This is a genomic window from Stenotrophomonas sp. TWI700, assembly GCF_039673645.1.
Lineage (GTDB): Bacteria > Pseudomonadota > Gammaproteobacteria > Xanthomonadales > Xanthomonadaceae > Stenotrophomonas > Stenotrophomonas maltophilia_AA.
In genome coordinates, this window is the sequence record NZ_JBDJMB010000021.1 from 1 (window position 1) to 57,671 (window position 57,671).

49 protein-coding genes and 2 tRNA genes are annotated in these 57,671 nt (G+C 67.3%); 20 read left to right on the forward strand and 31 right to left on the reverse strand.

From position 1 onward, the window contains the following. Window positions 1-83 precede the first annotated feature (83 nt). From pgaD to ABE473_RS14215, 10 genes are all read right to left on the reverse strand, one after another. Window positions 84-569 carry a poly-beta-1,6-N-acetyl-D-glucosamine biosynthesis protein PgaD gene (gene pgaD / locus ABE473_RS14170; protein ID WP_346489921.1) on the reverse strand — a complete coding sequence of 162 codons (486 nt, stop codon included), beginning with the start codon at window positions 567-569 and terminating at the stop codon, window positions 84-86. Further along, window positions 566-1,813, reverse strand: coding sequence for a poly-beta-1,6-N-acetyl-D-glucosamine synthase (gene pgaC / locus ABE473_RS14175; RefSeq protein ID WP_346489922.1), 1,248 nt, complete (start codon window positions 1,811-1,813; stop codon window positions 566-568). The genes pgaD and pgaC overlap by 4 nt, the downstream gene beginning before the upstream one ends. A 7-nt stretch (window positions 1,814-1,820) precedes the next feature. After that, window positions 1,821-3,716 carry a poly-beta-1,6-N-acetyl-D-glucosamine N-deacetylase PgaB gene (pgaB, locus tag ABE473_RS14180; protein WP_346489923.1) on the reverse strand — a complete coding sequence of 632 codons (1,896 nt, stop codon included), beginning with the start codon at window positions 3,714-3,716 and terminating at the stop codon, window positions 1,821-1,823. Between the two features lie 10 nt (window positions 3,717-3,726). After that, entirely contained in the window at window positions 3,727-5,763 is a 2,037-nt protein-coding gene (gene pgaA, locus ABE473_RS14185; protein ID WP_346489924.1) for a poly-beta-1,6 N-acetyl-D-glucosamine export porin PgaA, read from the reverse strand. Between the two features lie 345 nt (window positions 5,764-6,108). After that, complete coding sequence (locus tag ABE473_RS14190; RefSeq protein WP_121041142.1) at window positions 6,109-7,320, reverse strand: MFS transporter; 1,212 nt, start codon at window positions 7,318-7,320, stop codon at window positions 6,109-6,111. A 287-nt stretch (window positions 7,321-7,607) separates the two neighbouring features. After that, a tRNA-Pro gene (locus tag ABE473_RS14195) sits at window positions 7,608-7,684 on the reverse strand. A 139-nt stretch (window positions 7,685-7,823) separates the two neighbouring features. Further along, window positions 7,824-7,900, reverse strand: a tRNA-Pro gene (locus ABE473_RS14200). A gap of 48 nt (window positions 7,901-7,948) precedes the next feature. Beyond that, window positions 7,949-8,062, reverse strand: coding sequence for a cytochrome bd-I oxidase subunit CydX (cydX, locus tag ABE473_RS14205; protein WP_019182852.1), 114 nt, complete (start codon window positions 8,060-8,062; stop codon window positions 7,949-7,951). Window positions 8,063-8,092: 30 nt separating this feature from the next. After that, window positions 8,093-9,247, reverse strand: coding sequence for a cytochrome d ubiquinol oxidase subunit II (gene cydB / locus ABE473_RS14210; RefSeq protein WP_346489925.1), 1,155 nt, complete (start codon window positions 9,245-9,247; stop codon window positions 8,093-8,095). Window positions 9,248-9,262: 15 nt separating this feature from the next. Then, a complete protein-coding gene (locus ABE473_RS14215; RefSeq protein ID WP_176989428.1) occupies window positions 9,263-10,852 on the reverse strand; it encodes a cytochrome ubiquinol oxidase subunit I in 1,590 nt (529 codons plus the stop codon). Window positions 10,853-11,079: 227 nt separating this feature from the next. Here ABE473_RS14215 and cydD point away from each other — a divergent pair, with 227 nt between their 5' ends. The 3 genes from cydD to ABE473_RS14230 all read left to right on the forward strand — a co-directional run bounded on the left by cydD (window position 11,080) and on the right by ABE473_RS14230 (window position 15,905). Then, complete coding sequence (cydD, locus tag ABE473_RS14220; RefSeq protein WP_346489926.1) at window positions 11,080-12,810, forward strand: thiol reductant ABC exporter subunit CydD; 1,731 nt, start codon at window positions 11,080-11,082, stop codon at window positions 12,808-12,810. Next, window positions 12,807-14,477 carry a thiol reductant ABC exporter subunit CydC gene (gene cydC, locus ABE473_RS14225; protein WP_346489927.1) on the forward strand — a complete coding sequence of 557 codons (1,671 nt, stop codon included), beginning with the start codon at window positions 12,807-12,809 and terminating at the stop codon, window positions 14,475-14,477. The genes cydD and cydC overlap by 4 nt, the downstream gene beginning before the upstream one ends. A gap of 93 nt (window positions 14,478-14,570) precedes the next feature. Continuing rightward, window positions 14,571-15,905, forward strand: a complete 1,335-nt coding sequence (locus ABE473_RS14230; protein WP_346489928.1) for a S41 family peptidase — start codon at window positions 14,571-14,573, stop codon at window positions 15,903-15,905. Between the two features lie 32 nt (window positions 15,906-15,937). On the opposite strand, the gene ABE473_RS14235 is transcribed toward ABE473_RS14230, so the two are convergent. The 11 genes from ABE473_RS14235 to ccmA form a co-directional block, all read right to left on the reverse strand. After that, window positions 15,938-16,222, reverse strand: coding sequence for a DUF1294 domain-containing protein (locus ABE473_RS14235; RefSeq protein ID WP_346489956.1), 285 nt, complete (start codon window positions 16,220-16,222; stop codon window positions 15,938-15,940). A gap of 50 nt (window positions 16,223-16,272) precedes the next feature. Further along, complete coding sequence (locus tag ABE473_RS14240; protein ID WP_346489929.1) at window positions 16,273-17,385, reverse strand: homoserine O-acetyltransferase; 1,113 nt, start codon at window positions 17,383-17,385, stop codon at window positions 16,273-16,275. Window positions 17,386-17,457: 72 nt separating this feature from the next. Next, window positions 17,458-18,474 (reverse strand): tetratricopeptide repeat protein, encoded by a 1,017-nt coding sequence (locus tag ABE473_RS14245; protein WP_346489957.1) that lies wholly within the window; start codon window positions 18,472-18,474, stop codon window positions 17,458-17,460. Next, window positions 18,468-18,914, reverse strand: coding sequence for a cytochrome c-type biogenesis protein (locus ABE473_RS14250; RefSeq protein ID WP_346489958.1), 447 nt, complete (start codon window positions 18,912-18,914; stop codon window positions 18,468-18,470). Before ABE473_RS14250 ends, ABE473_RS14245 begins: the two co-directional genes overlap by 7 nt. Before the next feature lie 4 nt (window positions 18,915-18,918). Continuing rightward, a complete protein-coding gene (locus tag ABE473_RS14255) occupies window positions 18,919-19,530 on the reverse strand; it encodes a DsbE family thiol:disulfide interchange protein (RefSeq protein WP_346489930.1) in 612 nt (203 codons plus the stop codon). Window positions 19,531-19,539: 9 nt separating this feature from the next. After that, entirely contained in the window at window positions 19,540-21,453 is a 1,914-nt protein-coding gene (locus tag ABE473_RS14260; protein WP_346489931.1) for a heme lyase CcmF/NrfE family subunit, read from the reverse strand. Next, on the reverse strand, window positions 21,454-21,915 hold the full coding sequence (ccmE, locus tag ABE473_RS14265) for a cytochrome c maturation protein CcmE (RefSeq protein ID WP_346489932.1): 462 nt from the start codon (window positions 21,913-21,915) through the stop codon (window positions 21,454-21,456). Further along, complete coding sequence (gene ccmD / locus ABE473_RS14270) at window positions 21,912-22,097, reverse strand: heme exporter protein CcmD (RefSeq protein ID WP_346489933.1); 186 nt, start codon at window positions 22,095-22,097, stop codon at window positions 21,912-21,914. The genes ccmE and ccmD overlap by 4 nt, the downstream gene beginning before the upstream one ends. Then, window positions 22,094-22,858, reverse strand: a complete 765-nt coding sequence (gene ccmC / locus ABE473_RS14275; protein ID WP_346489934.1) for a heme ABC transporter permease CcmC — start codon at window positions 22,856-22,858, stop codon at window positions 22,094-22,096. Before ccmC ends, ccmD begins: the two co-directional genes overlap by 4 nt. A 123-nt stretch (window positions 22,859-22,981) precedes the next feature. After that, entirely contained in the window at window positions 22,982-23,677 is a 696-nt protein-coding gene (gene ccmB, locus ABE473_RS14280; protein WP_176989437.1) for a heme exporter protein CcmB, read from the reverse strand. Further along, the gene (gene ccmA, locus ABE473_RS14285) at window positions 23,674-24,303 is read right to left on the reverse strand and encodes a heme ABC exporter ATP-binding protein CcmA (RefSeq protein ID WP_346478190.1); all 630 of its coding nucleotides are present in this window, start codon (window positions 24,301-24,303) and stop codon (window positions 23,674-23,676) included. Before ccmA ends, ccmB begins: the two co-directional genes overlap by 4 nt. Window positions 24,304-24,442: 139 nt before the next feature. On the opposite strand from ccmA, the gene ABE473_RS14290 reads away from it, so the two are divergent. The 3 genes from ABE473_RS14290 (at window position 24,443) to ABE473_RS14300 (ending at window position 27,079) form a co-directional block, all read left to right on the forward strand. Next, window positions 24,443-25,591 carry a pyridoxal phosphate-dependent aminotransferase gene (locus ABE473_RS14290; RefSeq protein WP_346489935.1) on the forward strand — a complete coding sequence of 383 codons (1,149 nt, stop codon included), beginning with the start codon at window positions 24,443-24,445 and terminating at the stop codon, window positions 25,589-25,591. A 17-nt stretch (window positions 25,592-25,608) separates the two neighbouring features. Further along, window positions 25,609-26,415, forward strand: a complete 807-nt coding sequence (locus ABE473_RS14295; RefSeq protein WP_346489959.1) for an amidohydrolase — start codon at window positions 25,609-25,611, stop codon at window positions 26,413-26,415. 229 nt (window positions 26,416-26,644) lie between these two features. Continuing rightward, the gene (locus tag ABE473_RS14300; protein WP_346478192.1) at window positions 26,645-27,079 is read left to right on the forward strand and encodes a hypothetical protein; all 435 of its coding nucleotides are present in this window, start codon (window positions 26,645-26,647) and stop codon (window positions 27,077-27,079) included. Window positions 27,080-27,274: 195 nt separating this feature from the next. Here the strand turns inward: ABE473_RS14300 and ABE473_RS14305 are convergent, their stop codons facing one another. From ABE473_RS14305 to ABE473_RS14315, 3 genes are read right to left on the reverse strand one after another with little or no spacing between them, the layout of a single operon-like run. Continuing rightward, window positions 27,275-29,107 (reverse strand): pseudouridine synthase, encoded by a 1,833-nt coding sequence (locus ABE473_RS14305; protein WP_346489936.1) that lies wholly within the window; start codon window positions 29,105-29,107, stop codon window positions 27,275-27,277. Beyond that, window positions 29,100-30,137, reverse strand: coding sequence for an SMC-Scp complex subunit ScpB (gene scpB / locus ABE473_RS14310; RefSeq protein WP_346489937.1), 1,038 nt, complete (start codon window positions 30,135-30,137; stop codon window positions 29,100-29,102). The genes ABE473_RS14305 and scpB overlap by 8 nt, the downstream gene beginning before the upstream one ends. 15 nt (window positions 30,138-30,152) lie before the next feature. Next, on the reverse strand, window positions 30,153-31,184 hold the full coding sequence (locus tag ABE473_RS14315) for a ScpA family protein (protein WP_176989443.1): 1,032 nt from the start codon (window positions 31,182-31,184) through the stop codon (window positions 30,153-30,155). A gap of 220 nt (window positions 31,185-31,404) precedes the next feature. Between ABE473_RS14315 and ABE473_RS14320 the strand changes: the two genes are divergently transcribed. From ABE473_RS14320 to ABE473_RS14365, 10 genes are all read left to right on the forward strand, one after another. Further along, window positions 31,405-31,704, forward strand: coding sequence for a YciI family protein (locus ABE473_RS14320; RefSeq protein ID WP_088434706.1), 300 nt, complete (start codon window positions 31,405-31,407; stop codon window positions 31,702-31,704). Then, the gene (locus ABE473_RS14325) at window positions 31,701-31,970 is read left to right on the forward strand and encodes a BolA family protein (RefSeq protein WP_346489938.1); all 270 of its coding nucleotides are present in this window, start codon (window positions 31,701-31,703) and stop codon (window positions 31,968-31,970) included. The genes ABE473_RS14320 and ABE473_RS14325 overlap by 4 nt, the downstream gene beginning before the upstream one ends. A 148-nt stretch (window positions 31,971-32,118) precedes the next feature. Next, entirely contained in the window at window positions 32,119-33,156 is a 1,038-nt protein-coding gene (locus tag ABE473_RS14330; RefSeq protein ID WP_346489939.1) for a LacI family DNA-binding transcriptional regulator, read from the forward strand. A 92-nt stretch (window positions 33,157-33,248) separates the two neighbouring features. Then, window positions 33,249-36,308: a TonB-dependent receptor gene (locus ABE473_RS14335; RefSeq protein WP_346489940.1), complete on the forward strand. Its 3,060-nt coding sequence runs from the start codon at window positions 33,249-33,251 to the stop codon at window positions 36,306-36,308. 226 nt (window positions 36,309-36,534) lie between these two features. Continuing rightward, window positions 36,535-38,148, forward strand: a complete 1,614-nt coding sequence (locus ABE473_RS14340) for a glucoamylase family protein (RefSeq protein WP_346489941.1) — start codon at window positions 36,535-36,537, stop codon at window positions 38,146-38,148. Window positions 38,149-38,181: 33 nt separating this feature from the next. Beyond that, window positions 38,182-39,498 (forward strand): sugar ABC transporter substrate-binding protein, encoded by a 1,317-nt coding sequence (locus ABE473_RS14345; RefSeq protein WP_346489942.1) that lies wholly within the window; start codon window positions 38,182-38,184, stop codon window positions 39,496-39,498. After that, window positions 39,495-40,376 (forward strand): sugar ABC transporter permease, encoded by an 882-nt coding sequence (locus ABE473_RS14350; protein WP_123730758.1) that lies wholly within the window; start codon window positions 39,495-39,497, stop codon window positions 40,374-40,376. The genes ABE473_RS14345 and ABE473_RS14350 overlap by 4 nt, the downstream gene beginning before the upstream one ends. Continuing rightward, complete coding sequence (locus ABE473_RS14355) at window positions 40,373-41,209, forward strand: carbohydrate ABC transporter permease (RefSeq protein ID WP_176989448.1); 837 nt, start codon at window positions 40,373-40,375, stop codon at window positions 41,207-41,209. Before ABE473_RS14350 ends, ABE473_RS14355 begins: the two co-directional genes overlap by 4 nt. After that, the gene (locus ABE473_RS14360; protein ID WP_346489943.1) at window positions 41,206-44,388 is read left to right on the forward strand and encodes a discoidin domain-containing protein; all 3,183 of its coding nucleotides are present in this window, start codon (window positions 41,206-41,208) and stop codon (window positions 44,386-44,388) included. Before ABE473_RS14355 ends, ABE473_RS14360 begins: the two co-directional genes overlap by 4 nt. An 8-nt stretch (window positions 44,389-44,396) precedes the next feature. Beyond that, entirely contained in the window at window positions 44,397-45,266 is an 870-nt protein-coding gene (locus ABE473_RS14365; protein ID WP_346489960.1) for an endonuclease/exonuclease/phosphatase family protein, read from the forward strand. A gap of 276 nt (window positions 45,267-45,542) precedes the next feature. Here the strand turns inward: ABE473_RS14365 and ABE473_RS14370 are convergent, their stop codons facing one another. Beyond that, entirely contained in the window at window positions 45,543-49,055 is a 3,513-nt protein-coding gene (locus ABE473_RS14370) for an Rne/Rng family ribonuclease (protein ID WP_346489944.1), read from the reverse strand. 442 nt (window positions 49,056-49,497) lie between these two features. Between ABE473_RS14370 and ABE473_RS14375 the strand changes: the two genes are divergently transcribed. Next, window positions 49,498-50,436, forward strand: a complete 939-nt coding sequence (locus ABE473_RS14375; RefSeq protein ID WP_019182886.1) for an RluA family pseudouridine synthase — start codon at window positions 49,498-49,500, stop codon at window positions 50,434-50,436. 177 nt (window positions 50,437-50,613) lie between these two features. Here ABE473_RS14375 and zupT read toward each other — a convergent pair whose 3' ends face one another. The 3 genes from zupT to ABE473_RS14390 form a co-directional block, all read right to left on the reverse strand. Further along, the gene (gene zupT, locus ABE473_RS14380; protein ID WP_176989452.1) at window positions 50,614-51,423 is read right to left on the reverse strand and encodes a zinc transporter ZupT; all 810 of its coding nucleotides are present in this window, start codon (window positions 51,421-51,423) and stop codon (window positions 50,614-50,616) included. Between the two features lie 107 nt (window positions 51,424-51,530). Then, window positions 51,531-51,950 (reverse strand): energy transducer TonB, encoded by a 420-nt coding sequence (locus ABE473_RS14385; RefSeq protein ID WP_346489945.1) that lies wholly within the window; start codon window positions 51,948-51,950, stop codon window positions 51,531-51,533. Between the two features lie 4 nt (window positions 51,951-51,954). Continuing rightward, the gene (locus tag ABE473_RS14390; RefSeq protein ID WP_176989454.1) at window positions 51,955-52,296 is read right to left on the reverse strand and encodes a 4a-hydroxytetrahydrobiopterin dehydratase; all 342 of its coding nucleotides are present in this window, start codon (window positions 52,294-52,296) and stop codon (window positions 51,955-51,957) included. 90 nt (window positions 52,297-52,386) lie between these two features. Between ABE473_RS14390 and ABE473_RS14395 the strand changes: the two genes are divergently transcribed. Both ABE473_RS14395 and ABE473_RS14400 read left to right on the forward strand, forming a co-directional pair. Beyond that, window positions 52,387-52,986: an NfuA family Fe-S biogenesis protein gene (locus ABE473_RS14395; protein ID WP_176989455.1), complete on the forward strand. Its 600-nt coding sequence runs from the start codon at window positions 52,387-52,389 to the stop codon at window positions 52,984-52,986. A 9-nt stretch (window positions 52,987-52,995) separates the two neighbouring features. Further along, a complete protein-coding gene (locus tag ABE473_RS14400) occupies window positions 52,996-54,747 on the forward strand; it encodes a hypothetical protein (RefSeq protein ID WP_346489946.1) in 1,752 nt (583 codons plus the stop codon). Between the two features lie 108 nt (window positions 54,748-54,855). On the opposite strand, the gene ABE473_RS14405 is transcribed toward ABE473_RS14400, so the two are convergent. Together ABE473_RS14405 and ABE473_RS14410 are read right to left on the reverse strand one after the other, a co-directional pair. Beyond that, window positions 54,856-55,302 (reverse strand): barstar family protein, encoded by a 447-nt coding sequence (locus ABE473_RS14405; RefSeq protein ID WP_346489947.1) that lies wholly within the window; start codon window positions 55,300-55,302, stop codon window positions 54,856-54,858. After that, window positions 55,299-55,787: a ribonuclease domain-containing protein gene (locus ABE473_RS14410; protein ID WP_346489948.1), complete on the reverse strand. Its 489-nt coding sequence runs from the start codon at window positions 55,785-55,787 to the stop codon at window positions 55,299-55,301. The genes ABE473_RS14405 and ABE473_RS14410 overlap by 4 nt, the downstream gene beginning before the upstream one ends. Before the next feature lie 266 nt (window positions 55,788-56,053). On the opposite strand from ABE473_RS14410, the gene ABE473_RS14415 reads away from it, so the two are divergent. Next, the gene (locus ABE473_RS14415; RefSeq protein ID WP_346489949.1) at window positions 56,054-56,665 is read left to right on the forward strand and encodes a superoxide dismutase; all 612 of its coding nucleotides are present in this window, start codon (window positions 56,054-56,056) and stop codon (window positions 56,663-56,665) included. A 72-nt stretch (window positions 56,666-56,737) separates the two neighbouring features. Here ABE473_RS14415 and ABE473_RS14420 read toward each other — a convergent pair whose 3' ends face one another. Beyond that, a complete protein-coding gene (locus ABE473_RS14420; protein WP_346489950.1) occupies window positions 56,738-57,526 on the reverse strand; it encodes an endonuclease/exonuclease/phosphatase family protein in 789 nt (262 codons plus the stop codon). Window positions 57,527-57,671: the final 145 nt, after the last annotated feature.

A 57,671-nucleotide genomic window follows, 5' to 3' on the forward strand; every position in this document is an offset into this window, starting at 1 on the left:
GCGCGGCCCCCCCCCCTCCCCCCCCGCCCCGCCGGGCCCCCCCCCCCCCGCCCGCCACTACCGGTTTGTCGGCACCCGCGCGATTACCCGTACGCGCCTGTCAATGCCTGCGCGGTGACCCGTACCGGCCGCGCATGCTCATCCATGTGCAGCGTCACCGACTTACCTTCGGCCAGCGACGCGGCCAGGGCCACGCTCGCGCCGAGGTCGTGCGCGATCTCGGCGCGGGTCACGTCGTCATGCGGCAGTCGACGTTCCTTGCCCGTGAACCGCATGCGGTTGTACTCGGCCCACGCGATCAGCAGCGCCGCGCAGCAGAGCAGCATGACCGGCAGCGCAATCACCACGAACGGGTCGATCGTCTGCTTCTGTTCGTACAGCTGCGTCCAGGCCATCTGCCCGCCCAGCAGCCAGGAAACCAACGTGACCAGCGGTGCCCACAGGTAGAAGTAGAACGCCCAGAAGGCGATGGTGACAAAGCCCCAGGCGGTGCGCTGAAAGCGCGGCTGCTGGCGCGGTTTCTGGATCAGCCGCGAGTCGAAGCGGCGGGTGGATTTGACGGTGTTCATCGGATACCCCGGTCAGGACTGACCCAGACCGCGCGCTTGCCACGACGTTTGAAGATCGTCTTGGGGAACGCCACCAGGGTCGTGAACAGACTGATGAGCCAGTACGCCATCGGGTACCAGATCACCCAGAAGTAATTACGTCCTATATGCGTTTCGTAACGGCGGTCGATGATCAGGCTGCTGGCGAACTGCAGCAGGCAGACCAGGGCCAGGATCACGCCATGCCACTGCGGCAGCAGCGTGGCGATGTACAGATCAGGCGGCAGGTCCATGAACTTGCCCAGCGCCCACAGCACGATGATCGCCAGCATCGTGTACGCCCACAGCACGCTGAGGATGTACTCCATCAGCACCCCCCACATCCGCCGCTTGCGCCAGTGGAACAGCGAGCCGCCGTGCCGCAGCAGTACTTCCACGCCGCCCTGGGCCCAGCGCAGGCGCTGCCGCCACAGCCCCTTCAGCGTTTCCGGCATCAGGATGAAGCACAGCGCATTGGGCTCGTAGCGGATGTCCCAATGGTCCAGCTGCAGCCGCCAGCTGATGTCGATGTCCTCGGTGACCATGTCATCGGACCAGTAACCGATCCGATGCAGGGCGGTACGACGGAACGCGGCGATCACGCCGGAGATGGTGAAGATGCGCCCGTACACCCGCTGCGCACGCTTGATCATGCCGATGATCGAGGAGAACTCGGCCACCTGCAGCCGGCCCAGCAGGGTGGACCGGTTGCGGATGCGCGGGTTGCCGGTGACGGCGCCTACGCGCGGGCCCGAGGTGAGATGCCAGACCATCCAGTGCGTGGCGTACTCCTCCAGCATCGCATCGCCATCGATGCAGACCAGGTATTCCGAGCGCGCCGCCAGCGCACCCATGCGCAGCGCATTGGCCTTGCCCATGTTGCGGTCCAGGTGCACCACGCGCAGGCGTGGGTGCAGGGCGGCCAGGGCGTCCAGGCGTGCCCCGGTGTCGTCGCTGCTGCCATCGTTGATGGCGATCACTTCGAAATCCGGGTAGTTCTGCTTGAGCGCCGAGCCGAGCGTCTCGTCCAGGTTCTCCGCTTCGTTGTGGCAGGGGATCAGGATCGACGCGAACGGGTACTCGGCCATCGGCGGCGGATCATCGCGGTCGCGTGCCTTGCGTTCGCGCCGGAAGAAGTAATACAGGCCGCCGGACATCCAGAAGAAGGCCATCACCATCGGGTAGAAGAAGGCGAACTGGAACAGAATGTAGAGAAGAGGATGCATGGCGACCTCACTTTTCCTCGTACGGGAAGCTGCGGGCCGACATGGCCGCGCGGGCGTCATACGTGGAGGGACGTCCGGCGATGAAGTCATCCGGATACCAGGCGAAATGACGCACGCCCTGCGCCTGTAGACGACGGATCTGCGCGCGCAGGCGGTCGCCGGGGATCGGCTTGCCGGTGCGCCAGTCCAGCGTCTGCAGCTCGAACATCGTCTGCGACAACTGTGGATCGTGCTGCTTCACCGCCACCACCAGCCGGTCCAGCCAGCGTTCCGGGCTGCGGCTGCCTTCCATCCACGGCATCGCCATCAGCGCGGTGTGGTCGTAGGCCTTGTTGAACAGGTCCAGGCGCTGGGCGAACCAGCTCGCGCTCTGCGGTTCCAGCACGGGCTGGGCATACAGATTGCGCACGGTGCCCAGTTTCGGCCGCCAGCGCTGGGCGGCATTGCGCAGCTCAAGGGTGAAATCGATCAGCGCCTGGGTACGTGCACCGTCATCGCCTTCCTGCGGCAACCGGGTCAGCTCGGTGTCGCGCAGGTAGGCGTCATCGTGGAACAGTAAACCCTCGAAGTACGCGTTGATCGCCAGGTCTTCGTAGATGTCATTGATGATCCTGCGGACCTCTGGACGGGTGAAGTCCAGCCGGAAGATGCCGTCGCTTTCCGGGCTCTCGATGGCCAGCGCCCTGCGGATGGCCGGATCCTTGAGCTCATAGCCCAGTACCGGCAGCCAGGCGAACACCTTCACGCCGGCACGCGTCTTGAGCTGCCACGCCACCCGGTTGAACAGGTCCGCGCGCATCGGCAGATGCCGGTTGGGGAAGTACAGCGCATCGGCCGACCCGTTGCCGTCCGGATCGGCGAACGCCTGCAGGAACACGTGGGTCGGGCCGATCTTCTTGACCCGGTCGATCAGCGCATCCAGGTTTTTGCCCTGTTGCACGGGGTCGGCATCGTAGACCGCATCCAGGTCGATCTGCAGCGCACGCATCCCATCGCGTTCCACATCGCGACGCAGTTCGTAGGCCAGCTGCACCACGGTCGGGTTGTTGGTCACCAGCAGGCGCGCCAAGCCGTGCAGATCGCGCTTGACCGGGGTGCTGCGGCCTTCCAGATCGAAGGAGACCGGCATGCCCAGCTGCTCGGCGATATCGTTGCTGAGCGCGTTGTATGCGGCGTACGGCCACACGATCGCCTTCGGGCTGACGCCGACATTGCGCTGGATGCGCTCCACGCTGCGGCCCAGATCGGCGCGCAGGCGGGCCTCGTACTCGGCCGCGCTTTCATAGGTCCTGCGGGTCGGGTCGTAGATGCGCGTGATTACCGCCGGGGTCTGGTTGCCCTGCGGGTTGGACTGCACGCCGTGGTGCAGGTTGTCGGTGTGGCTGGCCAGTTCGATCAGCCCGCTTTTCTGCATCTCGCGCAGCTGCGCCCAGGTCAGGAAGTCGTCGCGGGTGAACGGGCGGTAGCCGTAGTCGATCTGGCGCCCCGCCGGCATGTCCACGTAGTCGGTGATCACCGCGACCAGCGCCGGATAGTTGTAGGCGCGCAGCAGCGGGAAGACCTTGCTGTACACGCTGCGCAATCCATCATCGAAGGTCAGCAGCACCGGTTTGGGCGGCAGCGGGGTGCCACCCTGTGAGGCGGTGATCAACTGCGACAGCGAGATCGGGTGATACCCGTGCGCGGACAACCAGTCCAGGTGCGCGGCGAAGTTCTGCGTGCTGACCGCATACGCATCCGGGTCGCCGCGCTCGGCCACCTCGTCGCGGATGTCGTGGTAGCTGAGCACCAGCAGGCCGTTGTCGGCGGCATCGAGTGCGGCCGGCCGCTGCTGTGCCTGTGCCGGCAGTACCACGGCGAGCAGGGCCAGCAACAGCCAGTGGGTCCAACGCTTCAAGTCCATGTGCTGCATGTCATTCTCCCCACCGCAGGCCGGCATCCAGGCCGATGTGTCGTTCACGCTGTCCGTCATAGACCGGTCGCGACCAGCGGATGCCGTACTCGAAAATGCGGCCTTCGCCGAGCTGCCATTCGTGGCGGTATTCCGCCGACGGCACGATCGCGCTGCCATAGCCCTGCTGCCAGTACTGCCCCACCGAAACGGTCAGGCGATGGCGGAAGTGGCGCTCGTAGTGGCGCCACAGCTGCTGGTCCACGCGCAGGCCGATCTCCACCGAGCGATCCTCGGAGGGGTTGAAGTAGGGCACGTCGTCGCGGCTGCCGCGGCTGGCGTACAGGCTGCCGAGGCCGTCCACGAACACGGTCGGCCGGGTCATCAGGCGCTGTTCGATGGCGGTGCTGACGGTGTCGCGGCGGTTGCCGTCGTCGTAGCGGAACTGGCTGGCGCCCAGGCTCCAGTGAGTCCGTTCGTCGCGCCGGTAGTCGGCCGCCAGCGCGATGCTGTCGGCGGTGATGCCGGAGACGCGCGCCTGCATCGAGGCCTCCGGGTCGTTGCGTGCGGCGGTGATGCCGGCATGCCACTGATCGCTGAACTGCCAGCCAAACCCGGCGCTGAGGCCGGTTTCGCCGATGTGGTCATTGGCGCGGTTGACGAAGGCTTCCGCATCCGCGCGTCCGTAGCGGTAGCGCGTACCCACGCCGATCCGCAGCGGATCGATGGTCTGGTCCTGGAAATCCACGCTGCGCCGGTCGGCGAACGCGACCAGGCGCCAGCGGTCGTCCAGCACCGGGGACTGCACTTCCACGCCATAGCGGCCGTCATCGTTGCCCAGCGGCGAAGCACCGCCACCGCCGGAACTGCGGCCACCTTCGGCGTAGGCATGCCACTGCCAGCCACGGTGCGCACGCCAGCTGCGGTCCATGCGCTGCACGGAGGGCTGGTTGGGATAGGCGGCAAGCAGGGTGTCGTGGATCGGCCGCGCCAGATCATCGCGCTGTACCTGCACGTAGGCGTCGTACTGGCCGAGGCGCGCGGGGACATCGCGCGGGTCCAGTGTGTTGGCCATGCTGTAGCGCTCCAGCGCCCGTCGCGGCCAGCCGCGCATCAGGTAGATGTTGCCGAGCGAGGATTGCGTGCCGGTGTTGCCGGGCCCGATCTCGATCATCTTCTCCAGATCGCGCTGTGCGGTGGGCAGGTCGCCGCTGTAGGCGCGGACCATGGCCAGGTTGAGGTCGGCCTCGTAGCGCGGCCAGTTGGGGTACGGCGCCTTGGCCCCGTTGGCCCAGCGCCAGGCCGGCTCATCGGCCTGCCAGCGCTTCAGCAGGGCGATCGCGGTGTCGGCCTGCTCGTCTTCCAGGTACGCGTACGCGAGCTCGGAGCGGGCCTGCGGCAGCGCCGGATCGGCCTTGAGCGCCGCCTCCAGCACCGGGATCGCCTCGGCCGGATGCTGGGTGGCCATCAGCGAATCGCCAACGGCGGCCAGCAGGTAGTTGGGGACAGGGTGGCCCTCGGCGAGCAGACTGCGGTATTCCTCGCGCACCTGTGCATGGCGGCCCAGCCGGTTGAGCAGGATCAGGCGGTCATGGCGGATCCGCAGCGGTGCCTGCTGCACGTTGGTGCCGTCGCGCTCGAGGTACTGCTGCATCTGCACCAGCGCGGCGTCGGCTTCATCCAGGCGGGTGTCTTCACTGGCACCGTAGGCCAGGCTCCAGCCGACCAGCTTGGCCAGATAGTTGCCTTCCAGCCGTTCTTTCTGGGCGGCGTCGAACAGGTCCGGGCGCGCCAGATAGAGCTGCCAGGCGCGGTGCGCGTTGCCGATGTCGGACAGCGTCAGCACCTGCAGGCGATACAGCAGTGCGTCGTCGGGCGATTGCACCCGTGCCCGCTCGATCGCGGCCAGTGCGTCCAGCCAATGGGCCTGGTCGCGGTAGTGGCCGATCTCGGCCAACGCGTCAGCCCGCGAGTCGGCGGCTGAGGCAGCCGGAGTGGAGAAAGCGAGTGCGGCACATGCCAGGCCGACGCAGAGCGCCAGCGGCCGATGGTCGTACATGGAACCCCCCTTGGAGCATCCTTTCAAACGTGTCTTGCGTCAAAAGTGTGACGCACATCACATGCCAATCGTGCCTGACTGCGCGGCTGTTGCCAAATGGCCAACAGCCGGGTACGACCGATCAACCCCGGATGGGCCCCGGAGGGGAGGGGCAAGTCATTGAATCGCTGGAGATTCGCGCCATGTCGTCCGCATGGGAAAGCGCACTCCGTCGCGATGAAGCTGTTCATCCCGCTGGCGCTGCCAGCGGTCCCGAACATGGCCCGGTGCACCGCACCGGGTCAGTTAACGACACGCTACGTCAGCTGTTGCGCACAGCGCGTGTAGATGGACGCAGCGGAGCACTCACCACTGGTCTTCGAGCTTCTGCGGTTTGCAGGCGACCCAGGAGGCGCACAACAGCACCACCGCGCACAGCACCAGGAAGCCGAACGGCAGGTGCCAGCCGCCGCTGACCGCATGCAGCCAGCCGAACAGGAACGGGCCCAGGCAGCTGAACGCATAGCCCACGCCCTGCATGAAGCCGGACAGCGCCGCCGAACCGGCCGGGGTGCGGGTGCGCAGGTTGATCAGGGTCAGCGCCAGCGGGAAGGTCGACGGCCCGATGCCGAGCAGCACCGCCCACAGCCACGGCGCCTTCATCGGGGCGAACAACAGGCCGGCGAAGGCGATCAGGAAGGCGCTGAAGCCGATCAGTACCAGCCCGAAGGGATTGCGCAGGCGCACGGCCAGCGCCGGCATGGTCAGCGATGGCAGCAGGCCGCAGGCGGCGAAGATGGCGACCATGATGCCGCCGAAGGCCGGCGTGGCACCGGCTTCGACCACGATCCGCGGCAGCCAGGTGAACATCGAATAGGTCATCAGCGAGGTCATGCCGAACATCAGGGTCATGCCCCACGCCAGCGGCGTCTTCCAGACCTTGCCATGCGGCGCGCTGGACGGGTCGTTGGCGGCGCTGATCGTGTCCGGATGCGGACGCGCACGCGAGAGCATCAGCCACGGCAGCGCGGCGGCCAGCGACATCAGCGCCCAGATACCCAGCGACACGCGCCAGCCGGCCTGCTGCGCGACCGGCACCGCCAGCAGTGCCGGCATCATCGTGCCGATCTGCAGGACGGTGATGTAGAGCGTGCTCATGGTGCCCACGCGGTTGGCGAAGTAGCGCTTCACCAGCGGCGGTACCACCACGTTGCCGATGCCCATGCCAGCCAGCGCCACCACCGAACCGAACAGCAGGCTGCCCACGCCGCCGGCCATCGAGCGCAGCAGCAGGCCCACGGTGGCCAGGCTCATCGCCAGCAGCGCGGTGCGCTCCAGGCCCAGGCGGCGCGCCACGGCCGGGGTGGTGACGCCGAACAGCGCGAAGGCCGCGGTGGGCAGCATGCCGAGCACGCCGGTCATCGTGGTGCCGAAGCCGAACGTCTGGCCGAGCACATCCAGCAGCGGGGTCAGCGAGGTGACCGCAGTGCGCAGGTTCAAGGCGGCCAGCAGGATCGCGGCAAACGCCAGCAGGCGTCCGTGCAGCAGGGACTGGGACGGTGAGGTGGGGTGAGTCATCAGCATGTTTCCTGACAGGTGGCGCACCGCGGCCATGCCGGCGCGCGGGTGCAACGGCAGAGACCGGCCAGCGGCCGGCATCTGCGGGGTAGGGGACTGGGCCGGCGCCGAAGGCGAGGCCAGGACCTGGCATTGTACGGGTTCGATCCGGACAGGTCGCGCCGGCGGGTGCCAAGGCCTCGGCGACGCGCCCGCCCATCGCCCTCATTCCTGAAGTGCCTCAATCAACAGACACAAAAAAACCCGGAGGACAGTGATGTCTTCCAGGCTTGATTGTGACCATCAAATGGTCGGGGAGACAGGATTCGAACCTGCGACCTCTACGTCCCGAACGTAGCGCTCTACCAGACTGAGCTACACCCCGTAAGGAGCCGCCTATTGTATCGATCCCGCCGGTCGGCGGCAAGGGGGGATCGCGTTTTTCACCTTCGGTGCCGTGTTGCCACGGCCCTTGATAAAGAAGCCTGGAAACGTGTTCCCAGGCTTCAATACGACCACCGAAGTGGTCGGGGAGACAGGATTCGAACCTGCGACCTCTACGTCCCGAACGTAGCGCTCTACCAGACTGAGCTACACCCCGAAGGAGCCGACAAGGATACGGTGTGAAGACCCGATCGGCAACCTTTTTTTAGCCTTCTTCGTGATCCGTGCGGCTCTGCTCGCGGGCTTCGAACCACATGCCGTTGAGGATGGCCACGACCGAAGCCAGCCCTGCACCCAGAATCCAAGCGAAGTACCACATGGTAAGTCTCCTATCGCGCCGTGGGGCGCATCAGTAAGCGTTGGGGTTGTCGCCCATCTCTTCGGCCGTGGTCTTGCCCTTCATCACGCGGTAGACCCAGGAGGTGTAGGCGATGATGATCGGCAGGAAGATGGCCGTGGCGATCAGCATGATCCCCAGGGTCAGGTGGCTGGAGGAGCTGTCCCAGACGGTCAGGCTGGAGCCCGGCTGGCTGGAGGAGGGCAGCAGGAACGGGAAGATCGCAAAACCGACGGTCAGGATGATGCCGGCGATCGAAGCCCCCGAGGCCAGGAAGGCCAGGCCGCCCCGACGGGCCCGCAGCAGCACCGCGCTGGCCAGGGCGCCGAGCAGGCCGACGATCGGCGCGAGCAGGGTCAGCGGCATGGTCTGGTAGTTGCGCAGCCAGCCACCGGCCACCGCACCGGCGGCAGCGGTCTTGAGCAGCGGGTTGGTCGGGCCATCGGTGACCACCTGCGAGGTGATCTGGTAGCCCGGCAGGCCGAAGGCCACCCAGACGCCGGCCAGGGCGAACAGCACGAAGGTCAGCACCGCCGCGATGCTGCCGTAACGGGCCGAGCGCTCGGCCACCGGGCCATCGGTCTTGAGCACCAGCATCGCTGCGCCATGCGAGACCACCATCGCCACGCTCACCAGGCCGGCCACCAGGGCGAACGGGTTGAGCAGACCGATCAGGGTGCCGGTGTAGAAGATGCGCATGCTGTCATCGAAGTGGAAGGGCACGCCGACCAGCACGTTGCCCACCGCCACGCCAGCAATCAGTGCCGGCAACAGGCCACCGACGAACAGCGCACGGTCCCAGTTCTCACGCCAGCGCTTGCCGGGCATCTTGCTGCGGTACTTGAAGGCGACCGGGCGCAGGATCAGCCCGAACAGCATCAGGAACACCGCCAGGTAGAAGCCGGAGAAGCTGACCGCGTACAGCGGCGGCCAGGCGGCGAAGATCGCACCACCACCGAGCACCAGCCACACCTGGTTGCCTTCCCACACCGGGCCGACGGTGTTGATCACCAGCCGGCGTTCGTCATCGGTCCTGGCCACGAACGGCAGCAACGTGCCGACGCCGAGGTCGAAACCGTCCATCACCGCCCAGGCGATCAGCAGGATGCCGAGCAGCAGCCACCAGATCACGCGGAGCGTGGTGTAATCGAGTCCAATGAATTCCATCTGGGTTCTCCTGCCTTACGCCCGACCGTGGGTCGGCGCAGCGGCATTGGGGGAAAGGGACGTGGCTGCAGCCTGCAGCGACGGCAGGATGTCGTCCGGGCCCTTGCGGATCGCCTTGAGCATCAGCTTCACTTCGATGACCAGCAGCACCGTGTACAGCGCGGTGAATACCGCCAGCGTGGTCAGGATTTCATGCAGGGCCAGGCCCGACGCGGCGTAGAAGGTCGGCAGCACGCCGTCCACCGCCCACGGCTGGCGACCGTACTCCGCCACGAACCAGCCGCATTCGATCGCGATCCACGGTGCCGGCAGCGACCACAGGGCGAGCTTGAGGAACCAGCGCTTGTCCTGGAAGTTGTGGCGGCACGAGTAGTAGAAGGCCAGCGCGAAGAAGGCGATCAGGTAGAAGCCCAGGCCCGCCATGATGCGGAAGGTCCAGAACAGCGGGGCGACCCGCGGCACGGTATCCATCGCGGCCTTGGAGATTTCTTCCGGGGTGGCGTTGAGGATGTCCTCGCGATAGCGCTTGAGCAGCAGGCCGTGGCCCAGATCCTGCCAATGGCGGTCGAACATCTCGCGCGCTTCGACGTCGTTCTTGTCCTTGCGCACGCGTTCCAGTGCACCGTAAGCCAGCTGGCCACCGCGGATGCGGTTTTCGGCACGCCCCACCAGTTCCAGGATGCCCGGGATCGGCTGGTCCAGCGAACGGGTGGCGATCAGGCCCATCAGGTACGGAATCTTGATCGCGTAGTCGTTGGTATGGGTGGTCTGGTTCGGAATGCCGAAGGCGGTGAAGTCGGCCGGGGCACGCTCGGTTTCCCACATCGCTTCGATCGCGGCCAGCTTCATCTTCTGGTGTTCGCTGGCGGCATAACCGCTTTCGTCACCCAGCACCACCACCGACAGCGAGGACAGCAGGCCGAAGGCCGCCGCCACCGCGAAGGAGCGGCGGGCCATGTCCTTGTGCTTGTTGCGCAGCAGGAACAGGGCGCTGATCGACATCACGAACACCGCGCCGGTCACGTAGCCCGCACTGACCGTATGCACGAACTTGGCCTGCGCCACCGGGTTGAACAGCACGGCGGCGAAGTCCACCACCTCCATGCGCATCGTTTCCGGGTTGAAAATCGCGCCGGTCGGGTTCTGCATCCAGCCGTTGGCGATCAGGATCCACACCGCCGAGAGGTTGGTGCCCAGGGCCATCAGCCAGGTCACCGTGAGGTGCTTGACCGGGGTCAGCCGCTTCCAGCCGAAGAAGAACAGACCGATGAAGGTCGCTTCCAGGAAGAACGCCATCAGGCCTTCGATCGCCAGCGGTGCGCCGAAGATGTCACCGACGTAGTGGCTGTAGTACGACCAGTTCATGCCGAACTGGAATTCCATCACGATGCCGGTGGCGACGCCGATGGCGAAGTTGATGCCGAACAGCGTGCCCCAGAACAGCGTCATCTGGCGCCAGACCTGTTTGCGGGTCATGACGTAGACGCTCTCCATGATGGCCACCATGAACGACAGGCCAAGCGTGAGGGGAACGAAAAGGAAGTGGTACATCGCGGTCAGAGCGAATTGCAGCCGCGACAGTTCTACGACTGTCTGATCAATCATGGCCTGGCTACCTCGTTGGGTTTTGCCGTTTCAGGTGGCGGGAAGGGGGGTCTACGGGGTGAATTCTGTGACCAGCAACTTCAAACAGCCTTGATTCAGATCAATGTACAAAGACACTCATGCGGGGATCGTATGCGCTCCCATCCCTGCGACCGCTGGCCGCAGGGGGACGGGGCCAGCACCTACTACAATCGACGGAACCTTCCTGTGGCCGCCAGTGACTTGTTTTGAGCATACCCCCCGACGCGCCCCTTGGTGAGACAACCGCCCTGCGCCGTCAGCGCCTGCACTGGCTGGGCGGGCTGGCAACGGCCGCGCGCGGCAAGCAGCGCCTCGCGGCGATCTGCATCTGCCTGTCCGGCGCATTGCTGATCGGGCAGGCCGCCGCCATCGCCTGGCTGATCCAGGCGGTGCTGGTCGATCATCGCCCGTTGACCGAGGCCACGCCGGTGCTGCTGGGACTGCTGGCGGTGCTGGGGATCCGCACCCTGCTCGGCAGTGCGACCCAGGCGGCGGCCGGCGATGTCGCCGATGCGGCGCGGCTGGCCCTGCGTGAACGGGTTTATCAGCGGCTGCTGGGGCGCGGTCCGCTGTGGCTGCGCCAGCAACGCACCGGCGAGTTGGGTGAGCTGATGCTGGCGCATGCCGATGCGATTGAGAATTACTACTCCGGCTATCAGCCAGTCCGCATCGAAGTGGTGGTGGTGCCGTTGCTGATCGCCATCGCCGTGGCCTGGACCGACTGGGTGATTGCGCTGATCCTGCTGTTCACCGCGCCGCTGGTGCCGTTCTTCATGATGCTGGTCGGCTGGGGCGCAGAAGCGGCCGGCCGTGCGCAGTTGGGTGAACTGGCGCGGATGAGCGGTCACTTCGCCGATCGGATCAAGGGACTTGGCCTGCTGCGCCTTTACGGGCGAGGGGAGGCCGAGCTGGACGGCGTGGCGAGCGCGGCAGAAGGCGTGCGCGAGCGCACCCTGAAAGTGCTGCGGATCGCCTTCCTTTCTTCGACGGTGCTGGAGTTCTTCGCCTCGGTCAGCGTCGCGATGGTCGCGTTGTACCTGGGCCTGAGCTATCTCGGCCTGATGTCGCTGCATGCGCAGGTGCCGACGCTGGGCGTCGGCATGTTCTGTCTGCTGCTGGCACCGGAGTTCTACGCGCCGCTGCGGCGATTGGCCGCGCACTATCACGACCGCGCCAATGCGCTGGCCGCCGCGGCGGAAGTGGAGCGCCTGCTCGGCGAACTGCCTGCCGCCGCCGTTGTCGATGACGCACCGTCCGCCACCGCGCGTGCGCCGGAATTGCTCGAACTGCACGCGCCGCCGGTGGTCGTACGCGATGTGAGCCTGCGCCCGCTGGGTGCGCACCACGATGTGGTGCAGCACCTGTCGTTCCAGATCGAGCCCGGGCAACGCGTGGCGCTGGTCGGCCCCAGCGGCAGCGGCAAGAGCACGTTGCTGGAAGCACTGGCCGGATGGTTGCCACCCCGCGAGGGCAGCATCGTGCTGCGCCCGGGGCTGGACGTGGGCTATGCCGGGCAGCGCCCGTATCTGTTCCACGGCACGATTGCCGACAACCTGCGCCTGGCCGCGCCCGGTGCCACCGATGCGCATCTGCGCGCCGTGGCCGAAGCCGCTCAGGTGATGCGCTTCGCGGCCGCACTGCCGCAGGGTCTGGACACGGTGATCGGTGAGCGCGGCTTCGGCCTGTCCGGCGGCGAGGCGCGCCGCATCGGTCTGGCCCGGCTGCTGCTGCGCGATCCGCACCTGCTGCTGCTCGACGAGCCGACCGCCTTCCTCGATCCCGATACCGAAGCCGATCTGCTGCGCACCCTGGCGGCATTCGCACGCGGGCGCAGCGTGGTGATCGCCACCCACAGCGAGACCGCGATGCGCTGGGCCGACACCCGCCTGACCTTGACTGCCGGCGGCGCTCGGCTGGCCTCGGAGGTGACGCCATGAAAGCCATCCACATCGATTCGCTGAAGGGTGTGTTCGCGCGGCATCGCGGGCGCCTGCTGCTGACCGTCCTGCTGCTGTGGACGACGATGCTGGCCGGCACCGCATTGCTGGGGCTGTCCGGTGGTTTCCTGACCGCCGCTGCTTTGGCCGGGGCGGCCGGGCTCGGCAATGGCTTCAACTTCTTCTCGCCCTCGGCGGGCATCCGCGGACTGACCATGGCGCGGATCGTGTCGCGCTACTTCGAAAAGCTGGTGGGCCACGATGTCACCCTGCGCATCGCTCGCGATCTGCGCGTGTGGTTCTTCCGTCGCGCGCTGCCGCTGGCACCGGCGCGCCTGGCAGGGGTGCGCACTGGTGAGCTGCTGGCGCGGCTGATGTCGGATATCGGCGAGGTCGACGGCCTGCTGGTGCGCGCAATCGGCCCGCTGCTGGCGCTCGGTGGCATCTCGCTGGTCGCGGTGGTGTCGGCCGGCATCATCTATCCGCCTGCGGCCGGTCTGCTGGCGGTGCTCGCCGTGCTGATCGGCATCGGCGTGCCGTGGTTGACCGTGCGCGGCGCCGCCGACCAGGAACGCGACCGCGCGCTGCACCGCGCGCAGCTGCGTACCCAGTCGTTCGAAGGGCTGGAAGGCGCGGCCGATCTCACCGCGCTGCAGGCCCGCGAGCATTGGAACCAGCGCGTGCTGGTGGCGGCCAAGCAGCTGAAGTCGCGTGACAAGCGTCGCCGCTGGCGGCTGATCAGTGGCAACGCACTGCATGGCCTGTGCGGCGCGGGTGGCCTGGTCGCGATGCTGTGGCTGGCACTGCATGCCTTCGAACGCGGCCGTGTGGATGCCGCGCTGGCCGCTGCGCTGGTGTTCCTGACCGTTGCACTGCTGGAGCTGTGGGCCGGCATCGGTCTGGCCTGGCAGTCGTGGTTGTCGGGCCGCGTCGCCGCGGTGCGGCTGGAAGCCATCGTGGACCAGGCGCCGGGCGTGGTGGAAGCCGACGCGCCGGTAGTCGTGCCGTCCGTGCCTGCAACGCTGCGGTTCGATCAGGTGGTGTTCCGTTGGCCCGGCCAAGCGCGGGTGCTGCTGGACCAGGTGCAACTGCAGCTCGCCCCGGGCGAACGGATCGCGATCCGCGGCGACAGCGGCAGCGGCAAGACCACGCTGTCGTCTCTGTTGCTGAGGCTATGGGACCCGGAGGCCGGCAGCGTGCGTTACGGCGATACCGATATCCGCCGCTTCACCCAGGCCGACTGGCATCGCCAGATCGCCTGGCTGCCGCAGAACGCGCCGGTGTTCGCCGGCACCGTGGCCGACAACCTGCGACTCGGCGATGTACGGGCCAGCGATGAACGATTGTGGCAGGTGCTGGCGGAGGTCCGTCTGCACGCGTGGGCCGAGCAGATCGGCGGCTTGTCGGCGTGGGTCGGCGAGAACGGCGCGACCATGTCGGCCGGTCAGGCACGGCGCCTGGCGCTGGCGCGCGCGCTGCTGCGTGACGCACCGATCCTGGTGCTGGATGAACCCACCGAAGGCCTGGATGTGGATACCGCGCATGCGTTGTTGTATGACATGGTGGATGCGCTGGGCAACCGCAGCCTGTTGATGATCACCCACGACGAACTGCCGGAGGGCATCGTGCATCGCAGTTATCGTCTGCGGGAGGGGCGGTTGGAGTAGATCGGGGGTCGGCAGAAAGCACCTGCGGGCTGTCTGGCGGATGCAATGTGCTTGAACTAGGATCGTGTCTCAACGTGAACAAGGATGTTGAGCATGAAGTGCAGAGCAGCGTTCCTCCTGATGCTGGGGCTCCTCAGCGGCGGGGCCTCGGCCGACACGGTCTGGAAAGGCACCAGCGTCAACTCGATCACCTCCGGTACGGGAGACATTCTGCAGGACGGTGGTGCGGACCTGCGCTTGTCCGCCGAATCGACCGGCACGGAAAAATTCGTCGGCGCCATCACCTCGATGGACGCCCGTCCTTTCCAGGGGCGAGAGGTTCGTTTAGCTGGACGATTACTGGTCGAGGATGGCGCAGGCAGTGCCGCGCTGTGGGTGCGTGCGGACGGCGCCAACGAGCGATTGGCGTTTGCGAGTTCAGCTGGCGCGCCCGTGCGTGCCGGCGTGGGCGCGCAGGCGAGAGAGCTCCGTCTTTACATTCCGTCCGGAACGACAACCCTCAAGCTCGGTGTCACGCTCGACAGCGCCGGGCATGTCGCTGTGCAAGGGCTCGTGTTGACAGCCGAGGCTGCCACGTCGGGCGGCGTGTCCGCCTATGACATGGTCGAGTATGCCCTCACCACCATCCGCGCCAATGCGTTGAACGCCGGGAACGTTGACTGGTCCGCCGAGGAGAAGGCGCGCTTGGCGCCGGCACTGAAAAGCCTCCCCGCACAAGAGGCCTATGGCAGCATCAGAGCGGTTTTGGATCTGCTGGCAGATCGCCACAGCTTCCTGCAACACCCCAGGGAGGCCGCCGCATACCGGGAGACCGCTGTTGCATCGAGAGACATCGAGGCCAGGCAGATGCAGGACATCGGTTACGTTCTGGTGCCGGGCCTGCGCGGGACCGAAGCAAGTGCTGGTGAAGCTTTTACCTCCCAGCTCTGTGAGCAGATCGAACGATTGGCGCCGACGTCAGCCAAGGGCTGGATCGTCGACCTGCGCCAGAACACGGGCGGCAACATGTGGCCGATGCTCAGCGGATTGCAACCGTTGCTGGGTAACGGAAATATTGGCGCATCCCGGGACCGCAACGGCACTGCCACCGCTTGGCGCCCAGAATCCCGCCGTGCATGCGGAGTCGACCTTTCCAGCAGCCGCGTGGCCGTTCTCGTCGGCCCGAAGACCGCAAGCTCTGGAGAAGCCGTTGCCGTCGCCTTCAGAGCCCGCCCGGGTACCCGGTTCTTCGGGCAGCCGACGGCAGGTCTCGCAACAGCCAACCGCTCCTATCCGCTGCCTGACGGTGGCGCGCTCCGGTTGACGAGGGCCGTGATGGTTGATCGCTCGGGTGAGGCCTATCCGGACGGGATAGAACCCGAGGAACGCGTTTCGAGTGATCAGGACGCCATCGACATGGCGGCCGCGTGGCTACGCTTGTCGCAGTGAAGCAGCGCCGCATGCACTGAATACTCTTGGGTTCATGCCCGCAGCAGCACCGCAAGCGCCGAGACGTTGGCCAGCACGCACAGGGCGAACACCCACTGGAATGCGCTCTTGCGGTGTTTGTGGCGGAACACGGATTGGCCCAGCAACGCGCCAGGCCAACCACCCGCGAAGGCCAGCAGCTGCAGGGTGCGCTCGGGTGTGCGCCAGTTGCCCAGGCGTGCGGCGCGTTTGTCATGCCCGTAGAGCGCAAAGGCGACAGCACTGGTGAGTGCGTACCATGCGCCCAGCCACTGCGGTAACAACCCGGTAATCGCCATCGCGACCAACGCGCCTGCCGCCGCCAGCGCCAGGTACCAGCGCGCGTGCCTCACAGCGCCTGCAGAAAGCCGCTGACCGCCGGGCCAAACCGGGCGAAGTCGACCAGGAAGGCATCGTGGCCCTGCGGCGAATCCAGCCCGATGAACTGTGCGTCGGCGCCACCGGCGCGCAGGCCATCGGCGATCTGCTGTTGCTGCTGTACCGGGAACAGGATGTCGGTGTTGGCGCCGATCGCCAGCGCCTTGTCCACCTGGATCTTCGCCAGCCCGGCCATGACGTTGCCGTCGGCGTATTCGGCCAGGTCGAACCAGTCCATCGAGCGGCTCAGGTACAGATAGCAGTTGGGATCGAAGAAGCGCACGAAGCGGCGGGCATGGCCCTCCAGGTAGCTTTCCACCTGGAACTCCAGGCCGAACGGATCGTCATCGGCCTGGTCCGAATCCAGGCGCACGCGGCCGAAGCGGCCATCCCATTCCAGTGCGGAGCGGTAGGTGATCACGCCGAGCTTGCGCGCCATGCGCATGCCCGATTCCGGATAGGCCTGGTCGGTGTAGCGACCGCCATTCCACTGCGGGTCGAGCCGGATCGCCTCGCGTTGCAGCGAGCGGATCGCGATCGAGAACGGCAACGCCTGGGCACTGCCGGAAATATTGATATGGCTGCGCGCGATGCCCGGGTGCAGCAACAGCAGTGCCAGCGCGGTCATCCCGCCCATCGAGTTGCCGATCACGCAGGCCAGCTCGGTCACGCCCAATGCGCGCACCACCTCGACCGCTGCGCGTGCGCCATCTTCGATCGACAGTTCGGGGAAGCGCAGGCCGTACAGCTCCCCGGTGGCTGGGTCGATGCTGGCCGGACCGGTCGAGCCCTTGCAGCTGCCCAGCGAGTTCACGCAGATCACGAACCAGCGATCCGTATCGATCGGCTTGCCCGGGCCGACCATGGCCTCCCACCAGCCGGCGGCCGGATTGTCGGCGTTGGCCGCGGCATGCGCGTCCGGCGACAGCCCGGTGACGATCAACACCGCATTGCCGGCGTCCGCGTCGAGCGTGCCCCAGGTCTCGTAGGCGACATGCGCCTCGCGCAGTGCACCGCCGCGCTTGAACGCGAACGGCGAGGGCAGGGCGTGGTAGCGGGTGCCGGGGGGAATGAATTCAGTCATGCGCGCATTTTAGCCGGGCGCCGCGATGGCGCCGTGGTGGTGGGCGGCACGCTGCGTCGCGCCGCGCACCGGTCATGGGCGATCGAACACCAAGGGCACCGGCCCGGCGTGGGGCAGGCGCACCCGTACCGGCGCGGTTTCCACGTCGTCCGGCTGGCGGTTGGCCTGGCCCGAGCGCGACAGCCGTGCCAGTACCTCGACCTCCTGCAGCTGCGACAGCGTGCTGGTCGGCATCGGGCTGTCGCCATCGCCGAGCGTCACCAGCAGCGGCAGCCGGCTGGCCGGATGCTTCTGCACCGCGACCGGCATCGGCGGGCCGTCCGGCGCGCGTGCGATCACGAAGACCGTGGCGTTGGCCCAGGCCGGATCCATCGCGGTTCCGGGCGCGAAGCGCACCTGCACGGCGAGGGCGTGGTCGCCCGCCGCGGCAGGGGCAGGGGTTTCCACCCGCGGCGGCAGACCGGCAGCGCCACGTGCGATGGCGATCTGCTCGCGCAACGCACGCGCCGCGCCGGGTTCCAGCGTCGGCAGCAGGGCTTCCCAGGCCTTCGCGGCCTCGGCGTCCTGGCCGCGTTGGCGCAGGGCAATGCCGATCAGCCAGCCGGCCCGCTCGCTCTCCGGCGCCAGCGCGTTCGCATGACGCAGCCATTGCAGGGCCTGGTCATCAAACTGTTTGCCCGGCGCGGCCTGCGCGCGCGCCTGCGCCGCTTCGACCAGGATGCCGGGATCGTCCGGCGCGAGCCGCACCGCGCGGTCGAACGCGGCCGTGGCCTCGGCCAGCTTGCCCAGCGCCAGCTGCGAGCGGCCGAGCAGGGCCCAGCCATCGGCGCGTTGTGGGTCTTTCGCCAGCGCCTGTTGCAGCGCCTGCACGCCATCTTCCAGCGTGGCGGGCGCGTCGCTGGTCGCGGTCCGCTCGGCCGCATCCGGCGTGCCGACCAGCAGGTACAGCGCGCCACCGGCCAATCCCAGCGCCAGCATGGCGATCACAAAGGGGCGGTGCGAACCGCCTGCACGCAGCGGCCGCAGTACGAGTGCAGCAAGGGCGGCCGCGAACACGGCGGCACTCAGGGCCATCCACAGGCTCACCAGCGTTCCTCGCTCTTGTCCATCGGTTGGATCCCGCGGCTGCGACGGCGCACCACCCAGACCAGCACGCCCGCGCCGATCAGCAGCGCCACCGGCGGGCCGAACCAGAGCAGTGCGTTGCGGGCCTCCATCGGCGGCCGGTACAGCACGAACTCGCCATAGCGGTCGACCAGGAACTGTTTGATCTGCGCATCGCTGTTGCCCTGCTGCATCAGTACCAGCACTTCGCGGCGCAGATCATGCGCGATCTGTGCATTGGAATCGGCCAGCGACTGGTTCTGGCATTGCACGCAGCGCAGTTCGGCGGCCAGCGCATGGAAGCGGGCTTCCTCGGCGGCATCGCGGTACTGCAACGGGGTCGGGTCGGAGACGGCCTGCGCCATGGCCGGCGGGGCCAATGCCAGGGCCAGCGCGATCAGCGCCACGCCGACCCGGCGGGTCATCCGGTTACGGCGAGGCCGGCAGCTGCGGCTGGGCATTGGCATGGGCACGCTCCACCTTTTCCAGTTCCGGAATCAGCTGGGTATCGATGACGCGCTGGCTGAGCGCGCCGCTGTACTTCCAGCGCACCACGCCGCTGGCGTCGATCAGGAAGGTCTCCGGCGCGGCGGTGACGCCCCAGTCGATCGCGGTGCGGCCTTCGATGTCGCTCAGCACCAGCACGAACGGATTGCCCAGCTGCTCCAGCCAGCGCAGCGCATCGGCCGGCTCGTCCTTCCAGTTGTAGCCGATCACGCGCACGCGCTTGGTTTCGGCGAATTTGGTCAGGATCGGATGTTCGTCGCGGCAGGCCGCGCACCAGCTGCCCCATACATTGAGGACATAGGGCGCGCCGCGCAGTTCAGTGCTGCTGACCTTGATCTGCGGATCGTGCAGCACCGGCAGCTCGAACGCCGGTGCGGCCTTGCCGATCAGCGCCGAGGGCAGCACGTCGCGGTCCGGCGCGCCGGATTTCATCACCCCGTAGATCATCAGCCCCAGCAGCCCGAAGAAGAACAGCACCCCGATGACGATGGCCACGGGCGGCAGCGGACGGGAGGCGGGGCGGGGATCGGACACGGGGAACTCCTAGGGACGACGGAAACGACGATCGGCGGCGGTGACGAAGCCACCCAGTGCCATCAGCAGCGCGCCCAGCCAGATCCAGCGGACGAACGGTTTGATGTGCACGCGCACGGCCCATGCATTGTTGCCCAGCGACTCGCCGAGTGCCACGTAAACATCGCCGTTGAGGCGGGCGTGGATGCCGGCCTCGGTCATCACCTGTCCGCCACTGGCGTACAGGCGTTTTTCCGGATGCAGCAGGGCCAGTTCGCGGTCGTGCTGGAGCACGCGCAGGTGGCCGCGATCGGCGACGTAGTTCGGGCCCTGTTGATGGTCTACGCCTTCGAAGCGCACTTCATACGTGCCCACCACCAGCGACTGTCCCGGTGCGAGCGCGACTTCGCGCTGCACGTTCAAGGCCTCGACCAGCAGCGCACCGGCCAGGAACACGGCCACGCCACCATGGGCGAGCAGCATGCCGACCATCTCGGCGGTGAACCTGCCGTTGCCGCGCAGGCGGGTCCAGACAAAGCGCCCGGTACCGAACGCGACCCAGGCCGCCCCGGTGACACCGGCGGCGCTCTTCAGCGCCCCCTGGGGCGCCATGAAGTGGGCGATCACGCCGAGCAGCAGGGCCAGCCCGGCCCACGGCGCGAGCATCGCCACGCGGCGCGAGGCCTGGTCGCGCTGCCAGTTGACCAGCGGCCCGAACGGCAGCAGCGCCACCAGCGGCGCCATCAGGACCACGAACAACGTGCCGAAGTAGGGCGGCCCGACCGAGACCTTGCCCAGCCCGAGTGCGTCGGCCAGCAGCGGGTAAAGCGTGCCGAGCAGCACCATGCCGCAGGCTGCGGCGAGCAGCAGGTTGTTGGCCAGCAGCAGGGTTTCACGCGAGGTCGGCAGGAAGCCGCGGCGCGGATCCTCGCTGGTCAGCGCGCCGGCCCGCAGCGCATACAGCAGCAGCGCGCCACCGATGACCACGGCCAGGAAGATCAGAATGAAGGTGCCGCGCGAGGGATCGGCGGCAAACGAATGCACGCTGGTCAGCACGCCCGAGCGCACCAGGAAGGTGCCGAGCAGTGACAGCGCGAACGCCGCGATCGCCAGCAGCAGCGTCCAGCTGGCGAAGCTGCCGCGCTTTTCAGTGACGGCCTGGGAGTGGATCAGCGCCGCGCCGGCCAGCCACGGCATGAAGCTGGCGTTCTCGACCGGATCCCAGAACCACCAGCCGCCCCAGCCCAGTTCGTAATACGCCCACCAGCTGCCCAGCGCGATGCCGAGGGTCAGGAAGCCCCAGGCCACGTTGGTCCACGGCCGCGTCCAGCGCAGCCAGCGCGCATCCACGCGGCCTTCCAGCAGGGCGGCGATCGCGAATGCGAACGGCACCGCAAAGCCCACGTACCCGATGTACAGCATCGGCGGATGGATGATCAGCCCGGGATCCTGCAGCAGCGGGTTGAGGTCGCGTCCTTCCAGCGGCGCCGGGATCAGCCGCGCGAACGGATTGGAGGTGAAGATGAGGAAGGCGAGGAAGCCGATGCTGATGATGCCGAGCACCCCGAGCACGCGCGCGGAGACGACGGCGGGCAGGCGCTTGGACCACCGTGCCACCGCGCCGCACCATACCGCCAGCACCAGCGCCCACAGCAGCAGCGAGCCTTCGTGTGCGCCCCAGACCGCGGAGTAGCGGTACGCCAGCGGCAGCAGCGAGTTCGAATTCTCCGCGACATAGCGCACCGAGAAATCCTGGGTGACGAAGGCCGCCGTCAACACACCGAACGCGCCCAGCAGCAGTGCCAGCTGGGCATACGCGGCCGGACGTGCCACCGCCATCCACGTGGCGCGGTCGCGATGGGCGCCCCACAGCGGCAGCACCGTCTGCAGCAGTGCCATCAGCAAGGCGGTGACCAGCAGGATCTGCCCCAGTTCCGGCAGCACTCAGTACGTCTCCGGTGCCGGCACGGGCACATCGTGTTTGGTATGTGCCTGGCCCATCTTGTCGGCCACTTCCTTGGGCATGTAGGTCTCGTCGTGCTTGGCCAGCACTTCCTCGGCGACGAAGCGGCCATCCTGCAGGCGTCCGGTGGCGACCACGGCGGTGCCCTCGGCGAACAGGTCCGGCAGGATCCGCGAGGTGATCACCGGCAGCGTGGCGTCACCATCGGTGACCACGAAGTGCGCATCCATCGAGCCGGGCGCGCGCTGCAGTGACCCTTTGACCACCATGCCGCCGAGGCGGAACCGGGCGTGATCGCCGGCATCGCCGCGCAGCACTTCGGAAGGGGTATAGAGGTAGGCGATATTGCGCTGCAGGGCCATCGCCACCAGCGCGGTCGCCAGGCCGGAGGCGAGCACCAGCAGCATCACCCAGAGCAGGCGGCGACGCCGGACCGGATTCATCGGGTCAGCTCCGGCGCCACTGGCGGCGTGCTGCCCGCCGCCGCGCGGGCCTGTTGGCGCTGCTGGCGGCGTGCCGCCAGGCGGCGTGCCCAGCGCAGCCGCAGCCAGGAGCCGATGGCATCACTGCCCAGCACCAGCACGAACACCGCATAGGCGGCCATCACATAGGGCAGGTGGGTCATGCGCGGCGGTCCTCCAGAGGGGCACGGGTGCCTGCAGCGACCCAGGCCTTGCCGGCCTCGCGCAGCAGGTTGTCGGCACGGGCCTTGGCCAGCAGCGAGCCGGCGAACCACAGCTTGGTACCGATCACCATCAGCCACAGGGGCAGCGCCATGCTGGCATCCAGGGTGGAGTCGCCGAACAGGCGGATGGTCTGGCCCTGGTGCAGGCTGCCCCACCATTCCACCGAATAGCGGATCACCGGCAGCAGGCTCACCCCGACGATGGACAGCAGGCCGGCCGCGCGCGCGGCGCTGCGACGGTCCTCGATGGCGTAATACAGGCCGATCACCCCCAGGTACAGGAGCAGCAGGATCAATTCGGTGGTCATGCGCGGGTCCCAGTCCCACCAGGTGCCCCAGGTCGGCTTGCCCCAGATGCTGCCGGTGAGCAGGGTGATCAGGGTGAAGCCGGCGCCGAGCGGGGCGCAGGCCATCGCCAGGATTTCGCAGGTCTTGATCCGCCAGATCAGCGCGATCGCCGCGTACAGCGCCATCAGCGCGAACACGAACAGGCTCATCCACGCGCTGGGCACGTGGATGTAGAGGATGCGGAAGCTGTCCAGCTGCTTGGAATCGGCCGGCACCACCGCCAGCGCCTGCCAGATGCCGACCAGCAGCACCGGCACCGCCGCCAGGTAGAACACCCGCGACCAGCGCGCGGCAAAGCGGTCGAAGGTAGGCGGCGAACCGAGTTGGTGGAACCAGCGGACGATCGGGTGCATGCGGCAGTGGCTATCCAACGAAGGGCGACGATGGAACGGACGTGGAGTGGCTCGGCAACGGGTGACGCGGATGCAGGTGACGCTCACAACGCAGCTCACGCCACCGACAGTACGCCATACCGCTCAACTCAGCGAGATGCGGATCGCGGCGGCTGTCGCCAGCGGGGCCAGCACCAGCGCGATCACCAGCCCGGCGCCCAGCATCAGTAGCGCGCCAATCGGGTCCTGCCCGCGTGCGACCGCCGCCACGCTGCCGGCGCCGAATACCAGCACTGGCACATACAGCGGCAGGGCCAGCAGTGCCACGAGAATACCAGAGCGCCGGATGCCGACCGTCAGCGCGGCGACCACCCCGCCGATCAGGCTCAGCAACGGGGTGCCCAGCAGCAACGATGCCAGCAACATCGGCAACTGGTCATGCGGCAGATGCAGCATTTCCGCCAGCAGCGGCGACATCACGATCAGTGGCAAGGCGGTGGTGACCCAGTGCACCAGCACCCGCACCAGCACCAGCCAGGCCAGCGGCACCGGGGCCAGCAGCCATTGCTCCAGCGAGCCGTCCTCGGCATCGCTGCGGAACAGCGAATCCATCGCCAACTGACCGGCCAGCAGCACCGCCAGCCACATCACCGCCGCGGCGACGCGTGCCATCGCCTCCGGATCGCGGCCCAGCGCCAGCGCGAACAGCACCACCACCAGCAGCGCGAACAGCAGCGGCTGCAGGGCATCGCCACGGCGCCGCCAGAGCAGGCGCATGTCGCGGGCGACCAGCGCCCGTGCGGTCTGCCACAGGCCTGGTTCGGTACCCGGCGCGATCATGCCGCCACGCCCAGGGTCAGCAGGCGCGTGCGCACCGGCGGGGCGGCATAGGCACCGTGGGTGGTGACAAGCGCAGCGCCGCCGCTGCGCAGGTGCGCGGAAATCATGCGGTTCACCAGGTTGATGCCCTCCAGGTCGAGATTGGCGTAGGGCTCGTCGAGCAGCCACAGCGGCGCGGGCGAGAGCCAGATGCGGGCCAGTGCCAAGCGGCGCTTCTGGCCGGCCGACAGCTGCCGCACCAGCGTGTCCTCATACCCGGCCAGGCCGACGATCGCCAGCGCATTGCCGGGCATCTGGCGGGCGCGGCGACCGTGCAGGCCACACAGGAAATGCAGGTTCTCCAGCGTGTCCAGGTCCGGCTTCAACGCGGGCAGGTGGCTGAGGTAGGCCACGTAGTTCGCCCGTTCCTTGTGCCCGGCGCGCTTGCCATCGATCTCGACGTGCCCGCTCTCGGCACGCAGCAGGCCGGCCAGCACCCGCAGCAGGGTGGTCTTGCCGGCACCGTTGTCGCCCTGCACCAGCAGGGCTTCCCCGGCATCGACATGCAGGTCCAGGGGGCCGAAGACGGGTTCGTCGTTGCGACTGAAGCCAAGGCCATGCGCGGCCAGCAACGGAGGGGCGTTCAAAGGGCTCAGGCTTCACACCGGGAGGAGTGTTCATTGTATCGGGGACGGGCGACGTCGTGTCGGCCGCGGCCGGCACGACCGTCATGGCTTCGGGGGATTTCGTACACTTCGTCATCTACCCCCTCGATCCTGCCTGCCGATGCAACCGCAAACCAAGCTGCCCAAGGTGGGCACCACCATCTTCACCGTGATGTCCCAGCTCGCCGCCGAACACGGTGCGGTCAACCTGGGCCAGGGGTTTCCGGATTTCTCCGCACCGCAGCGGCTGATCGATGAAACCATCGCCGCGATGCAGGGCGGGCTCAACCAGTACCCGCCGATGACCGGCGTGGCGCCGCTGCGCCAGGCCATCGCGCAGAAGTCGCTGGATCTGTACGGCGCGCAGGTGGATCCGGATACCGAGATCACCGTCACCAGTGGCGCCACCGAGGCGATCTTCAACGCCATCCACGCCGTGGTCCGCCCGGGCGAGGAAGTGATCGTGCTCGACCCGGCCTACGACTGCTACGAGCCGGCGATCGACCTGGCCGGCGCACGCGCGGTGCACGTGCCGCTGGACCCGCAGACCTTCGCGGTCGACTGGGACCGCGTGCGTGCCGCGATCACGCCGCGGACCCGGCTGTTGATGGTCAACACGCCGCACAACCCGTCCGGCGCGATGCTGACCGCCGACGACATGCAGGCGCTGGCCGATGTGCTGCGCGGCACCGACATCTACCTGATTTCCGATGAGGTGTACGAGCACATCATCTATGACGGCCGCCGCCACGAATCCTCGCTGCGCCATCCGGAGCTACGCGAGCGCGCGTTCGTGATTTCCAGCTTCGGCAAGACCTACCACTGCACCGGCTGGAAGATCGGCTACGCGATCGCGCCGCCGGCGATGACCGCCGAGTTCCGCAAGGTGCACCAGTACAACACCTTCACCAGCTTTGGTCCGGCGCAGTACGGCTTCGCCGCGATGATCCGCGACGAGCCCGGACACCATCTGGAACTGGGCGCGTTCTACCAGGCCAAGCGCGACCGCTTCCGCGAGCAGTTGCTGACCACGCGCCTGCAACCGCTGCCGGTGCCGGGCGGTTACTTCCAGCTGGTGGATTACTCGGCCATCAGCGATCTGCCGGACCACGAATTCGTGAAATGGCTGACGATCGAGAAGGGCGTGGCGGCGATCCCGCTGTCGCCCTTCTATGAGACCGCGCCCGCCGGCCAGCGCCTGGTCCGCCTGTGCTTCGCCAAGAACGACGCCACGATGGACGCGGCGATCGAACGACTGCGGGCCCTGTGATGCGCACCGCGACCGATCTGCAGGACCTGCGCATTTCCCTGGTCCAGGGCGATACCCGCTGGCACGACCCGGCCGGCAACCGCGCGCATTACGGCGCACTGCTGGCGCCGCTGGCCGGGCAGACCGACCTGGTGATCCTGCCGGAGACCTTCACCAGTGGCTTCTCCAACGACGCCATCGACAAGGCCGAAGGCATGGACGGCCCGACCGTGGCCTGGATCCGCGAGCAGGCCGTGCGCCTGGGCGCGGCGGTCACCGGCAGCGTGCAGCTGCGGGTGGGCGAGGGCGTCTACAACCGCTTGCTGTGGGCCACCCCGGAGGGCGAGCTGCGGTATTACGACAAGCGCCACCTGTTCCGTTACGGTGGCGAGCACGAGCGCTATGCCGCCGGCAGCGAGCGCCTGAGCGTGGAGTGGAAGGGGTGGCGGATCAATCCGCAGGTCTGCTACGACCTGCGTTTCCCGGTGTTCTGCCGCAACCGCTACAACGTGGAGCGCGCCGACCAGCTGGATTTCGATCTGCAGATTTTCGTCGCCAACTGGCCGTCGGCACGCGCCTATGCGTGGAAGACGCTGCTGCGCGCACGCGCGATCGAGAACCTCTGCTATGTGGCGGCGGTGAACCGGATCGGTGTCGACGGCAACGACCTGCATTACGCCGGCGACAGCGCAGTGATCGATTTCCTCGGCCAGCCGCAGGTGGAAGTGCGCGAAACCGAGCAGGTGGTCACCACCACGATCTCGGCCGCGGCACTGGCCGCCCACCGCGCGCGCTTCCCGGCAATGCTGGATGCGGACAGTTTCAGCCTGCAGGAACACCGCTGAAACGGTAGTGCCAGCCGCTGGCCGGCTCTGCACGTTGTTGGCGGTGCGCATTGCCGGCCAGCGGCCGGCTCTCATGGGCATTGGAAGATTGCCTGGAGCCGGCCAGCGGCCGGCACTACCCGGGCCGCTCCGGCTGAACGGATGCAGGATGCGTGCGGTGTGCATCATCTTCGCCACACGCGCACGCTGCTAGATTCGGCGCGTTCCCACTGCGTACGAGCGGACCTGCATGAAAAAGTTCTCCCTGGCATTGATCGCATTGGCCGGTATCTCGGCCGTCCCGGCCGCGCAGGCTGCCGGCAACATCGATTGCGAGCTGCACTACAACCTGGCGGGCTGGTCGGTGCTGTACAAGACCGCCTCCGGCACCGGCACCATCCAGTGCGACAACGGCGCGCGCATTCCGGTCAAGATCACCGCCAAGGGCGGCGGCCTGACCGTGGGCAAGTCGAAGATCGTCGACGGCAAGGGCAAGTTCTCCGGCGCCTACTCGGTCAACGACCTGATCGGTTCCTATGCGTCCGTCGAAGCGCACGCGGGTGCCGACAAATCCAGCAATGCCCAGGTGATGACCAAGGGCGATATCTCGCTCGCCTTGGCGGGCACCGGCAAGGGCTGGGACCTGGGCGTGGGCGTGGGCCGCTTCACCATCGAACGACGCTGAGGCGCAGAGCCACGCCAAGCGTGGCTGCACCACCGTCTCCGGCATGACGCGCAGCCACCCCAGGAAGCGCAGCCACCCCATGAAGCGCAGCCACCCATGGGGTGGCTCTACAGGACCGGGTTGGTCGCGGCCCGCGTGGACCCAACGAAAAACCCCGGCCTGAGCCGGGGTTTTTTGATCTCAGCGTATCAGTGATCAGCCGCCGCGCGGGCCGCCACCACGGTGACCGCCGCCACCCGGGCCGCGATTGCCACCGGGACGACCACCCGGGCCACCGGGACCGCGAGCACCGGGGCCACCCGGGCCACGGTTGCCGCTCGGACCACCCGGACCGCGGTTGCCACCGGGACCGCCGGGGCCGCGCGCACTGGCGCCACCCGGACCCCGTGCACCTGGGCCACCCGGACCACGGTTGCCACCCGGACCACCCGGACCGCGGTTGCCCGCCGGACGCGCGCTGCCGTACGGGCTGGCGCCCGGATTGGCGTGATCGGACGGGAAGCTCGGGGCATTGCCCGGATGGCCGTACGGATGGCGGGACGGACCCTGGCCACCCTGGGCACCGCGGTTGCCACCGCCGCCCGGACCGGCCGGACGGCCCTGGCCGCCGTAGCCGCCACGGCTTTCGCCACCGCGGTTCTCGCCGCCGTAACCGCCGCCACCGCCGGCATAGCCGCCGCGACCTTCAGCGCCGCCGCCGTAGCTGCCGCGCCCCGGGCCGCCTGCGCCACCCGGACCCTTCGGCTTGCCATACGGACGGCCCTGGCCGCCGGCACCGGCGCCGGCACCCGGACCACGCGCGCCGGGACCACGGGCAGCGCCCGGGCCGGCATTGCGATGGCCGCTCGGGCCGGTGCTGACACCATCCGGCACGTACCAGCTGCGGAACGCAGCCGGGTTGCCTTCCGGAAGCGCCCGGTTGCCCTTGTCCGGGCGGGCCTTGAACGGGCGCTGCGACTGCTTGGCCGCTGCTTCGCCGCTGACCGTCAGGCCACCCTTGAAGCCGCCACCCTTGCCACCGCGACCACGGCCGCGCTCTTCGCGCACGTTGTCGAAACGACGCAGTTCGCGGCCTTCGTCGGCCGAGTTGTGGCCGTTGACGTAGGCATTGCCACGGCCACCCTCGCGCGACACGCGCACGGTGGTCTTGGCGGCGCGACGCTGGCCGATCACCGGCTGCAGGGTCAGCGCCGACGGCGCGCCTTCTTCCAGCTTCAGTTCGGCGCGCAGCGCTTCAACCTGCTTGGCCGGCAGTTCCACCGACTGGCCACGCAGCAGTTCGCGCGGCAGGCTGACCTTGCCGTAGCGGGTGCGCTTCAGGCGGCTGACCTGGCAACCCTGCGATTCCCACAGGCGGCGGACTTCGCGGTTGCGGCCTTCCTTGACGACCACGCGGAACCAGTCGTGCGAATCGGTGCCGCCGATGCGTTCGATCTCATCGAACTTGGCCGGACCGTCTTCCAGCGCCACGCCGCGGGCGAGGCGGTCGACGATGCTGTCCGGCACTTTCTCTTCGCCTTCCGGTGCACGCACGCGCACGACGTACTCGCGCTCGACCTCGTAGGAGGGGTGCATCATCGCGTTGGCCAGCTCACCGTCGGTGGTCGCCAGCAGCAGGCCGGTGGTGTTGATGTCCAGGCGGCCGATCGCGATCCAGCGCGCGCCCTTGAGGGCAGGCAGCGCTTCGAACACGGTCGGGCGACCTTCGGGGTCTTCGCGCGTGGTCACTTCGCCTTCGGGCTTGTTGTAGGCCAGCACGCGGGAGGTTTCGGTCAGCGCGGTGGCGACGAAACCACGGCCGTCCAGCTCGACTTTGTCGCCGCTCTTGATCGACTGGCCGGTCTGCGCGACCTCACCGTTGACCTTGACCAGGCCATCGGCGATGCGCTGTTCCAGCGCGCGGCGCGAACCCAGGCCGGCCTGCGCCAGCACTTTGTGCAGGCGCTCTTCCAGCTTGGGCTGTTCGGAGGCGGTTTCGCGCTTGAGCGAAAGCTTGTTCAACGATGGCTTGCGGGGGGTGTCACTCATTTACTTGGCTCCGGCCGGCAACGGATGCGTCGGCCTCTGGTTCGGGATCGGCTTCGTCAACAGCCACGGTCGTCTTCGCGACGGCGTTGTTTTCGGTTTCGTTCTGGGGCGCCGCGCGCTCTCCCGGCGCGGTATCGGGTTCGCCATCGCTGGCGGTCGTATCCGCGTCGTCGTCGGCAAGCGACAACGGCGCATGGGATGGGGTGTCGGAGGCGTCCGCATCGGCGGAAGCCTCGTTATTGTCCGGTTCTGCCGGTTGCTCCGCCAGCCGCGCCGAGGCCAGTGCCACGCGGGCGGCCAGCCGGGCGGCGGCAGGGTCCAGCGGGTCGGCCGGGTCGGCCGGTTCTGCAGGGTCCATCGCGTCGGCCAGGTCCGCCGGCGCCGGAGTGGCATCGTCGTTGGCCGCGTCGCTGTCCAGCTCGGCATCCGGTGTCGCAGCGCCGGCAGGCAGGCGACCGGCCGGTTGACCTTCGTTGTCCAGCGGCAGCTGCGGCTCCAGCTCACCCAGGTCGCGCAGCTCGGACAGCGGCGGCAGTTCGTCCAGGCGCTTGAGCCCAAAATAATCCAGGAAGCCCTTGGTGGTGCCGAACAGCGCCGGCTTGCCGGGCACGTCGCGGTGGCCGATCACGCGGATCCATTCGCGCTCTTCCAGTGCCTGGATGATGTTGCTGCTGACCGCCACGCCGCGCACCTGCTCGATCTCGCCGCGGGTGATCGGCTGGCGGTAGGCGATCAGCGCCAGCGTTTCCAGGGTGGCACGGGTGTAGCGGGTCTTGCGTTCGGTCCACAGCCGGGTGATGTAGCCATGCACTTCGCTGGTGACCTGGAAGCGGAAGCCGGAGGCCACCTCGACCAGTTCCACGCCGCGGTCCTGGCAGCCGTCGCGCAGCAGTTCCAGCGCGCGTTCGATGCTGCCCGGCGGGGCCGGCTCCTCTTCCGGGAACAGGCCCTGCAGCTGCGCCAGCGTCAACGGCTCGCTGGCCGCCAGCAGGGCGCCTTCGACAATACGGTTGATCAGCGGTTGATCCATGCGTGGGTCGGGTGCTCAGTCGGATTCGTTGGCGGCGTCGTTGTCGTCGAACTCGCTGTTGAACTGCAGCGGTTCGTTGGTGTTGCCGGCGGCCAGGGACTTGACGTAGATCGGCGCCAGCGGAGCTTCCTGGACGATGTCCAGCAGCTGTTCCTTGGCCAGTTCGAGCAGGGCGAGGAAGGTGACCAGCACCCCCAGCTTGCCTTCTTCGGCGGTGAACAGCGTTTCAAACCGGTAGAACCTGCCATCTTCCAGACGGCCCAGCACGTCGCCCATCCGCTGGCGCACGCTCAGCGCCTCGCGTTTGATCGCGTGGCCGGTGAACAGCTCGGCGCGCTTGAGCACGTCGTGCAGCGCCATCAGCATTTCCTTCAGGTCCACCGGCGGCGGCAGCTTGACGGCCGCGCGATCGGGGACGAAGGCATGGACCACGGTGGTGTCGCGGTCCTGGCGGGGCAGGCTGTCGATGTCCTCGGCGGCCTGCTTGAAACGTTCGTACTCCTGCAGCCGGCGCACCAGCTCGGCACGCGGATCGGCTTCCTCGCCCTCGATGCTGGGCGGCCGCGGCAACAGCATCCGCGATTTCACTTCGGCCAGGATCGCCGCCATCACCAGGTACTCGGCCGCCAGTTCGAAGCGCAGCTCCTGCATGACGTTGATGTACTCGACGTACTGGCGGGTGATCTCGGCGACCGGGATGTCCAGGATGTCGAGGTTCTGCCGGCGGATCAGGTACAGCAGCAGGTCCAGCGGACCCTCGAAGGCATCCAGGATGACTTCCAGCGCGTCCGGCGGGATGTACAGGTCCTGCGGAATCTGCAGGACCGGCTGTCCATGCACCACGGCCAGCGGCATTTCCTGCTGCTGTGGGGCGGGCACTCGGGTTGGCGGGTTCGCGTCGAGCGCGAGTTCGGCAGTCATCAAATAGACGTCAGTATTGCAACGGACCGGTCGCCGCACCATGCCAGCGTCCGGAACGGTGCCGGGCGGCAGGATGGCAAGCCATGACACGCCTGGGTCGGCGCGATTCCACACTTCAAACAGCAAGGCGCGCCGCGATGGGCAGCGACAGAACTACGGGGAGGTCGTCTACGTGTGCTGGTGTGGGGCAGTGGGTCGGTCGTCGGCTGGCGGTGGAGCCGGGTGCCGACGGGGCGCTGCGTCCAGCCACGTGCAATGGACATAAGACTACGGGGTTGCCGCGCCAGTGTCCAGCCAGCCCCGCTAGAATGCCCGGGTTCGATTCAACAAGACCTCGGAGTTGCCCGTGTGGTATGTGATTGAAGGCTATGACGGCACCGACGTGCTGGCCGCCCGTCTGGCGTCGCGCCCGGCCCATCTGGCCCGGCTGCAGGCCCTGCAGGATGAAGGCCGGCTGCTGCTGGCCGGCCCGTGCCCGGCCATCGACAGCGAAGACCCCGGCCCGGCCGGCTTCAGCGGCAGCGTGGTCATCGCCGCGTTCGATTCGCTGACCCAGGCCCAGGACTGGGCCGCCGCCGATCCTTATGTAGAGGCGGGCGTCTACGTGCGCGTCCAGGTCCGCCCGTTCCGCAAGGTCCTGCCATGAACCGGGTCGAGCGCATCCGCGAGGCCCTGCAGCAGGCGCTGGATCCCGAGCTGCTGGAGGTCAAGGACGACAGCCACCGCCACGCCGGCCACGAGGGCGCGCGGGACGGCCGCGGCCATTTCAAGGTGCACGTGGTCAGCGCGGCCTTCGAAGGAAAGCTGCCGCTGGCGCGCCATCGGGCCGTCTATGCGGCTCTGGGGACGATGATGGAGACCGATATCCACGCGTTGTCCATCTGTGCCGAGACACCGGTCAAGAACCGCTGAAACCCTTGTCCCGCCTTGTCCTGGCCAGTCCCGAAAGGGGCCGCCATGGACAGCTTTTGGTTACCGCCGTACGACATGAGGCTAACGTAGTGTTTACATCCGGGTTTGAAAACGCTTACATTCCGCGCCAAGCCCAGATCTCTAAGCCGTGGAGGGCGGCGAAGTGAACAAGGCAGCGATCACTATCAAAGATGTCGCCCGTGAGGCCCGTGTCTCTGTTGCCACGGTCTCGCGCGCACTCAATGGCCATGAAAATGTTGCCGAGCCCGTGCGCAAGCTGGTGCTGGAGGTAGCGGCGCGACTGCGCTACACCCCGCACGCAGCGGCCCGGAGCCTGAGCAGCCGACGGACCAACACCATTGGCGTGGTGTTGCCCGATCTCTATGGCGAATTCTTCTCCGAACTGATGCGCGGCATCGATGGGGTGGCCCGCGAGCGTCGCCAGCATCTGCTCGTGTCCAGTTACCACGGTGACCAGGAGCAGCAGGGCGCGGCCCTGCGTGCCATGCGCGGTCGTGTCGATGGGTTGCTGGTGCTCTCGCCGTATGCCGAGAGCCCGGGCTTCCTCACCGACAACCTCCCGCAGGCGCTGCCCACGGTGCTGATCAACACCTATCTGCCCGAGCAGGATCATCCGGTGCTGAGCATCGATGACCATGCCGGTGCGATGACGATGACCCGCCACCTGCTGGATGTCGGGCATCGACGCATCGCCTTCATTTCCGGTCCGGACCTCAACTACGACGCCCGTGAGCGCCTGCGCGGTTTCCGCGATGCGCTGGCGGCCTTCGGCGATGCTGCCCAAGGTATCGAGTTGCCCGGTGACTTTGACGAAGCTTCCGGCCATCGCGCCGGACAGGAGTTGCTGGCAGCCGGCACGCTGCCCGATGCGGTGTTCGCCGCCAACGACATGATGGCGCTGGGGTGTCTGTATGCGTTCGCGCAGGCAGGTGTCCGTGTGCCGACCGATGTCGCCTTGGCGGGTTTCGATGACATTCCGCTGGCACGTTTCGTTCACCCGTCGTTGACGACGATGCAGGTGAGTATCGCCGACCTCGGCGATAAGGCCGCGACGCGCCTGTTGCAGTTGATGGATGGCAACAACACAGAAGGGGCCGGCGACAAGCAGACGCTCGTGCCGACCCTGATCGTGCGTGATTCAAGCAAGCCCAGAAGCGAGCTGTAGGTCACGACCGTTGGTCGTGACGCATGCAAACCACGCTGTAAAAAAACAATGACAGGGGCCGCAAAGACGGCCACCACCACCCGGAGAGTTACATGACGTATTCCAATCACCGCAACCGCGCGCCCGCGCGCAGTCTGTTGTCCAGCGCGCTGGTCACCTGCCTGATGCTGGGCGCCGCCCCGACCGTGATGGCGCAGTCGGCCACCTCGTCGCTGCGCGGCCAGGTCGCCGAGGCTGCCGCCGGCACCGAAGTCACCGCGACCAACGTGGCCAGCGGCAGCGTGCGCCGCGCCACCACCCGTGCCGATGGCAGCTACTCGCTGATGGGCCTGGACCCGGGCACCTACAACGTCGTGGCCAACGGCCAGACGCAGAAGGTGACGGTCACCGTGGCCTCGACCGCGACCCTGAACTTCAGTGGCGCGCCGGCCAACGGCAGCACCGCCAACGCCACCAACCTGGACACGGTCAACGTCATCGCGCCGACCCTGCTGCAGGAAGTGCGTACCTCCGAAGTGGGCAAGACCGTCAGCCTGCAGCAGATCCAGACCACCCCGCAGGTGTCGCGCAACTTCCTGGAATTCGCCGACGCGGTGCCGGGCCTGATCTTCACCCGTGATGCCAAGGGCAATACCTCCCTGCGTGGCGGTGCCACCAACTCCGATGGCACCAACGTCTACATCGACGGCGTGGGCCAGAAGAGCTACGTCAAGGGCGGCGGCGTCGCCGGCCAGTCCGGCAGCGCCGGCAATCCCTTCCCGCAGCTGGCGATCGGCGAATACAAGGTCATCAGCGGCAACTACAAGGCCGAGTACGGCCAGGTGTCGAGCGCGGCCGTGACCGCGGCGACCAAGTCCGGTACCAACGAGTTCAAGGGTGAAACCTTCTACCGTTACACCAACGAAGACATGCGCGCCAAGACCCCGGCCGAGCGCCAGGGCGGCAAGGACAAGATGGTCTCGGCCGAGAAGGAATACGGCTTCGCACTGGGTGGCCCGATCATCCAGGACAAGGCGCACTTCTTCGTGACCTATGAAGCCAAGCGCTTCGACCTGCCGGTCACCATCGCGCCGGACGGCGCGGTGACCAGTGCTGCCGGCCTGCTGCCGGCCGACGGCGCCGCAGGCCTCGGCCCGGCCAGCCAGCCGTTCCAGCAGGATCTGATCTTCGGCAAGATCGACTTCGAGCCGACCGACAACGATCGCATCGAGCTGACCTTCCAGGACCGCGATGAAACCCAGTCGCAGTTCAGTGGCCAGACCGCGCCGGAAGCCGGCCGTGAAGTGGTCAACACCGACCGTCGTTACGCCCTGCGCTGGAACCACAGCGGCGAGCGTTACTACAACGAGCTGATGGTCACCCACGAAGATTCGTTCAACAACCCGACCCCGCTGACCCTGGCCAACGGCATCACCTACACCGCGCCGGACGGCACCGAAGACCGCACCGTGGTGAAGATCGGTGGCGCATCGGCGCTGGATTCGCAGGTGAAGGGCCAGAAGGGCTGGTCGATCGAAGACAACCTGACCCTAGACGGCATCGAGTGGCAGGGTGACCACACGATCAAGATGGGTGCCAAGTACAAGCAGATCGACCTGTACGCATCCGATGCCGCGCAGATCAATCCGACCTTCACCTACAGCCTGGGCGATGCGGATTTCCCGGATTCCATTCCGTACAAGGCGCAGTTCGTCAAGCCGGTGACCGGCGTGTCGGGCGTGTCCGGCGAAGTGCGTTCGAAGTCCAAGCAGATCGGCCTGTTCATCCAGGACGACTGGCAGGTCAACGACCATCTGCAGCTGAACCTCGGCCTGCGTTGGGATTACGAGAAGACCCCGTCCTACCTGGACTTCGTGACCCCGCAGCAGGTGGTCGACGCGATCTACTCGCAGGATCCGCGTGCGGCCGCTGGCCAGACCTACGCCGATTCGCTGGCGCTGGGTGGCCTGAACATCGGCGACTACATCAGCAACGGCCACAACCGCAAGGCGTTCAAGGATGCCTGGCAGCCGCGCCTGGGCTTCTCGTATGACATCAACGCCGACGAGCAGCACGTGTTCCACGGTGGCGCCGGTCGTTCGTATGACCGCGATCTGTTCGACAACCTGCAGCTGGAAACCACCAAGCTGGCCCTGCCGCAGCCGACCATCTACTTCCGCAACCCGGGCACCGGCACCTGCATCGACGGCCAGGCCGCCTGCTATGACTGGAACCCGAACCTGCTGAACGGCATCGGCAACCTGCAGGCCCTGGTCGGTTCGACCAGCAATGCCGGCCTGGAAGTCGACCTGCTGAACAACAACCTCAAGGTGCCGTACTCGGATCAGTTCAGCTTCGGCATGAGCAACCAGGTCGGTGACTGGCTGACCGATGCGACCATCTCCCGCACCCTGAGCTACGACGGCTTCGCCTTCACCCTGGGCAACCGTTACCCGACCGGCCAGTTCTTCGATGACCCGCGCCTGTGCGGCGGCACCGAGCCGGGCCTGGGTCAGGCCTGGAGCTGCAACGTGCCGGGCTTCGGCAGCCTGATCATCGGCCAGCAGGGCATCAAGACCCGTGCGACCCAGGTCCTGCTGTCGGCGCAGAAGCCGTTCACCCAGGAAAGCGGCTGGGGCACCTCGGTGGCCTACACCTGGACCACCGCGCGCCACAACCGTGACATCAACGAGAAGTACGCGTTCGACCGCGGCCTGATCGAAGATTATCCGACCATCCGCTCCAACGGCGCGCCGCGCCACCGCCTGGTGGTCACCGGTTCGTACGCGGGCTTCTGGGGCATCACCTTCGGTGGCAAGCTCACCTTGGCCACCCCGACGGCGGTGAACGACTGGTACGGCGTGCCGCAGGCCAGTGGCTACAACCTGCCGACCCCGCAGGCAGCTGTGCCCAACGCCAATGGCAAGTTCCTGGTGGGTGGCAAGATCTTCGGCTACCGTTCGGTCGATCTGCAGGCGACGAAGACGTTCAAGATGCCGGGCGAGACCGAGCTGTACGCGCGCATCGACATCATCAACGTGTTCAACTTCGACAACTTCTCGACCTACAACTACGTGAAGACCAACGGCAAGCTGCAGGCCAGCTACAACGAGACCGGCGACATCATCGGTACGCCGCGTCAGGTCAAGGCCGAAGTCGGCTTCCGTTTCTGATGCAGCAACGGCCCCGTCCTCGGACGGGGCCGGTTTCATGGCAATGGCTGGCCCTCGGGCCAGTCCATTGTCCAGGCCGGTGCCACGGAGGGTGGCAGCGGCCTGGGCAATGACCCGCCGCTTTCGACCACGCATGCGTGGTTTTTTAAAGCGGCGTTCTGTAAACGATTTCAGGTCATTGGACGTTATGCTCTCCAGTCACGAACACCGCACAAGGAGTTGGCCCATGCAGGCACGCCACCTGTTGACCGCTGCGACGATCAGTCTCGCCGCCGCTGCCTGTCAGCCGCAGGCCCAGCAGGAGCCGGCCAAGCCGAAGCCGCCCGTGATCCTGGTCGAGGCGGATGTGCCGCCGCGGCCGATGAAGCCGGAGCTGCCGCCGCTGTTCGACGATATCGAGCGCCGCACCTTCCAGTTCTTCTGGGATACCACCAACGAGGTCAACGGGCTCAGCCCGGACCGTTACCCGTCGCGTCCGTTCGCCAGCATCGCTTCGGTGGGTTACGCGCTCACCGCCTATCCGATCGGCATCGAGAACGGCTGGGTCAGCCGCAACCAGGCGATCGACCGCACCCTGCTGACGCTGAAGTTCTTCCGCGACCTGCCGATGGGCCCGCAGCGCACCGGCAAGGGCGGCTACAAAGGCTTCTACTACCACTTCCTGGACATGCAGGAAGGCCGCCGCTACGACAGCTGGGTGGAACTCTCCAGCGTGGATACCGCGCTGCTGATGATGGGCGTGCTGTTCGCGCAGTCCTATTACGACGGTGACGACGCGCGCGAAAAAGAGATCCGCGAGATCGCCGACACCCTGTACAAGCGCGTGGACTGGCCGTGGCTGCAGCAGCGTGCGCCGCTGATCTCGATGGGCTGGTTCCCCGAGAGCGGCTTCATCGATCACGACTGGATGGGCTACAACGAGGCGATGATGGTCTACATCCTCGCGCTCGGCTCGCCGACCCATCCGGTCAGCCCGGACGCCTGGACGGTGTGGACGCGTACCTATGACAACGACTGGGGCGTCTACCAGGGCCAGGAATACCTGTCCTTCGGTCCGCTGTTCGGCCACCAGTACACGCATGTGTGGGTCGACTTCCGCGACATCCAGGATGCCTACATGCGCGAGAGGGGCAGCACCTACTTCCTCAACAGCCGCTCGGCCGCCCTGGCGCAGCGCGAATACGCGATCGCCAACCCGATGAACTGGAAGGATTACGGCCAGAACGTGTGGGGCCTCACCGCCAGCGATGGCCCGCAGAACACCACCCAGGAATACCGCGGCGAGCAGCGCCAGTTCCGCCATTACTCTTCGCGCGGCGCCGGCCTGCGCGAGAACTTCGATGACGGCACCATCGCGCCGACCGCGGCGATCTCCTCGATCGTGTTCGCCCCGGAAGAGGTGATCCCGGCGGCGGTGGAGATGCACAAGCGCTACGGCGACTACATCTATTCCAGTTACGGCTTCCTGGATTCGTTCAATCCCAGCTTCAACTACGACATCCCGATCAAGACCGGTCGCCTGGTCCCGGATCGCGGCTGGGTGGCCAGTGATTACATCGGCATCGACCAGGGCCCGATCCTGACCATGATCGCCAATTACCGGAATGATTTCGTCTGGGATGTGATGAAAAAGAATCCGCACATCCGCAAGGGCCTGGAGCGCGCCGGCTTCAGCGGTGGCTGGCTGACCCCGGAAGGCGAGGATCAGCCGATGGAACTGCAGAAAGATGAAAAGGCGGCCTCGGCGCGCTCGGTCGGCATCGCCGAATCGCGCGCGGCAGCAGCCCAGGAACAGAAGAACAATTCCAATTCGAACCGCAACCAGCAGCAGGGGAAGTAAGCAGTGCCATCGTCGTCGCGCCCGAAGCTGGGGTTGAGTCTGTTGCTGCTGATCGTCGGCAGCCTGTTGTTGAGTGCCTGCCGGAAGGAACCGGAAGGAGTGACTGTGCGTTTCTGGGCGATGGGCCGCGAGGCCGAAGTCGTCACCGGTCTGGTTCGTGAGTTCGAGGCTGAAAACCCCGGCATCCATGTCGATGTGCAGAACATCCCGTGGACGGCCGCGCATGAAAAGCTGCTGACCGCGTTCGCCGCCGAAGGGCTGCCGGACGTGTGCCAACTGGGCAATACCTGGATTCCCGAGTTCGCTGAACTCAACACCCTGACGCCGCTGCAGCCCTACGTGGCGCAGTCGAAGGTGGTGGACCCGGCCGATTACTTCCAGGGTATCTGGGATACCAACGTGATCCATGGCGAGCTGGTCGGCGTGCCGTGGTACGTGGATACGCGCCTGCTGTATTACCGCAAGGACCTGCTGGCCAAGGCCGGCTACGACCACCCGCCGCGCAGTTGGGCCGAGTGGAACGACATGATGGCGGCGATCAAGAAAATGCAGGGTCCGAACCGCTACGCGGTGCTGATGCCGATCAACGAGTTCGAGCAGCAGCTCTCCTTCGCCCTGCAGCAGCCCGACCCGCTGCTGCGCGATGAGGACACCCGCGGCAACTTCAGCAGCCCCGGCTTCCGCAGGACGCTGGGCTTCTACGAGAACATGTTCGCGCAGGGCTGGGCCCCGCGCATGTCCGAGACGCAGATCTCCAACGTCTGGGACGAGTTCTTCCGGGGCTTCAACGTGTTCTACGTATCCGGCCCCTGGAACATCCGCGAATTCAAGAAGCTGCAGCCCAAGGAACTGGAAGGGCAGTGGGGCACGGCCGCGCTGCCGGGTCCGGATGGCCCGGGTGCGGGCATCGCCGGCGGGACCAGCCTGGTGATCTTCCGCGATTCGAAGCAGAAGGAAGCCTCGTGGAAGCTGATCGAGTTTCTGTCGCGCCCGGCGATCCAGGAGCGCTTCCATTCGATCATCGGCGATCTGCCGCCGCGGCGCAGCACCTGGGAGTATCCCTCGCTGGCCAACGATCCACTGGCGCAGCCGTTCCGCGACCAGCTCGAGCGGGTCAAGCCGACCCCGAAGGTGCTGGAGTGGGAGCGGATCGCCCAGGAAATGCGGATCACCACCGAACAGGTGGTGCGTGGTGGCCTTGACCAGGATCAAGCAGTGAAAGAGCTGGACGCACGCGTGGACAAGGTCCTCGCCAAACGCCGCTGGATGCATGAGCAGCACCGCCAGAAATCCTCCGGGGTGAGCGACAAGCAGCACTCCAGTGCAGTGGCCACGGAGGCGGCACCATGAAGCAGCGTTCGCTTGCCGGCTGGATGTTCGCCGGTCCGGCCATCCTGGTCATCGCGGTGTTCTTCGGCCTGCCGGTGTTCTCGGCGCTGGCCCTGAGCATCACCGATTTCGACCTGTATGCATTGGCCGATGGGGACAACCTGCGCTTCGTCGGCCTGGGCAACTACATCGACCTGCTGCAGACCCCGATGTTCTGGAAGTCGCTGTGGAACACGACGTACTTCGTGATCGTCGGCGTGCCGCTGTCGATCGCGGTGTCGCTGGGCGCGGCGATCCTGCTCAACGCCCCGGCCGCACGCTTCAAGGCGCTGTTCCGCACCGCGCTGTTCGCCCCGGTGGTGACCACCCTGGTGGCGGTGGCGGTGATCTGGCGTTACCTGTTCCACACCAGCTACGGCCTGGTGAACTATGGCCTGGGCCATCTGGGCATCAGCCCGATCGACTGGCTCGGCGACCCGAACTGGGCGATGCCGACCATCATGCTGTTCGCAGTGTGGAAGAACTTCGGCTACAACATGGTGATCTTCCTGGCCGGCCTGCAGGCGATCCCGCATGACCTGTACGAGGCCGCCCGCATCGACGGCGCCTCGCGCTGGAAGCAGTTCCTGCACATCACCCTGCCGATGCTCGGCCCGGTGCTGCTGGTGGTCGGCGTGATCACCGTGTCCGGCTACTTCCAGCTGTTCGCCGAGCCTTACGTGATGACGCGTGGCGACCCACTGCAGAGCACCGTCAGCGTGCTGTACTTCATGTTTGAAGAAGGCTTCAAGTGGTGGAACCTGGGTCGCGCCTCCGCGGTGGCGTTCCTGCTGTTCCTGATCATCCTGGGCGTGACCAGCATCATGCTGCGTTTCGGCCGCAAGAGGCAGTTGGTATGAGTCGTGAAATCGGTCAATCGCGCTGGCATGCCTGGTGGGTCAATGGCGGCCTGCTGGTGCTCGCGGTCCTGAGCCTGGCGCCCTTGCTGTGGATGCTGTCGGTGTCGTTCATGCCGACCGGCGAAGCGGCGCATTTCCCGCCGCCGCTGCTGCCGTCCTCGCTGACCACCGCGAACTACCATGAGTTGTTCGCGCGTACCGGCATGGCCAACAACTTCGTCAACAGCCTGATGGTCTCGCTGGCGATCACGTTCGGCTCGCTGCTGCTCAACACCATGGCCGGCTATGCCTTCGCCAAGCTGCGCTTCGCCGGCCGCGAGCGCATCTTCCAGCTGCTGCTGGCCGCGCTGGTGATCCCGGCGCAGGTGGCGATGCTGCCGCTGTTCCTGCTGATGAAGCAGCTGGGCCTGGTCAACAACTTCGGTGGCGTGATCGTGCCGGCGCTGGCGACGGTGTTCGGCATCTTCCTGGTCCGCCAGTACGCGCGTTCGATCCCGGACGAGCTGCTCGAAGCGGCCCGCATCGACGGGGCAGGGGAGCTGCGGATCTTCTTCCAGATCGTGCTGCCGATGCTCAAGCCGGTGCTGGTGACCCTGTCGATCTTCACCTTCATGGCCGCCTGGAACGATTTCATGTGGCCGTTGATCGTGTTGACCGATCAGGAGCACTACACTCTCCCGGTGGCCCTGGCCACGCTCTCGCGCGAGCACATCATGGACGTCGAGATGATGATGGCCGGCGCGGTGGTCACGGTGGTTCCGGTGCTGCTGCTGTTCCTGGCATTGCAGCGTTATTACATCCAAGGTCTGTTGCTGGGGAGTGTCAAAGGGTGAAGCATGCCGTCGTCGCGGTGGGTCTGGGTCTGGTCTGGTCACTGGCGGCCTCGGCCGCACCGCCGGCGACGCCGGTGTTGCCGGCACCCAAGGTGCTGGACAGCTTCGACGACATGAGTCCGTGGAAGCTGGTCGTCTCCGACCAGGTCAGCGGTTCGCTGCGCAGCGTCGCCGGCAGTGGCGGCGGCCGCGCGCTCTGCCTGGACTACGACTTCCACAACGTCTCCGGCTACGTCGGCATCCGACGCGAGCTGGGCATCCAGTACCCGGAGAACTACCAGTTCGGCTTCCAGCTGCGCGGTGATTCCCCCGCCAACGATCTGCAGTTCAAACTGATCGACGCCAGTGGCGACAACGTGTGGTGGGTCAACCGGCCCGGCTACGCGTTCCCCAAGGCGTGGACGCCGGTGCAGTACCGCAAGCGCCAGATCGACAAGGCCTGGGGCCCGGAGACGGACAAGACGCTCAAGCGCAGCGCTGCGATGGAGTTCACGATCTACAGCAAGGTGGGCGGCAAGGGCACGGTCTGTTTCGACCGGCTCACGCTGCAGGGACTGCCGCCGGCCGATACCTCCTCGCTGAGCCCGTCGGTGATCGCCGATACCGCCACCGCGCTGCAGAACCGCATCGTCGATGGCAAGCCGGACACGGTGTGGATCAGCGGCGGCGTGGCCGAACAGACGATCAGCCTGGACCTGCACAAGGTGCGCGAGTTCGGTGGGGCGGTGATCGAATGGCTGCCCGGGCTGGAGGCCACGCGCTACGTGGTGCGTTCCTCGGCCGACGGTCGCGCCTGGAACACGGTGCGCGAGGTGACCGCCGGCGGCGGTGGCCGTGACTGGCTGGCCCTGCCCGATACCGAAGCGCGCTACCTGCGCTTCGACCTGAAAGGTGGCCCGAGCTGGCGCTACGGCATCCGCGACATCACGGTGAAACCGCTCGAGTTCGCAGCGACTCCGAATGATTTCGTCCGCTCGGTCGGCGCCGACCTGCCGCGCGGCTCGGTGCCGCGTGGTTTCACCGGTGAACAGCCGTACTGGACGCTGCTCGGCCTGGACGGCGGCCGCGAGCAGGCCTTGATCGGCGAAGACGGCGCGCTGGAGGTGGCCAAATCCAGCTTCAGCGTCGAGCCGTTCGTGCTGGTCGACAACAAACTGCTGAGCTGGGCCGACGTCACCACCCGCCAGTCGCTGCAGGACGATTACCTGCCGATCGCCAACGTCGGCTGGACCCACGACAAGGCCGGCCTGCAGGTAACCGGCTTCGTGCAGGGCACGCCGGACAACGCGCAGCTGGTCGGGCGCTACACCCTGCGCAACCCGGACAAGGTCGCCCACGAGTACACGCTGGCCCTGGCCGTGCGCCCCTGGCAGGTGAATCCGCCGACCCAGTTCCTCAACACCGTCGGCGGCGTCAGCCGGATCGACAACCTGTCCTTCGACCCGACCCACGTGGATGTCAACGGCAAGCCGCGTCTGTACCCGGCGCAGGCACCCGATGCGGCGTTTGCGACCGCGTTCGACAGCAAGCTCGACGTGGTCCACCTGGCCAGCGGCAAGCTGCCGGGCACCACCGAAGTCCAGGATGGCACCGGCCTGGCCTCGGGCGCGCTGCTCTACCGCTGGAAGCTGGAGCCCGGCCAGAGCCGCGAGGTGGCGATCGTGCTGCCGCAGACCGGCAGCTGGACCATGCCCTCGGCCTTCGACGCGGCCAAGGCGCAGCAGCAGGTCGCTTCGATGTGGCGGACCAAGCTGGACCAGGTGACGCTGCAGGTTCCCGCCGCCGGCAAGCCGCTGGCCGACACGCTGCGCACTTCGCTGGCGCACATGCTGATCTCGCGCATCGGCCCCAGCCTGCAGCCGGGCACGCGCTCGTATTCGCGCAGCTGGATCCGCGATGGCGCGATGATTTCCGAAGGCCTGCTGCGTATGGGCCGCAGCGATGCGGTGCGCCAGTACGTGAACTGGTATGCGCCGTATCAGTTCGACAACGGCAAGGTGCCGTGCTGCGTGGATTCGCGCGGCAGCGACCCGGTGCCGGAGAACGACAGCCACGGCGAATTGATCTTCAACATCGCCGAGTACTGGCGCTACACCGGCGACACCACCTTCCTGGAGGTGATGTGGCCGCATGTGCAGGGCGCCTACCAGTACATGGAGCAGCTGCGCCTGAGCGAGCGCACCGAGGAGAACCGCGCCCGCAACCCGGCCTTCTACGGAATGATGCCGGTCTCGATCAGCCACGAAGGCTATTCGGCCAAGCCGATGCATTCGTACTGGGACAACTTCTGGGCGCTGCGGGGCTACAAGGATGCGGCGATCATCGCGAGCACGCTGGGCAAGGCGGAAGCAATGCAGATCAGCGAATCGCGCGACCAGTTCCGTGACGACCTGCAGGCCTCGCTGCTGGCCGCGACCGCACAGCACAGGATCGACTATCTGCCGGGCTCGGCCGAGCTCGGCGATTTCGATGCAACCTCGACCACCATCGCGCTGGCGCCGGCCGGTGAGCAGGGTCGCCTGCCACAGCCGTACTTGAACAACACCTTCGAGCGGTATTGGAAAGAGTTCGAAGCGCGTCGGGATGGCAAGCGCGAGTGGAAGGACTACACCCCCTACGAGTGGCGCAACGTGGCCGCCTTCGTACGCCTGGGCTGGCGTGACCGCGCCTGGCAGGCGACCGAGTTCTTCTTCAAGGACCGCGCGCCGCAGCCCTGGAACCAGTGGGCCGAAGTGGTCTCGCGCACGCCGCGCAAACCGTTCTTCCTGGGCGACCTGCCGCACGCGTGGGTCGCCTCGGACTTCGTGCGCTCGGCCTTGGACATGTTCGCCTACAACCGCGACATCGACGACAGCCTGGTGCTGGCTGCCGGCGTGCCGTCGCGCTGGCTGGAAGGCAAGGGGGTCGGTGTACAAGGCCTGCGCACCCCGAACGGGCAGCTCAACTACGCGCTGGTCCGCAACGACAAGCAGCTCACCCTGACCGTGTCGGCCGGGCTGATTCCACCGGCCGGCGGCGTGGTGCTGCCGTGGCCGTACAGCGGCGAGCCGGGCGCCACCACCATCAATGGTGAGCCGGCGGAATGGGTGGGTGGCGAACTGCGCGTGATGCAGGTGCCGGCCAAGGTCGAGATCGAGATTCCGGCGTCGGTACGCCGGGCAGAGCGCAAGGCACCGTAATGCGGCAGATGACGAAGATGATGGGCGGCCTGCTGGCCGCCGCGCTGGCGTTGGCGTTGGCGCCACTGCCTGCGTGGGCGCAGGCCACCGGGGCAGGGCAGGAGATGACCATGGTCACCTTCAACCTGCACCACGACCGCGAAGACTGGCCGGCCCGCCGCCAGGTCATCCTGCGCGAACTGCAGGCGCTCCGGCCCGACGCAATCGCGTTGCAGGAAGTGATCCAGAAGCCCCACGTGCGCAACCAGGCCGCATGGCTGGCGCGCAAGCTCGGCTACGACTACCAGTTCGTCTCCACCGATCCGCCGGGGCGTTTCAAACGCTACGGCAATGCCTTGCTGACCCGTCGCCCGGTGTTGTCGCGCAACGACCACCTGCTGGCACCGATCAACGACTACCGAACCGTGGCGCATCTGCGCATCGATGTGGACGGCCGCCCGGTCAATGTCTACGCCACGCACTTGAACGAGCGCTCGGACGAAGCCGGCAGCCGCATCCGCGGCGAGCAGGTCGCGGATCTGCTGGCGTTCATCGCGCAGACCGCGGGCGACGCGCCGGTGGTGGTGGCCGGTGACTTCAATGCGCTGGTGGATGCCGGTGACCTGAGCGAGCTGCGTAATCATTACGGCGACAGCTACGGCAGCGTGCACGTCAACAACGAACTGGCCCAGGTCAGTACGCTCAACCGGCACTACTACGAAGCACCCTCGCGCATCGACCACATTTTCTTCCAGCAGGACCGGTTGCTCGCCCGCGAGGCGAAGATCCTGTTCGACCAGCCGTATGCCGATGGCCGCTGGGCCTCGGATCACTACGGTGTGTGGACCCGGCTGCAGTTTGCGCCGGGCACCGGAAACGCCGGGGCGACGGCGCCCTGAAGCATGCGCTGCGTCGTCGGTGACGGCGTAGCGCGCGATGGCCGCATCCACGCATGGCGTGGATCTACCCTTTATGTATCCCGTGCAGTATCCACGCATGGCGTGGGTCTATCCTTGCTGCGTCCGATGGCATGGGTAGATCCACGCCATGCGTGGATGCTCTCAGTGCCGCCATCATGACCGCCTGACGCACGCCGCTTGCTGCGCCATCCAATACCCCAAACGCAGACAGCGGCCCGAAGGCCGCTGTCTGTTTGGTGCGTCACTCACCCAGGATCAGGGCGTGTCGTTCTTTTCCTGCTTTTCCTGGTCAGCCTTGTCGCCTTCGTCGGCCTGCGGGGCATCGGTCGGGATGTCCTCGCGGGCTTCGGCCTGCGCAGCCTGTTCGGCAGCGTTGGTGGCGGCCGGGGTTTCGCTGGCGGCCGAACCGAACAGCTGACCGTTGTGCACAACCGGGCCGGACGAGGCCGATTCGGTACGGGCCTGCGGGGCTGCCGACTGTGCCGGGGCCTGGGTCGCGTCGACGGCATCCAGCATGCTGGTCTGCACCGGCGCGGCGGTCGGCTCCTTCACTTCCTGCGCAGCGGTCTCAACGACCGGAGCCGCCGGAGCAGCCACCGGCGCCGGAGCCGCCGGAGCAGCGACCGGAGCCGGAGCCACCGGAGCAGCGACCGGAGCCGGAGCCACCGGAGCAGCGACCGGAGCCGGAGCCGCCGGAGCAGCCACCGGAGCCGGAGCCACCGGAGCAGCGACCGGAGCCGGCGCCGCGGGAGCAGCTGCCGGGGCCGGAGCCGCCGGAGCAGCTACCGGAGCCGGAGCAGCCACCGGGGCCGAAACCACCGGAGCAGCCACCGGCTCAACCGGACGCGCAGCTTCCACCGGCGCGGCCGGCTGAGCAGCAACCGGGGTCGGCCGCGGGCTTTCCACGAACGGCACCGGGTCGTTGTACGAGGCCGGCGCCTTCTCGGTGATCGGCTCGACTGCCGGGGCGGATGCCTTTTCAACGACCGGGGTCGGAACCTTCTCGACAACCGGTGCAGCCACCGGGGCCGGGGTCGGCTCGGTGTGACCGGCGGTCACGACCGGGCTGCTGACCACGGCGACCGGCGCCGCGGCAGCGACGGCCGCCACGGGGGCCGGGCGCGGGGCCTGGACCGGTGCGGGGGCAGCGGCCGGCGCGTTGCCGGATTCGTCGTCGAACTCGAACTCGGGCTGCGGCTGACCGTTGTTGGCCACCTGACGCTCGGCCGGGGCAGCGGTGCCGCCGTCCTGATCGCCGTCCTGGTCGTCGCCATCGTCATCCAGACCGTTGTCGTCACCGTTCAGGCCATCGCTGCCGGCAGCCTGCTCGCCATTGCCACGACGACGGCGACGGCCACCGCGACGACCACGACGACGGCGCGAGGCGCCTTCACCCGTACCGTCTTCGGCATTGGCCGGCGCGTCACCCTGTTCGATGGCGTCGGTGTCGCTCAGCTGTGCATCCTCGGCCGGGGCGGCCTTGGCCGTTTCCTGGACGTGGGCGGCCGGCGCGGCGGCATCGGTGGCCACCACGGCAGCCGCAGCGATCACGGCGGCGTCGGCAGCGACCGGTGCAGTGCTGGTCGGCTTCGGTGCATCGGCCTGCGGCTGGCGCGCGGGCTTTTCGCTCACGGCCGACTTTTCACCTTCGTTCTGCTGCGGCTTGGCCTGGCCGTTCTGGCCCTGCTTCTGCTTCAGCTTCGGCTGCTGCTGGTCATTGCGCGGTTCATTGCGCGGCTTGGCCGGCTGCTGCTCGTTGCGCGGCTTGCCCTGGCCGGGTGCCTGCACCTGCGCGGCGTTGCCATTGGCCGGTGCGGCGGCGGTGTCCTGACGGCGCTCGTCGCGACGCTCGCCCTTCGGGCCGCGTTCGCCACGCTCACCACGGTCCTTGCCACGGCCCTGCGCCTGCGCATTGCCGTTGCCACTCCGTTCGCCACGCTCATCACGACGGCCATTGCGGTCCTTGCCGTTGCGATCCTTGTTGCGACCGTTGCGGTTGCCGTCCTGGCCCGGGCGGTTGCTCGGCTGCGGTGCGGCGGCCGGGGCCGGTTCGCCACCGAAGATGCGCTTCAGCCAACCCACCACGCCGGTTGCAGCCGGTGCGGCAACGGGGGCGGCGACCGGGGCCGGTGCGGCCTCCGGTTCCGGGGCTTCACGCACCGGGGCCGGCTGGCTGTGCTTGACCTGGGTCACCACGGGGGCGACCGGGATGTTCAGCTGGGCCTTGGTCAGCGCGTGCACCGGCAGCTTGCGCGGGGTGCCGCGCTGGTAGCTCGGCTTGCCGCTTTCTTCGCCCAGCTCGTTCTCGCGCAGGCGGGTCACTTCGTAATGCGGGGTGTGCAGCTGCTCGTCGGCGACGATCACGATCGGCGCGTCATGGCGCTGTTCGATCTCACGCAGCGCGCTGCGCTTTTCGTTGAGCAGGTAGTTGGCGATCTCGACCGGGGCCTGGACCAGCACCTGCCCGGTGTTCTCCTTCATCGCATGCTCTTCAGCCACGCGGATGATGGACAGCGACAGCGACTCGACGCTGCGCATGCGGCCATGGCCGTCGCAACGCGGGCAGACGATCTGGCTGGATTCGCCCAGGCTCGGACGCAGGCGCTGGCGGCTCATTTCCATCAGGCCGAAGCGCGAGATGCGGCCCAGCTGCACGCGCGCACGGTCGTACTTGAGCGCGTTCTGCAGGCGGTTCTCGACTTCGCGCTGGTGCTTGTTGGAGGCCATGTCGATGAAATCGATGACCACCAGGCCGCCCAGGTCGCGCAGGCGCAGCTGGCGGGCCACTTCGTCGGCCGCTTCCAGGTTGGTCTGGAAGGCGGTGTCCTCGATGTCGCTGCCCTTGGTGGCGCGCGAGGAGTTGACGTCGATGGCGGTCAGCGCTTCGGTCTGGTCGACCACGATCGAGCCGCCGGACGGCAGGCGGACATTGCGTTCATACGCGCCTTCGATCTGCGATTCGATCTGGAAGCGGTTGAACAGCGGGATGTCGTCCTTGTAATGCTTGAGCTTGCGCAGGGTCTGCGGCATCACCTGCTGCATGAACTCCTGGGCGGTCTCGTACAGCTCTTCGGTGTCCACCAGGATCTCGCCGACATCGGCGCGCAGGTAGTCACGCAGGGCGCGCACGATCAGGCGCGATTCCTGGTAGATCAGGAACGAGGCCGGCTTGGTCAGCGCCGCTTCGGCGATCGACTTCCAGACCTGCAGCAGGTAATCCAGATCCCACTGCAGCTCTTCGGCATCGCGGCCGACGCCGGCGGTGCGGATGATCACGCCCATGTCGTCGGGGATGTTCAGCTTGTCCAGCGCTTCTTTCAGCGCGGCGCGGTCTTCGCCCTCGATGCGACGCGAGACGCCACCGGCGCTCGGCGAATTCGGCATCAGGACCATGTAGCGGCCGGCCAGCGAGATGAACGTGGTCAGGGCAGCGCCCTTGTTGCCGCGCTCTTCCTTGTCCACCTGGACCACGACTTCCTGGCCCTCACGCAGCAGCTCGCGGATGCCGGCCTTGTTGTGGTCAACGCCGGCCTGGAAGTAATCGCGGGAGATTTCCTTCAGCGGCAGGAAGCCATGGCGCTCGCCGCCGTATTCGACGAAAGCGGCCTCCAGCGAAGGCTCAAGGCGCGTGATGCGGCCCTTGTAGATGTTCGACTTCTTCTGTTCCTTGGACGGCTGTTCGATGTCGATGTCGTACAGCGTCTGGCCATCCACGATGGCTACCCGCAGCTCTTCAGCCTGCGTGGCATTGATCAGCATTCGCTTCATTCTTGCGTTCCTCGCGCGCTGCTACCGCGCGGAACGCCATGGGGTTTCGCTTCTGGTCACGCTTCACCGCCCATCGCGCATGCGCGGGGAGGGCAGTTTGGGTTTCCAGCGCTACAACACCACGGCAGGCCGCGGGAGCGCTTCATTTGTTTTGGTTTGGGTGTTACTGGGCCGGAGGCAGCTTTCAGCCAGGCTGGAGCGCCACAGGGACATGTTCAGCGCGAATGCGTGTCAGACATCCGGCGATGGCCGGGACCGCCGGTGAGCCGCTAACATGGCCGCCCCGGGGGCGGTGGCTGCGCACTGTGCCGGAATCGAGGGAAGTCGGGCTTCTGGCCCAGAGCAACTTCCAACGAAATCAATCCCTTATCTCGCCCGCCGAGTGTAACAGAATAAAAGGCCAATGACCGTTACCGAGCCCACCCCCAAAGCCGCTGAAGCCATGACCAGCGTACGTATCATCACTGTCCCGGCCGACCGCGCCGGGCAACGCCTGGACAACTTCCTGCTCGGCCAGCTCAAGGGTGCACCGCGCAGCCTGATCTACAAGCTCGTCCGCAGTGGCCAGGTCCGCGTCAACGGCGGCCGCGCCAAGGCCGAGCGCAAGCTCGAGGGCGGCGACGAAGTGCGGGTTCCGCCCGTCCGTCTCAACGAGGAGGGCGACAAGGCCGGACCGCCCGCCGCGTTCATGAAACGACTGGAAGATGCCATCGTGTTCGAAGACGATCGGCTGCTGGCGCTGAACAAACCGTCGGGCGTGGCCAGCCACGGCGGCAGCGGCATCAGCTTCGGCGCGATCGAAACCCTGCGCGCGCTGCGCCCGGGCAAGACCCTGGAGCTGGTCCATCGGCTGGACCGGGATACCTCGGGCCTGCTGATCGTGGCCAAGAAGCGCTCGGCCCTGAGCGAGCTGCAGGCGCTGCTGCGCGAAGACCATGGCGCCGGCATCCGCAAGCGCTACCTGACCCTGCTGGCGGGCCGCATGCCCGATGGCACCATGACCGTGGACGCCCCGCTGCACGTGGGCCTGCGCCAGGGCGGCGAGCGCCATGTCCAGGTCAACCCGATCGGCAAGGAGTCGATCAGCCACTTCAAGGTGCTGGAGCGCAAGGGTGGGCATTCGTACTGCGAGGTGCGGATCGAAACCGGCCGCACCCACCAGATCCGCGTCCACGCCCAGCATCTGGGGCATCCGGTGGCCGGTGACGACAAGTACGGCGATCCGGACGTCAACAAGCGGCTTCGTGAGCAGATCGGGCTGAAGCGCCTGTTCCTGCACGCGGCCTCGCTGGAGTTCGCGCTGGACGCGGGCAAGACGCCGTATCTGATCAATGCACCGCTCGCCGAGGAGCTGGTCGAGGTGTTGAACCGGTTGAAGTGAGCGCCGGCAGATAAGGCCGTGCCGAACGGAGGGCAGTGCCGGCCGCTGGCCGGCTCTGCACAGTCTTGATCGACATCGGGAAGAGCCGGCCAGCGGCCGGCACTACCGGGTGGTGGAGCCCGACGCCGACGTTATCGGGTGGCAGGGCCCGGTGTCATCGGGTTGCGGCCTACGGTCTCACCATTTGAACAACACCAGGCTGATCGCCAGGCTGCCCATGCCGGCCACGAGTCCGTACACGGTCTCGTGGCCCTTGGCGTAGCGCTTGGCCGCGGGCAGGAGTTCGTCCAGGGCCAGGAACACCATCACGCCCGAAATGATCCCGAACACCCAGCCGAAGGTGGCGTGGTTGAGCACCCCGGACAACAGGACATAACCGATGGCCGCGCCGATCGGTTCGGCCAGGCCGGACAGCAGGCTGGCCCCGAACGCATAGAACTTGTTCTGCGTGGCGAAGTACACCGGCACCGCGATCGCGATGCCCTCGGGGATGTTGTGGATGGCGATGGCGAAGGCCAGCGGCATGCCGACCGACGGGCTCTCCAGCGTGGCGAAAAACGTTGCCAGGCCCTCCGGGAAATTGTGCGCGGTGATCGCCACCGCGGTCAGCAGGCCGACCCGTTTGATGTAGGCCTTGTTGTTGTCGCGGAACAGCGGATCCTGCTTGTCCAGGCTCTCGTGCGGGTTCGGGATCAGGTGGTCGATCACCACGATCAGCAGCACGCCGACCAGGAAGGCCGCGGTGCCATAGGCGAAGCCCAGCCGGGCGTCGTAGGCCTGGGTGAACGAGTCGATCGCCTTGTTGAGGATCTCGGTCAGCGAGACGAAGACCATCGCGCCGCCGGCAAAGGCCAGCCCGAACGCCAGCAGGCGCGGGTTGGGCCGGCGTGAGAACAGCACCATCAGGCTGCCCAGCGCGGTGGCCAGGCCGGCGGCCAGGGTCACCGCCAGGGCGATCCATACGTTTTCACTGGAGATATCAGGCATCCGCCAACGCGTCCTTGTAGAAGTGCAACGCGCCCCGGGCAGCAACACCGGGGCGCGGATCGGGGGGCACGAGGCTTGCGGCGGCTGACCTCAACACAACGCGGCGATCAGCCGCCGCGACGCAGCCGTTCTTCGACCGCGAAGCACTGGTCGGGCTTGGGCTGCGGTGGATTGAAGCTGACCGGCACCTGGATCGTGGTCGAGACCGCCTGGCCGGCGCGGGTGGCGGCCTTGAACTGCCAGGCCTGCACGGCCTTCTGTGCCTGCTCGTCGAGCTGGGCGTTGCCACTGCCGCTGGCGAGCTGGACCTGGCTGGGCTGGCCGTCGGCCGCGATGGTCACCTTGAAGGTGCTGGTGCCGCCGATCCCTTGGCAGGCCAGTTCGATCGGGTACTCCGGTGGTGGCGTCTTGACCGCCGCGACCTCGGTGGGGGCGGCGACCGGGGCGGCCGGTTCGGCGGGCGTCTTGTTGCAGCCCGCCAGAGCGACCAGGGCAAGGCTGGACAGTGCGATGTACGGCAGTTTCATGGGCTTACTCCGTCAGGGCCGAGGCTTTCGCCGCGCAGATGAAGTCGTTCTCGCTCAGGCCACCCACGTCGTGGGTGGAGAAGCGCACCACGGCGCGGTCGTAATGCACGCCCAGGTCCGGGTGGTGGTCTTCGCGATGGGCCACCCAGGCGAGCGCGTTCACGAAGGCCATGGTGCCGTGGTAGTTGTCGAAGCGGAAGGTACGGGTCAGCGCCTGGCCGGCCTCGGCCAGCTCCCAGCCCGGGACCTGGGCCAGCAGCTCGGTGACCCGGGCGGCGCCGAGCTTGTGGTCGCTGCCTTTGCGCGGCACGCAATGGGCTTGGGCCAGCGGAATCAGGTCGGCCATGGGTTCCTCCACATCTGGATGACTGAACAATGCGCGGTCGGGTGTATAAACCGAATGAGCGCATAACAAGGGATTGGCTAGAATAGCCCGATGATCCAGATATCCGACACTGCCCAATCCTATTTCCGCAAACTGATCGAGCGTGAGGCCGTGCCCGGCATGGGTGTGCGCCTGACCGCCGTCGATGCGGGTACCCCGCGCGCCGATGCCCGCCTGGAGTTCGCCGATCCCAGCGAACTGCTCGGTGATGAGTGGGCGGTGGACTGCGATGGCTTCACCCTCTACGTGGCCGCCACCAGCGTGGCCTGGGTCGATGGCGCCGAGATCGATTTCGTCACCAATGCGACCGGCAGCCAGCAGCTGACCATCAAGGCGCCCAAGATCAAGGGCGAGGCGCCGACGGAAGGTTCCTCGCTGGTCGAACGCGTGCGCTGGGTGGTGGAGAACGAAGTCAATCCCCAGCTGGCCTCGCATGGCGGCAAGGTCGCGGTGCAGGAAGTTTCGGCCGAAGGCGTGGTGCTGCTGCGCTTCGGTGGCGGCTGCCAGGGCTGCGGCATGGCCGACGTCACGCTCAAGCAGGGCATCGAAAAGACGCTGATGGGCCGCGTGCCCGGCATCACCGCGGTGCGCGACGCGACCGACCACGACAGTGGCGACGCGCCGTACATTCCCCGCGGCACGGCTGCCTGATCGCACTGCGTGCCACTGCGCCGGGCTGACGACATCCTCGATTGGCTGCTGGCTCGCCAGCCGGATAAGCGCATTCTCGAAAAAACCACGGGCCTCCCTTACGGGTGGGGCCTGTGGCTGCGTGCGTTGTCGCCGCTGCCGCGGCCGTTCCGCGCCAGCGAGGTGCTGGCCGAGCTGGCCCAGCGTGCGCCTGTTCCACACGGCGGACGCCTGCCGGCGCTGAGTTTCGCCCAGGCGATGCGTCGCCTGCTCTGGCAGGGCTGGGATCCGGCGCCGCGCGACCAGCGCTGGATGCGCTGGACCTCGGCGGTGATCAGCGCATTGCTGCATCTGATGTTCGCCCTGTTGCTGCTGTGGGTCGCCTTGGTCCGGCCGCCGAGCGAACCGGAGCAGGGCGGTGAGAGCGGGCGTGTGCAGGTGGCCTTCGTGGGTCGCGGCACCCCGCAACAGGAGGAGGGCGGCCAGCCGGCCGCCGAACCGGCGACCGCGGACGCCGCCCGTGCCGCAGCGACCGACAGCGCCCAGGCGGTGGCCTCGGCCGGTGCCGACGCGCGTGAGCCGTCTGCCTCGGCGCCGCAGCCCGTCGCCGCGCCTGCACCGCCCAGTGAACCGCAGCCGGCGCCTCCCGCGCCGTCGACGCCCGCGGTGGAGCAGCCTGTGCAGGCGACCGAGGTCGCCCAGGCCACGACGGATTTCGTGGTGCCGCCCACCAGCGTGCCGCGCACCGAAGTGCGTGTGGTGCCACGCGACCCGCAGGATATCGCCGTGCGCGAGCGCACCGTGGTGACCGTGGAAGCACCGACGCCGCGCAGCACCGTACCCACGCTGCGCCCGGCCGAACCGCAACTGCGGACACCCGACCTCACCGTGCAGGAGCGCCAGGTCACCGTGGTCGAAGCACCCGCCCCGGTCGTTACGGTGCCGGGCCCGCGGGTGGATGCCACGCTCCCGCAACGCGAGGTGCAGGTACGCGAGCGTGAGATCCGGCCGGTCACCGCACCCGCGGTGACGATGGCGACGCTGCCCGCGCGCGAGGTCAGCGTGCCGGGCCGATCGCCGGAGGTCGCCGTGCGCGAACGCGCGGTGCCCAATGCCGCGCCACGCCCGGAATCTCCTTCGCCGACCGCGGCAAGCAGTACCGCGACGGCCCCGGCAGCGACCCGTTCCAGTACCGCCGCCAGTGCGTCCAGCACCAGCGCGGCCAATGCGACGCGTGCGCCCGCCCGGCAGACGGCAGCGGCGCCGGGCAGCTGGGCCACGCCGAACCGCGCGGACGACTGGGGTGCGGCCAACCATCCGCAGGATGCCGATCTCAATGGCCGGGCCGTGAGTGCGACCCAGGGCACCGGCGGCAGCCTGTTCAAGGCCGATGGCAGTGTGCGCGTCCCGGGCCAGGCTGGTGCCGGCAATACCGAGCGCGGCGCGCCCGGTGGCGACAAGGACGGCTGGAGCAAGGAGCGCATCGCGCAGTCCGGCACCTGGCTCAAGCGCCCGCCGTACGACTACACCCCGACCTCGTTCGACAAGTACTGGGCACCCAACGAATCGCTGCTGGCCGAATGGGTCCGCAAGGGCATCAAGTCGGTCGAGATCCCGATCCCGGGCACGAGCTCGTCGATCTCGTGCGTGATTTCCGTCCTGCAGTTCGGCGGTGGTTGCGGCCTGAATGATCCGAACATGCAGGACCAGCCCGCCATCGCGCGGCCGCCGCCGGACATCCCGTTCAAGAAAGAACTGCAGGAAGACAACGGCAGCCGCTGAGGCGCGGCCTCGGCGGCGGGTAGAGCGACGCCATGCGTCGCTGTGTTCCGGCCGGGTGTCACGGCACCTCGCAGCCACGCATGGCGTGGCTCTACGGGATGCTGGGCGTTACGGTGCGGTGTCCGCGTCCAGTTCCACGTCCGCATCCTGCAATGCGACGAAGGCCCAGAACGGCACGTTGCTGTCGCTCCAGTAGCGGCTGGCTTCGTCGAGCACCTCCAGCAGCGTGTCGAACTCCGCCCCGGCCTCGCTGCGCAGGGCATCGGCATCACTGAAGAACAGCGCGTAGCCGTTGGCCGGCAGCCACGCCAGGTCACGCAGGTTGTCGGTCAGCGCATCCCAGTTGCCGCCGAAGCCGGTCGGGAAGTCCAGGCGCGCGGCCAGTCGCATCAGCAGCGTGCGCTTGTCCTGGCAGCCGGCCAGGTCGATCTGGATCACGCGCAGGCCGGCATCGCGCATCGCTGCCGACAAAGGGGCGACATCGTCATTGCCGATCGCATAGATGCCGGCGTTGTTGATGTCGTGCAGGCCCAACTCGAATCCGTCATGCGTCATTGCCAGCTCCCGGCAGGTGGAACGTCGAAACTGCGGAACGTTTCATAGTGATCATCGGTATAGAACCAGCCGGTAGGGGGTGTGCCGCCGGTGACGATGCGCCGCGCGCCGCGATTGCCGGCGCCGGGCGTGTCCACCGTGTATTCGTGGTAGTAGCCGCGCGGTCGCTGCGGCAGGCGTTGTTCGCGGTTGCTGAAAATGCTGCCGTCCTGCCGGTGCGGGAACGGGCCGCCGCGCTGGATCAACGCGATGGTGTCGCGCGCTTCGGCGGGCAGGAACGGGGGCAGCGGATCGCGTGCCGCCTTGGGCGCGGCTGTCGATGACGCCGTTGTCGATGACCCCGCTGCACCGGCGGCCGGCGCACTCTCCGGCTGGGTCAGCGAGGGGGCGAACTGCGGCGCGGGCGGGCGCTGTGCCAGCTTGATGGCGGCCAGGCCACCGACCAGCAGCACGATGGCGATCAACAACAGCAGCGGCTTGCGCATGAGGGGCCAGGGCGATGGGCGAGGGGACTACTCTACTGCGATCATCGACCTGCACGGTGAGGCCCAGCCGAACAGGCGTGCTGCACTGCGATGGACGCCGTGCCGCGTGCGTGTGCCGTCACTGTCGCGTAACGATCCCGACACGCTATCGACCGCGCAGGACGAAGTTTCCTTTACATGGCCCTTGGTAAGCTTGTCGGCCATCCCCATCATCGACACCGCAACGCCCGGTCTTTGCCGGGCGAGTGAGCTACCAGGAGAACCACATGGCCTATACCCTCCCCAAGCTGTCCTACGCCTACGACGCGCTCGAGCCGCATATCGACGCAGCGACGATGGAAATCCACCACACCAAGCATCACCAGACGTACATCAACAACGTCAACGCAGCGCTGGAAGGCACCGAGTTCGCCGACCTGCCGGTGGAAGAACTGGTCAAGAAGACCAAGTCGCTGCCGGAGAACCTGCAGGGCGTCGTGCGCAACAACGGCGGCGGCCACGCCAACCACACCCTGTTCTGGACCGTGATGTCGCCCAACGGCGGCGGCGCTCCGGTCGGCGATGTGGCCAAGGCCATCGATTCGCAGCTGGGCGGCCTCGAGAAGTTCAAGGAAGCCTTCACCAAGGCGGCCCTGACCCGCTTCGGCAGTGGCTGGGCCTGGCTGAGCGTCACCCCGGACAAGAAGATCGTGGTGGAAAGCAGCGCCAACCAGGACAGCCCGCTGATGGACGGCAACACGCCGATCCTGGCGTTGGACGTGTGGGAACACGCGTACTACCTGAAGTACCAGAACCGTCGCCCGGAATACATCGGCGCGTTCTTCAACGTCGTCGACTGGAATGAAGTCGAGCGTCGTTACCAGGACGCCATCGCCTGATCGGCACGGTCACCTGACACACGAACGGCCAGGCAGCGATGCCTGGCCGTTTTTCGTTGGGACCCGCCCGGCTCAGGGCGCGCTGGTGCTTTCCGGGGCCTGCAGGCGCAGGGTAGCCATCGTGCCCAGGCGCATCGCCGTGGCATCACCGTCGCTGGCCGGCAGCGTGATGCTGTCCTGGCGGATACCGCCGAAGGACTTGACCTGGAACAGCACATCCAGCCCGTGGCCCCGTGCCGCGCCGGCCAGCGAAGGCGGGTCCACGCGTTCGCCCGGGTTCTTGCGGGCCGGCTGGAAGCCCGGCGTGCTGCCCACCAGTTCGGTGATCTCGGCCGAAAAATCGCCCGCGATCAGCGAGGGCAGGCCGTCGGCGGTCGCGCCGATCCAGGTCATCAGGTCGCTGGTCTGGTGCCGGCGGATCTGTGCATCGTCCGGCTCCGGCCGCAGCCGGGCGACATAGATGTTGATCAATTCTTGGCGCAGCTTGACCCGCAGCATGCCCGCCGCGCTGAACTGGCCGGGCGGATGCAGCAGGGTGACCGCATCATCGGTCACGGGCAGCCGGGTGAGCATGGCGCTGCCGTGCCTTAGCAGCTGGCTGGGCGGGTCCGCGGTGACGAAATCGCAGCTGTAGCGCAGTCGGCTGGCCAGCCAGCAGGCCGGGTTGCGGCCCTGGGTCTGCCGCACACGCTGCACCGCGATCACGTCCGGCTGCATGGATTCGAGCAGCTGCAGCACCTGGTCACGGCGCTGCTGCCACTGCGCATCGTCCAGGGTCGGCAGCTCCAGCGTCGCGATCTTCAGCGAGGGCAGGGCGTCTTCGGCCTGGCGCGCATGTGCCAGGGCGGCGGGGGCCGTCATCAACAGCAGCAGGATCCAGCCTGGCCAACGTCGGGTCCCACCGGTGATGTGCGTGCGCATAACGATAAGTTTACGCTTCCGCCGTCGACGATCCGTGACATGGGGCCCACCGGCGGCGGTGGTTCCTGATCGGCCTGCCATGTCC

Coding starts and splice junctions, on each gene's coding strand:
- ABE473_RS14325 (WP_346489938.1), top strand. CDS start 31,701: ATGAACCGGGTCGAGCGCATCCGCGAGGCCCTGCAGCAGGCGCTGGAT.
- ABE473_RS14300 (WP_346478192.1), top strand. CDS start 26,645: ATGAAAAAGTTCTCCCTGGCATTGATCGCATTGGCCGGTATCTCGGCC.
- cydC (WP_346489927.1), top strand. CDS start 12,807: ATGAAAGCCATCCACATCGATTCGCTGAAGGGTGTGTTCGCGCGGCAT.
- ABE473_RS14190 (WP_121041142.1), bottom strand. CDS start 7,320: ATGACTCACCCCACCTCACCGTCCCAGTCCCTGCTGCACGGACGCCTG.
- ABE473_RS14250 (WP_346489958.1), bottom strand. CDS start 18,914: ATGACCCGCCGGGTCGGCGTGGCGCTGATCGCGCTGGCCCTGGCATTG.
- scpB (WP_346489937.1), bottom strand. CDS start 30,137: ATGGATCAACCGCTGATCAACCGTATTGTCGAAGGCGCCCTGCTGGCG.
- ABE473_RS14350 (WP_123730758.1), top strand. CDS start 39,495: ATGAAGCAGCGTTCGCTTGCCGGCTGGATGTTCGCCGGTCCGGCCATC.
- ABE473_RS14390 (WP_176989454.1), bottom strand. CDS start 52,296: ATGGCCGACCTGATTCCGCTGGCCCAAGCCCATTGCGTGCCGCGCAAA.
- pgaB (WP_346489923.1), bottom strand. CDS start 3,716: ATGGACTTGAAGCGTTGGACCCACTGGCTGTTGCTGGCCCTGCTCGCC.
- zupT (WP_176989452.1), bottom strand. CDS start 51,423: ATGCCTGATATCTCCAGTGAAAACGTATGGATCGCCCTGGCGGTGACC.
- ABE473_RS14290 (WP_346489935.1), top strand. CDS start 24,443: ATGCAACCGCAAACCAAGCTGCCCAAGGTGGGCACCACCATCTTCACC.
- ABE473_RS14365 (WP_346489960.1), top strand. CDS start 44,397: ATGACGAAGATGATGGGCGGCCTGCTGGCCGCCGCGCTGGCGTTGGCG.
- ccmB (WP_176989437.1), bottom strand. CDS start 23,677: ATGATCGCGCCGGGTACCGAACCAGGCCTGTGGCAGACCGCACGGGCG.
- ccmE (WP_346489932.1), bottom strand. CDS start 21,915: ATGAATCCGGTCCGGCGTCGCCGCCTGCTCTGGGTGATGCTGCTGGTG.
- ABE473_RS14385 (WP_346489945.1), bottom strand. CDS start 51,950: ATGAAACTGCCGTACATCGCACTGTCCAGCCTTGCCCTGGTCGCTCTG.
- ABE473_RS14405 (WP_346489947.1), bottom strand. CDS start 55,302: ATGACGCATGACGGATTCGAGTTGGGCCTGCACGACATCAACAACGCC.
- ABE473_RS14415 (WP_346489949.1), top strand. CDS start 56,054: ATGGCCTATACCCTCCCCAAGCTGTCCTACGCCTACGACGCGCTCGAG.
- ABE473_RS14355 (WP_176989448.1), top strand. CDS start 40,373: ATGAGTCGTGAAATCGGTCAATCGCGCTGGCATGCCTGGTGGGTCAAT.
- cydB (WP_346489925.1), bottom strand. CDS start 9,247: ATGGAATTCATTGGACTCGATTACACCACGCTCCGCGTGATCTGGTGG.
- ABE473_RS14395 (WP_176989455.1), top strand. CDS start 52,387: ATGATCCAGATATCCGACACTGCCCAATCCTATTTCCGCAAACTGATC.
- ABE473_RS14420 (WP_346489950.1), bottom strand. CDS start 57,526: ATGACGGCCCCCGCCGCCCTGGCACATGCGCGCCAGGCCGAAGACGCC.
- ABE473_RS14240 (WP_346489929.1), bottom strand. CDS start 17,385: ATGACTGAATTCATTCCCCCCGGCACCCGCTACCACGCCCTGCCCTCG.
- pgaD (WP_346489921.1), bottom strand. CDS start 569: ATGAACACCGTCAAATCCACCCGCCGCTTCGACTCGCGGCTGATCCAG.
- ABE473_RS14335 (WP_346489940.1), top strand. CDS start 33,249: ATGACGTATTCCAATCACCGCAACCGCGCGCCCGCGCGCAGTCTGTTG.
- ABE473_RS14230 (WP_346489928.1), top strand. CDS start 14,571: ATGAAGTGCAGAGCAGCGTTCCTCCTGATGCTGGGGCTCCTCAGCGGC.
- pgaA (WP_346489924.1), bottom strand. CDS start 5,763: ATGTACGACCATCGGCCGCTGGCGCTCTGCGTCGGCCTGGCATGTGCC.
- ccmD (WP_346489933.1), bottom strand. CDS start 22,097: ATGACCCACCTGCCCTATGTGATGGCCGCCTATGCGGTGTTCGTGCTG.
- pgaC (WP_346489922.1), bottom strand. CDS start 1,813: ATGCATCCTCTTCTCTACATTCTGTTCCAGTTCGCCTTCTTCTACCCG.
- ABE473_RS14410 (WP_346489948.1), bottom strand. CDS start 55,787: ATGCGCAAGCCGCTGCTGTTGTTGATCGCCATCGTGCTGCTGGTCGGT.
- ABE473_RS14375 (WP_019182886.1), top strand. CDS start 49,498: ATGACCAGCGTACGTATCATCACTGTCCCGGCCGACCGCGCCGGGCAA.
- ABE473_RS14370 (WP_346489944.1), bottom strand. CDS start 49,055: ATGAAGCGAATGCTGATCAATGCCACGCAGGCTGAAGAGCTGCGGGTA.
- ccmC (WP_346489934.1), bottom strand. CDS start 22,858: ATGCACCCGATCGTCCGCTGGTTCCACCAACTCGGTTCGCCGCCTACC.
- ABE473_RS14340 (WP_346489941.1), top strand. CDS start 36,535: ATGCAGGCACGCCACCTGTTGACCGCTGCGACGATCAGTCTCGCCGCC.
- ABE473_RS14305 (WP_346489936.1), bottom strand. CDS start 29,107: ATGAGTGACACCCCCCGCAAGCCATCGTTGAACAAGCTTTCGCTCAAG.
- ABE473_RS14215 (WP_176989428.1), bottom strand. CDS start 10,852: ATGATTGATCAGACAGTCGTAGAACTGTCGCGGCTGCAATTCGCTCTG.
- cydX (WP_019182852.1), bottom strand. CDS start 8,062: ATGTGGTACTTCGCTTGGATTCTGGGTGCAGGGCTGGCTTCGGTCGTG.
- ABE473_RS14235 (WP_346489956.1), bottom strand. CDS start 16,222: ATGGCGATTACCGGGTTGTTACCGCAGTGGCTGGGCGCATGGTACGCA.